Below are 41,429 nucleotides of genomic sequence, written 5' to 3' on the forward strand. Positions count from 1 at the left end.
CTGCTCCTGGCATTTATCTCACTGAAGATGGAGATGAACTGGAGAACAACGAAAATAGGGAAGGTACGTCCTAATTTGCCCCTCTATAAAAAATTTACACAATTATGTTGACAGTACCTAGACTACCGAGTTATTCCATATGTTGTAGATTCTAATCCGCGAAGACATAACACGTATATCCCGGTAGGCGGACAGGAGGTTATAGCCCCTGAACTTTTGAAAGAAATACAACCAAGGTACATTCTGATCACCAATCCCAGCTATCGGAAAGAGATAGAGGATGTTTTACGTTCATTGAGTATCAAAACAGAAGTAATCGTTATCGTGTAATGCTAAAGAGAAGAGGGGATAGTTTAAATGAAAATGATTGAGGAGTTTGAAAACGAAAGATTGCAACGAATGAAAGAACAGGGGAAAAATGTTTCTTTAAATAAGGCTGCGCGTCTTTTTAACAAGAAGTCCTTGTTGTCTCACTACTCGTATAACTTTTCCTGGTTGGGGCGTCCCATATTTCAGTATCCACAGGATATCGTCGCAATGCAAGAGATTATTTGGGAAGTGAAACCGGATCTGGTTATTGAGACAGGTGTTGCGCACGGTGGTGGACTTATTTTGTATGCTTCTATTTTGGAGTTAATTGGCAAAGGCCAGGTGCTTGGCATTGATATCGACATCCGGGAACATAATCGCCGTGCAATTGAAACGCACTCGATGTTTAAACGGATATCTATGATCGAAGGTTCATCGGTTTCCGAGGAAGTAGTTGCGGAGGTCAGAAAGGTTGCCAAAGGGAAGGAAACGGTGCTCATTTGCCTCGATTCCAACCATACCCACGAACATGTTTTAGCTGAGCTTGAAGCTTATGCACCACTCACCAGTAGCGGGAGTTACTGCGTCGTCTTCGATACTGTGGTTGAAGACTTACCCGAAGAAACGTCTTCTGACCGCCCATGGAACAAGGGTAATAATCCTAAGACTGCCGTCCGGGAGTATTTGCGCCGTTTAAAGGATGAGGGTCGCAAGGCAGCCGATGGAGCACAGCTCCATTTCGAGATCGACAAGATGATCGAAAACAAACTCCTCATCACCGTTGCTCCGGATGGGTATCTCAAACGGATAAGTTGACACACAAATTTTCTGTCCAATCCTTATTTTTTCTTTTTATCCACTCCTCTAAATTGATATGAGAACTGTCAAGAAAAACATCATTGCCAACCACCTTGGCCAGGGTTGGAACGCCCTCATGGGACTTCGCGTGTGGCATGATGACAATAAACTTTCTGGCGCTCCTGCTGGCAACTCAGGTCGATAAGCTTTTGAGATTGGGTGTATTGGATTGAAGAACAAAGAAATGATTGAGGTGAACAGAACGTTGGAGATGCACATTCCCAAAGTCAGCGTTGGCATGCCGGTTTACAACGGCGAAGATACCCTACGATGTGCGCTGAATTCATTGCTTGGCCAATCGTTCGCTGATTTCGAGTTGATCATTTCCGATAACGCATCAACAGATGGCACAGAGTCGATTTGTCGGGAATATGCGGAGCAAGATCGCAGAATTCGTTACGTCCGCCAGTCGAAAAATGTGGGTGCGGTCACAAACTTCAAGCTTGTCCTTGACGAAGCACGGGGTGATTATTTTATGTGGGCTGCACATGACGACATAAGATCCGCTGATTATCTCGAAGTGAATGTCTCGTTTCTGGATCATAACCCGGATTTTGTCGCCTCAACATCGCCAACGAGGTTTGATAACGGTAAATTCAATGAAGTTTCGATGGGTGATGCAAGTCTTGAAGCAAACAGGATAAACCGTCTTATTAAATTTTTTGATACCTGGCACGCAAATGGTAGATTTTATTCTCTGATCAGACGGGATGTTCTTGAGGGATGTGGATTTGTATCCGATCATTTCCTGGCGGCTGATTGGGCTATTGTTTTGTTTCTTGCAAATCACGGAAAAATGCACAGAGACAAAGAAGGATACGTTGTGCTTGGCTCGCAAGGTCTAAGCAACAGCATGGATATATTTCGCGTATTTCGGAAAAACGCTATTGATTATTTCTTGCCGTTCCATAATCTCTTCAAGGTTACATTAACAATGTTCGGCGATATCCCTCTTCCTGCGAGGATTCATATAACGTGGATACTTGTCAAGCTGAATTATAATGCCCATATTATTCAGACAATATTTTATTTAAGGAATAAAAAATGGTTAGTCAGAATAGTCCGATTATTTAGACGGAAAAAATAATTTATACATAACCTACTTCGGGGCTCCGAAGTAGGTAGTTTAAACGCCTGCTCACCGATAAAGTTTTTGCCACATGAAAGTCATAAAAGACAGAATTCAAACAACAATCCAGAATATGCAAAAAACTGATATCTGGTGACGACACAATCAATCGGATAAATGAATCCGCCCGGATTATAATTAATGCTTTAAAATCCGGCAATAAACTCATGATTTGCAGAAACGGTGGAAGTGCTGCCGACGCCTAGCACATAGCAGGAGAATTTGTTTGTAGGTTTTACAAAAAACAGAGATCCATTGCCAGCTATTGCCATACACAACAGACACGTCCGTTGTGACCTCAATCTCTAATGACTATTCCTACGACCATATATTCAGCCGTCAGGTTAAGGCGCTTGGAAAAAGCGGTGATGTTCTTCTGGGCATCAGTACAAGCGACAGTTCCAGGAATGTGTTGGAAGCCGCCTTCAAGACAGCAAGAGAACTTGGAATAAATACGGTGTTCTTAAGCGGAGAGACAGAAAAAGAGATGGCGAAAATAAGCGACATTGCAATCAAAGCTCCGTCCTTGGACACACCACGCATCCAGGAGATACACCTGCTTGTTGAGCATATAATTTGCGAAATAGTTGAAAACCAGTTTTGATAAACCACTGGTTTTAGTTTTGAGTCATGAATTCTTGGTTTTGAGTTGATGGAAGACAAAAGCATAATAAAGAAAAGAACCTATGAATTTGCTTTGAAAATTATTGATCTTTATAAAATACTCATATCAAAAAACGAATATGTGCTCTCAAAACAGCCATTAAAGGCTGGAACAAGCATTGGAGCAAACGTAGAAGAGGCACTTGCAGGACAAAGCAGGGCAGATTTTCTTTCAAAAATGTCCATAGCCTCAAAGGAAACGCGAGAAACCAATCATTGGTTACGGCTAATCAGAGATAGCAAATTTCTTGAAGAACATCATACAAAACCCCTTATTGCCGAGTCATCCGAAATAATAAGAATGCTTACATCTATTGTAAAAACTACTGTTTCAAGTAACTCAAAACTCAAAACTAAGAATTCATGACTTATTAAATCTGTGGCTAAAATTAAAGCTGTTTTCATTGATCGTGATGGCACAATAAATGTTGATAAAAGCTATGTTTACAAAATTGAAGATTTTGAACTGCTCCCAGGTTCACTTGAAGCCCTTAAATTACTTACCCGCCACAAAATAAAAATCTATATAGTTACAAATCAAGCAGGTATCGCAAAAGGGTTATACACAGAAAAGCAGTACCATGTTTTAACAGAATACATGTTGAATTTCTTCAAAAAGGGAGGCATTAAAATTGAAAAGGTATTGTATTGCCCTCACCATCCTGAAGGCATTGTTCCTGAATATACGAGAAACTGTAATTGTAGAAAGCCTAACACAAAACTTTTTGAAGATGTTATTCAGCAAAATGAATACCACAAAAGCGAGCTAATTTTGATTGGAGATAAAAATTCTGATATCGAAGCAGGAAATAGATTGGACATTATCACATATTTAGTCCAAACTGGGTATGGCAGAGAGCATCAGACCGACATGAAAGCTACTTATATCGAAAAAGATTTATTGAGTGTGGTAAAGCATATCATATCAGCAACTTCATAATTATCTATGCAAATAGATACAATCATTCTCGCAGGTGGAAAAGGTACAAGACTAAGCGGCATCCTCCCGGATATTCCGAAACCAATGGCTCCGATTAATGGAATACCCTTTTTGGATATATTATTATCGCAGCTTAACCCTTACCCTTACATAACAAAAGTGATGCTTGCGGTTGGATACAAATCAGACGTAATAATAAACAGATATAAAAATTCTGCTGCTTATAATTTTAAAATCCTGTTTTCTGAGGAAAAGGTGTTGTTAGGAACAGGTGGCGCAATAAAAAAGGCGCTATCTTTTGCAAACACGGACGATGTGCTTGTTTTAAATGGTGATTCATACATAGAAGTTGACATTAACAAATTAATAATTTTTCACAAAGCCAATAAGGCTTCAATAACCATTGTTTTAAAAGAGATTAGCGATGCCAACAGATATGGTAGCGTAAAAATAGATGATCAGCTCAGAATACTTTTATTTGAAGAAAAGAACAGTTCAAATCATACCGGCCTAATAAATGCTGGAGCTTACCTGATAAAAAAGAATCTTTTTGACAGCATCGACAAAGATCGGGAAATATCTTTTGAACGCGAGATATTACCTGATTTAATAAAAGGTAATGCATACGGTTATATAACCAGCGGGATATTTATTGATATTGGCATTCCTGATGACTACAAAAGGGCGCAAGCAGAATTAGCGAATCACATCGTTTGATAGAGTATTTGATAGAGTAAAATAATGATCATTTCACGTACACCTCACAGAATATCTTTTTTTGGCGGCGGCACAGATTACCCGTCATGGTATCTTGAGTATGGTGGCAAAGTCTTAGGCGTTGCAATTGATAAATATTCTTATATAACCTGCAGGAAACTCCCCCCGTTTTTTACCCACAAACACAGGATTCTATATTCTAAAATTGAATCGGTTCAGACATTAGACGAGATTCAGCACCCTTCTGTAAGGGAAACTCTTAAATATATGAAAGTTGTTAATGGTTTGGAAATCCATCATGATGGTGATATTCCAGCTCGTTCTGGTATGGGTTCGAGCTCGGCCTTTACAGTCGGACTGTTAAAAACACTATACGCCCTTGAAGGTAAGCTTATTACAAAAGAAAATCTTTACAAAGAGGCAATACGTATCGAACAGGACTTGATACACGAAAACGTCGGCTCTCAAGACCAGGTATGGGCGGCATGTGGTGGTTTGAACACTATCGAATTTCTTCAAAATGGAGAAATTATTGTTGGGCCTATTATCATGAAAGAACCCAGTCTTCAGAGTTTTGAAAATAAATTTATGCTTTTTTTTACAGGATTATCAAGATATGCTTCTGATATAGCGAAAGAGGAAATTGAGAACATACCGAAGAAAAAAGATGAATTATTAGAAATGAGACAATTAGTTGGCGACGCCCAAAAAATCTTAGCCTCTGGTAACGATAATTTTACTGATTTCGGAAAACTTTTGAATGAAACCTGGAAATTGAAAAGAAAATTATCTGACAAAATTAGTAATGAGGAGATAGATGATATGTATAAAACAGCTTTAGCTAATGGGGCGGTTGGAGGAAAACTCTTAGGAGCCGGCGGTGGGGGTTTTATGTTGTTTTATGTAGAGCCTGAAAACCAACCAAGGGTAAAAAAGTCATTAAAAAATTACCTGCATGTTCCCTTTAAGTTTGATTTTACAGGTTCGGAAATCATAGTTTATAAACCCGATTACCAGAATGACAAGAGGAGATAGGAGGATCCATGTATAATATTTTAGTTACAGGCGGCGGCGGCTATATTGGTTCTATGCTTGCCCCTGAGTTATTAAAATTGGGCAACAAAGTCACGGTATTGGATAATTTTATGTACCAACAGAATTCTTTACTTGATTGTTGTGTGAATGACAGTTTTGATGTGGTAAGAGGCGATGCAAGGGATGAAAACGTTTTAAAACCCCTTTTGCAAAAGGCTGATTATATAATTCCTTTAGCTGCATTGGTAGGCGCGCCGCTGTGCAATAAAGATAAAGTCGGGGCAGCAACTATCAACAGGGATGCAATAGCATCAATAACTAAGCTCATATCAAAAGAACAGCGAATTGTAATGCCTACGACAAATAGCGGGTATGGTGTTGGCCAAAAAGGCGTTTATTGCACAGAAAAAACTTCACTAAACCCTATTACTTTATACGGTGTAGTCAAAATGGAAGCAGAAAAGATTATTCTTGATAGGGGAAATTCCATAAGCTTCAGGCTGGCGACTGTTTTCGGAACGTCTCCCCGGATGAGAATCGACCTTTTAGTAAATGATTTTACTTACAGGGCAGTTACAGACAGATTTGTGGTTGTCTTTGAAGGACACTTTAAGAGAAACTATATTCACATAAGGGATGTCGTAAGGGCATTCATCCATGCAATAGACAACTTTGATAAAATGAAAAACGAAGCGTATAACGTTGGTCTATCCGATGCAAACCTTTCCAAATTAGAGCTCTGCGCAAAGATTCAGGAACAGATCCCTGATTTTGTTTATCTTGAAGCCCCGGTTGGTGAAGACCCCGATAAACGTGATTACATAGTCTCAAACGAAAAGATAGAAAAAACCGGCTTCAAACCAATTCATTCCCTTGAAATGGGTATCAAAGAGTTAATAAAGGGGTATAAAATAATCACGAACAGTAAATATGGTAATGTTTAAAGACTCAAAGATTTACGTTGCCGGGCATACTGGACTTCTTGGCTCAGCGCTTTTAAAAAAACTGGAATCAGAAAGCTACCATAACGTAGTCACAAGAAGCCATGCTGAACTTGACTTGACAGACCAAAAACTGGTTGATGAGCTTTTTGAGAAAGAACGCCCCGAATATGTGTTTTTATGCGCAGGATTAACAGGCGGTATTATTGCTAACCAGACATATCCTGTAGATTTTTTGCATACCAACATTGCCATTCAGGACAATGTCTTTCAGGTAGCACAAAGGTATGAAGTAAAACATCTTGTTTTCTATGGTTCTTCATGTATATATCCAAAAAGTTGTCCACAACCAATCAAAGAGGAGTATTTGTTTACCGGCAAAATTGAAGAAACAAGCGAGGCTTATGCAATTGCAAAAACTGCTGGAATAATTGCATGCAGATCATACAATGCTCAGTTTAAAACAAACAGATTTATCGCATTGCTTCCGAATTCCATGTATGGCCCAAATGATAATTTTGACCTGGAAAACTCCCACGTACTATCTGCTCTAATCAGAAGGTTTCACGAAGCAAAGACTAACGGGCAGAAAAAGATTGTCCTCTGGGGAAGCGGCAGTCCCCGCAGAGAATTTATCTTCAGCGAGGATGTTGCTGATGCGTCTATTTTTGCAGTTCTTAATTTAGATAAGCTGGATAGCGCCCAACATTATAATGTGGGTACAGGTATAGATTATTCGATTAAGGAGCTCGCTGAACAGATTGCTATCGTAGCAGGTTTTGAAGGCAAAATAGAATGGGATGCTACCAAGCCTGACGGGACGCCGCAAAAGCTTTTGGATAGTTCAAAGTTTTTGAAATTAGGGTGGAAATCATCAACTTCATTGAAAGAAGGATTAAAGACAACATATCAATGGCTTATAAATAATTTCAAAAAGCATTGCGAATGACATTATATGGAAGAAATAGATAACACGATTCAATTATTAAAAGATAAAGCCCTGTGGGTTCGCAAAGAGACACTCAAAATCCATGGCGAAGCGCAAGAGACCCGGCTTGCGTCCTCTCTTTCGCCTGTTGAGATATTCGTTGCCTTGTTTTATGGAGGAATTATAAAGTTTGATCCAATAAATCCAAAATGGGAAGGCAGAGACCGTTTTATTATCAGCAAAGGTCATGGGTCAATTTCGTTTTATCCTATATTGGCAGATATTGGATATTTCGATAAAGGAGAACTCTCGAGAGTATGCAAGGAAGGTTCTTTTTTAGGAGGTATCCCTGATCCTATCATACCGGGATATGAAACTGTAAATGGTTCATTGGGGCACGGTCTCGGTGTTGCGTGCGGTATGGCGCTAGCCTTAAAAAGAAAAGGTAAAATGGAAAAGGTATTTGTCCTCATGGGAGATGGCGAGCTATATGAGGGCGCTGTATGGGAAGCGATTATGATGGCAGGGGAATATAGGCTGGATAATTTGGTTTTGATTATTGATAACAACAAGGTTTGTATGCTTGATTTTTGCAAAAACATTATTGACATAGAACCATTGGATGAAAAGTTTAGAATATTTAAGTGGTCGGTAAGCGCTATTGACGGACATGATATGAAACAAACATATGAGTCTTTATTAAGATTAAAAAGTGAAGAAAAGGGCTTACCCAAGGCACTTATAGCCAACACCGTAAAAGGCAAAGGAGTTCCAAACTTAGAGGTTGATCCGCTGAGCCATATTAAAAATATAAGACCGGATGATATTGATGCAGCCATAGAGGGCTTACAGTGAGTGCGGTTAAAAAGGCAATGAGAGATGTTTTTATTGAACAGATATATTATAAGATGTTTGAAAATAAATCATTGTTTTTTCTAACGGCTGATTTTGGCTCTCCTAAATTAGATGTGTTGAGAAAAGACTTTAATAACAGATTCATTAATGTTGGCATTGCAGAGCAAAACCTCGTCAATGTTGCAACCGGTTTAGCCTTAGAAGGGTTCATTGTTTATGCATATGCAATTGCACCTTTTTTGGTTATGAGGGCATATGAGCAAATAAGAAATAACCTTTCCCTTTTATCGCATGTTCATGACATAAATGTTAACTTGATTGGTGTGGGGGCAGGTTTGAGCTATGACGTTTCGGGTCCCACACATCATAGTTTAGAAGACATCAGCATTATTAGAACATTGCCCAATATCAGCTTGATATCTCCGAGCGATTGGGTCTTGGCTGAAAAATTTGTAGATTATTCAATAGAAAATAAAAAACCAAAATATATAAGATTTGATGGGAAACCATTGCCGAATATTTACAGCGACACAGATGATGTAAATTTGGATGATGGATTTTTTGAGTTGGCAAAAGGCGATGATGTTTGTTTGGTTTCAACGGGCCATATGACACATACTGCTTTAAATGTAGCCGAGAAACTGAACAGGGAAAGAATTCATATAGGGGTAATTGATGTCTTTATAATCAAGCCTATGAATGAAACAGTATTCTTTAGCTCATTGGTTAAATATAAATATATTCTAACACTTGAAGAGGCTTTTATAAATAAAGGTGGCTTGGATAGTTTTGTTATTAGTATTCTTAATAGAAAATCGTCAGACACTAAAATTAAAAGCAAAGGGTTTAAGGATTCCTATGTATTTGATGTTGGCAGCAGAGATTACTTACACAAACTAAACAACCTTGATGAAGATAGCGTTGTGGCTGACATTAAAGAAATGTTAAGGGAATCTATATGAGCAGGACAGATATAGTAATAATAAATCCTGGTGACAGAAGACAGGTTTATCAAATATTAGATGATTAACAGGATTATTCAAAATCTATTGACGATTAGGAACTATTGTAAATGATAATCGAACCGAACCTTAATTTACCTTTGATGAAAAACAATATTACCCGCGCCGACATGGACGCAGTTATTGCCTACTTATCACAAGATGATCCGCCGTTGACCCACTCCAAGCAAACGCTTGCCTTTGAGCGCGAATGGTCCGAGTGGCTCGGTGTCAAATATAGTGTTTTTGTCAATTCAGGCGCCTCTGCTAACCTTCTGACCATGGCTGCGCTCAATGAGATGTTCGGGACAGGAGAGGTTATCGTCCCCCCCCTAACGTGGGTGTCCGATATTGCCGCAGTTCTCCAAAACGGTTTTACACCTGTTTTTGTAGATATTGACCGACGCACGTTTGGTATGGACACAGCTCAGGTATTGACAAGACTCAACGCCAGTACCCGTGCGGTGTTTATTACGCATATCCTTGGCTACAATGCCCTCACACAGCAACTGCTGGACGAACTGGAGCGCCGCAACATTCCGTTGATTGAGGATGTGTGCGAGTCACATGGCGCTACCTTTAATGGGCGCAAACTCGGCACATTCGGACTTATATCTAATTTTTCATTCTACTATGCCCACCACATGAGCACCATCGAAGGCGGGGTGATCTGCACCAACAATCGTAATGTCTACGAAACTGTTCGCATGTTACGCTCACACGGCATGGTGCGTGAAGCGACATCAAACGAAATCAGGAACTCATACATAACAAATCATCCCGATCTGAATCCGGATTTTATTTTTGCCTTCCCTGCGTATAATGTCCGTCCCAATGAGATTGGTGCGGTGATTGGCCGTTCACAGCTAAAGAGGCTGGACGAGAATAACAGGATACGAAGGCGAAATCTTGATCTGTTTCTCTCTCTTCTCGACCCGACCAAATATCGGACCGATTTTGCAGTCGAGGGCAGTTGTAATTATGCCTTTACTCTGGTACTCAACGAGCCCGACACGGTACTGCGTGATCGTGTTGAGCAATCGTTACAACAACGCGGGGTCGAATTTCGGCGCGGGCTTTCCGGCGGTGGCAACCAACTGCGCCAACCTTACTTACGAAAACTCATGGGCAATGAATTTGAGCGCTATCCGAATGTGAATCACATCCACTTTTTCGGCTGGTATATCGGCAACTATCCAGGACTGGAACAAGAAAAAATAGAAGCACTCTGCCAATTGTTGAATCGTTTATAATAGTCATTACAAGGGTTTTTAAGAGTATTACCGCACAAAAGATATTCAAAAACCCTCCATTAAAAAAGATTTGTGGGGGGGGATTCTGTACCGATGAATTTTATGTCACAACAGTCAGAGAAAAAAGATTTCATTTTAAAATATGGCAATATTGAAAATCCTTGCATATAAGAAAAAGTTAATTTTTTTACTTCTTCTCATTACAATAATATTTATAGTATTTTTATTTAATAAATTTTGGACAATTAGTCCTGAGATAATTTTCACGTTTATTCAAAACAATAAGATCCTTGCCCCTTTCCTATTTATTGTGTTTTACATAATAATGAGTATATCTGTTTTACCAACATTGCCAATGAATTTAGGCGCTGGTCTTCTCTGGGGACCTCTTTGGGGTACTTTGTTATCTGTTATTGGGGCAACTTGTGGCGCAAGCTGCTCGTTTATAATAGCGCGATATTTGGTACACGATTACTGTAAAAGAAAGTTACAAAACCCTAAATGGCTTCGGTTGTTTAATGCAATAGAGGGGAATGGATGGAAAGTTGTTGCCTTTGTAAGACTTGACCCTATCTTTGCATCAGGACCTCTCAACTACTTGTTTGGAATTACACCTATACCCTTTGGTACGTTTATATGGTCAACAGCCCTTTTTCTCATACCGCCAGCAAGTATTATTGCATCAATAGGGTATTTTATTGGGTGGAGCGTGCTGTCGGAGGAGAGCATAAAAGATGTAGGTCATTACATAGTCCTTGCAGGTACCCTTGTAACAATTGTATTGATCATTCTTTTTTTCATTATTAAATATTTTAGGGAAAGTATCAAACTATAATATATACAGACTTGTAGAAGTAGGAATTCGGAGCCTCTAAAAACAAAATAGATGCTTCATCAAGTGCGGAACGATAAAACAATTGTGTATAAACCAAATAGATTAGGAGGTCAAGTGACAACAACATTACTTGTAATGACGTTAAATGAAATTGATGGTATGAAAAAAATAATGCCACAAATACAAAAAACATGGGTCGATCAGATCATTGTAGTTGATGGCGGATCTACCGATGGGACAGTAGAGTGGGCAAGAGAAAATGGATATACCGTTTATATTCAAAAGCAAAAGGGGTTCAGACATGCGTATGTTGAGGTAATGCCACAAGTTAAAGGTGACGTATTAATCACATTCAGTCCCGACGGAAATTCAATATCGGAGCTAATTCCCAAACTCATTGAAAAAATGAAGGAGGGCTATGATATGGTAATAGCATCTCGTTATCTGGGGTCGGCAAAAAGTTATGATGATGACTTTCTGACGGGCTTTGGAAACTGGTTTTTTACAAGGACTGCGAATGTGCTGCATGGAGGCAAATATACGGATGCAATGGTTATTTATAGAGCCTACAAAAAAAGTTTAATAGATGAATTGGAACTCGATCAAGACAGATGGTATTCAGTTCCGGAAAAGCTTTTTTCGTGCAAGGTGAGTTGGGAACCTCTCCTGTCAGTAAGAGCGGCAAGAAGGAAATTGAAAATAACTGAAATACCAGGGGATGAACCACCAAGAATCGGTGGAGAAAGAAAGTTAAAGATATGGCCGTGGGGCGCGACATTTTTGTATCAATTTATTAGAGATTTTATAGTTTGGAGATGAAGTTGATGAAAAAAATACGAACGCAAAAAGGTCATTCGAAAAAATAATTTATGACAAGAGGATTCATCAATAAAGTAACGGAACTGCAAAACTGGATTATCTCAGTTATTGTCACAGTGATCTTTGCATTCAGGTGGCGGACATGTCTGCCTTTTTCAGGCTATATGCCCTCAATTGCGGAGAATACCGACCAATTAGACGTCTGGGCAAGATACGTCATCTGGGCAAGAGATCCATTCAGTTGGCCTATAAGCGTCATCAACGGGCTAAATTTCCCCTTTTATGATGCAAGTATAGCGAGAGGTCCCCTTCCGTTTTTTGCCATTATATTCAAGGCATTGTCAAAAATAAACGGGATCTTCGCTAACTTTTATTACTTCCCGTTAGTAGAGATGATATTTGTCTTTTTTTCTGCATACTTCACTTGCTTAATGATGGATTCACTTAAATCAAAAGCTTGTTTATTAAAACTGTTGGGAGCCACTATGGTGGGACTTTCATTCCCTCTCTTATACAGAAGTTCAAATTATTATGGTGTTACTTATTTTGTGTCTTATATCCCATTCTATATGGGATTTGCATATTTCTACCTGAGATTATTTAATAATACCGACAGAAAATCACTTTTTATATTCATAATATTTATTGCAATCCTGACTTCAATTTTTGAGCATTACGTTTTATTCGGGATTTATTTTCTTTTAGGTGTATGTACACTATGTTGTCTGGTTAATTGCATATATAATAATAATGTGAAAAATATGCTGAGACTGAAATATTCTGCCGCTGCCCTAACTTTAGGCTTTATCGCAACGCTATCTGTCGTCTATATGCTGGGGGGGAATCAGGGAGATATTGATTATAATGTGATCAAATCTGCATCTCCGCTCTTGGGGAGATTTAGTACCGACTGGGGGTATGGGGGTGGTTATGGGGGAGGATTCCATGTCGCCGATGTTCTGACGTTAATCATTCCCCCCAATTACCAACCATTATTACCGGCTTATAAATGGTGTGGTCCAAGCGCCGTATTAACAGAGCTCGGTTTTCCACTTACGACAAATAATTTACAGGATGGGCAGTATGAGGGATTTAGCTATCTTGGCACGGCAGCGATTCTGTTGGCTTGTACATTAGCGATTACAGGGATTTTTCTTTTTGTGAAAAAAAGAAATAAATATCTTAGTAAAATGAGTTTTGTGCACGATTCGTCCCTGATTATGAAAAATGAATTGGTGAACTACCAACTAATGATGGGTCTATCATCAGTATTACTTTTTGTATTGAGCTGGGGCTATATTATCCACATCGGGGGAGTAAGAATTAATGAAATCTCGACGCCCAGTCTAATCATCGCAGAAATATGGCCTAAGTTTATGTTTGTAAGAACAATGGGGCGCTTGGCAATACCTTTCATGCTGTTTGTGACAATTGCCATTGTTGTAATGTTTGGACGGCTGTTAAATAGACTTACCTCTAAAACCACAAAAGCTGGATTGGTTTATGGACTCGTAATTATGATAGTGATTGGCTTTCATACTTATGAGATAAAAGGATACTTGGAACCACCTCAAACTGTAGTTTTTGGGAATCAGATTGCAAGTGAATTTGGAGACAGCGATGTTTTGATAATTAGAAAGGCGACGGCGAATAAGAAGGCCATTATGGCAGTGCCGGCGATCAGGGAAAACGAGCAATGGCTGAAAATATGCTATTCCCTTGCCTTTTTTGCCCAAGTGCCGATAAATGGTTTTTATAGCGGCCTTGCTGTAAATGAAGAGCATATAAAACGGAATAGATTAGATACGACTGCGATAATATCAGGGAAAATCAAAAATATAAAAGAGAGGTATGGGAATGTTGTCATAGCGGCTCCTCCCCATGTTGCCGATAAGATAATGAAGTTGGCGGATATGCCTCTTAAGGGTCATAAGCTGAAGCATAAAGGCGTTGTGATTTTAACTTTAGAGGAATTTTAATCACATTACGCATATTGTTAAACATTAAAGCACGGGAATATAAATAACTTATGATCTGTGGGGTAATGCCATGAGTAAAGAAAAAAATTATGATTATTTTATGAGTCTGAATTACGACGCGGTACTGAGAAAGAAAAATGAGGACTATTGTCTGTTTATTCCCGAGCTGTCGATCATTGGGTGCGGAAGAAGTCTAGGAGAAGCAGATGAGAATTTACTGAAGGAAAAGGAGAACTATTTCAGAAATATTATTGAATTTAACTTAGCGGAGACGGTTAACGAACCTGCCAGTGTCAAAATAAGAAAAAAACAGTATCAAGAGATCGGGCAGTATCTCTTGAAAATGTTGTTGGTGTTTCTTTTTATTGTCGTCCTCTCCACAGTTTTGTTTATTCCTGTGCTATCTTCCTTTGAAAAAGCCATAACTCGGACGGTAGTCGCTATGCCTGAAAAAGTATTACCCAAGATTGCTACCAAGATTGATAATAAACTGAGCATGATGACAGAAGCGGACAAAGAAGAAATGCGTCTGAGAATTAAAAATATAATCAGCAATATCAAACCTTATACGGATGAGATAAAAATACTCTTTGAAAGCGACGCTAAAGGTGTCAACAAACCAGCAATGAAAGATAAAAAGATCAATTAATCTTTGTGCAGAATTATTCATCGAGAAAAATAATTGCTTAGTACTACAACGTTAAGTCCTAAGAATCATCATGAATGACTCTGATGAAACCGACTTTTATTTTGAGTACCTCCTATAACATGGCCACAAGATTTTCAATTGTGGTCGGTTGTGCCGTCTCCACCATCTTCTGGTGTTTCTGACGTTCTCTTTCTCTCATCTGCTGCTCATTGTAACGTTTGTAGCAATAATCTTTATATTCTGTTCATCCATCTCTTTTTGGATACGCTTAAGGCATGCTTACCCCCAAGAGAGGGGACAAGCAATTAAAGACTGCAGAAAAAAGCTACCGTTTCTGACAAACGGTCACTATGCAAATGAAGTAATGTCTGTTTATCGGAGTTGAATGTGAAAAGAGCCCTAATATGTGGCGTGTCTGGGCAAGATGGTGCGTATCTTGCCCAGCTTCTTATTGAAAAAGGATACCAGGTTTGGGGTACCTCTCGGGATGCGCAAGTAGCGAATTTTGGTAATTTAGCTATGCTGGGTATAAACGATCAGGTGAATTTGCTTTCCATGGCACAAACAGATTTTAGAAGTGTGCTTAACAGCTTAAGTCGAAGCGATCCCGATGAGGTTTATTTTTTGTCTGGCCAAAGTTCGGTAGGACTTTCATTTGGTCAACCCGCCGAGACGATTGAAAGTATTTCCTTTGGCATTCTGAATCTGTTGGAGGCCATTAGATTTATTGGAAAGCCTGTCAAGGTGTACAACTCCAGCTCAAGCGAATCATTTGGAGATGTTGGGTCACAAAGGGCAACCGAAGTAACTCCATTCCGTCCACGTAGCCCCTATGGTGTCGCCAAAGCCTCTGCATACTGGCTGGTAACCAATTACCGTGAGGCTTATGGCCTATTTGCTTGCAACGGCATTCTTTTTAACCATGAATCTCCATTAAGACCTTCAAGATTTGTAACAAAGAAAATCATGTCATCTGCATGCCGCATCTCAAGAGGATCCGGGGAAAAGTTGAATCTTGGGCGCATAGACATCGTACGCGACTGGGGTTGGGCACCCGAGTATGTCGAAGCAATGTGGCGGATCTTACAAGCTGAGAAGCCGGATGATTTTGTAATTGCTACCGGTTACAGCGCAACGCTTGAAGAATTTGTTACGAGAGCTTTCGACCATGTAAATCTTGATTGGCGGAAGTACGTTGTAATTGATTCTGCCTATTTCCGTCCGTCTGACATTGCCTATAGTAGAGCAGACCCATCAAAGGCCGCTCATGTATTAAACTGGCGGGCAACCACTAAGTTGCCCCAGCTCGTGGATTTGCTAATATCCGCCGAATTAACAAAATTAGAAAGTTAGACATATTGCAGGGGTAACCGTTTATGCGCATTGCTTTCGACCATCAAATTTTCTGCAATCAACGTTTTGGCGGGATATCCCGATATTTTACTCGCTTAACCAAGCAACTTTCTGAATCTGAACATGATGTTCGGATTTTTGCACCGCTGCACCAGAACCATTATGTTAAAGATCTTTCGTCTGGAATTGTTCAGGGATTTGGTTTAAAGCGATATCCGCCAAGAGGTGAGCGTCTATTGCTGCCTATTAGCCGGTTCATTGCAAGGCATGTTGCAAGGCGTGCTATAAAGAAATGGCAGCCGAATATAGTGCATGAAACTTTCTATTCTCCTTATCGATCCGGCCCAGAGACAAGCTGCACCGTCATTACTGTATACGACATGATTCACGAACTCTTTAAGGAGAGTTTTGCTCCTGGAGATCCAACAACACATATAAAAAGGATTGCAGTTAATCGTGCAGATCATGTGATTTGCATTTCTGAAAGCACGCGACGCGATCTAATTAGATTATTTAGCATACCAGAAGAAAATGTCTCATGTGTGCATCTTGGATTTGAGCAATTCCCGCCACTAAAAAAAAGGAACATTGCAAAGCCTAAGACAGGTCGTCCATTTTTACTTTATGTCGGTGGGCGCGCTGCTTATAAGAACTTTACCGGTTTTCTAAATAGCATCGCCGCTTCACCAAAATTGATGAGGGATTTTGACATTATCGCCTTCGGTGCCGGACGATTTTTGGCGGACCAGAAAGCATTGATTAAACAACTTGGTTTTCGCGATTCACAGGTGCAACACATAACCGGAGACGATGACTTGCTGAGTTTCTATTACCAACAGGCACGCGCTTTTGTCTGTCCTTCTTTATACGAAGGCTTTGGCCTTCCGCTTCTTGAGGCAGCGGCCCATAATTGCCCGGTCATCAGCAGTAATACCAGTTCCATGCCGGAAGTTATCGGTGAGGCCGCCGAATATTTTGATCCTAATGATATTGAGGATATGACCCGCGCCATAGAGAGTGTTGTTTATTCAGATGAACGTATAAAACAGTTAAAAATACTGGGGCAAGAGCGGCTTAAAAGCTTTTCTTGGCGCCAATGTGCTGAAGAAACGCTTGGTATTTATAAAAGGATAATTTAGTCCATGTGCTGCGTAAAATGCGAGGCACTTAGTGATCTTTTATAGACAAATAATTCGACAGACTGTACTTAGCTTTAGGGAACAATAACCTTGAGAGACAAGCAGATAGCAATTATCGCCAAGGGAAGTGGGATTTCTTACTCATTTGACGCAGTAAACACCAAGTGTTATTACATGGCCAAAGCACTTAAATCTTATGGCTTAAATGTGACTATTCTTTCAAGTATTTATTATCAGCCGGAGCTATTTGGTAAAAAAGTAGGAAAATATAAAGGCATAAAATATTATATACCATCCGTTTATCCAAAAGCGTCCTCAAAAATAAAACAAATTTATTATAAATTGGCACACACATGGAGAGTAACATGTTTTTTAATTTATCTAAAACTTAGATGGGGGAAAATCCATTATATTTTTGATGATAACTCAACTCCATTTCCTTTTTTGCTTTTCTTTAAATGGTTGGGGATCATTGACTTAATATTTAATCTCGAAGAATGGCCATTAGCACACAACATTTCTTATAAAAGAAAAATGTATTCACATTATTTTACTGTTTGTGCCTTCAAAAATTGCAAAAAAATTGTTTGTATAAGTTCATATCTTATTGCCCAGGCCATTAAATACAATAATAAATCAAGAGTGTTTAAGCTGCCAGCGTTAACTGAGTTCAATGAATCAAACTGTGATACCCCGATAAACACTGACAGTAAGCATGAAATAACAAGATTTTTATACTGCGGTAACGTCGTGTATTCTGAAGTAATAGATACCATCATTGGTGCCTATGAAAATATATGCCGGTTAAGAAAAAACGTGAAAGTTGAACTGCTTCTGATATTGCACGGCAATGAATTAAAACTACAAAAATTTTCTGATTATGCAAGGCAATTAGAATACCCCATAGAGATAAAGAGCAATCTTTCAGAGTCAGATTTGCTTACAGAATATTCTCAGGCATCAGTTTTTTTGGCTCCTCTTCGGCTTACCGTTCAGGACCAAGCCCGGTTTCCTCAAAAAATTGCTGAATACGTTTCTCTTTCGAAACCAATAATAACAACTTTCGTTGGGGATATCGGTCTATATTTTGAGTCTGATAAAAACGCAATATTTATTGACGATTTTACGGTAGCCGAACTTGAAAAAAAAATGAATTATTCAATTGATAATAACGAAAGGGTAGTCGGCATAGGGGTAGAAGGAAATGCTGTTGGAAGAAAATATTTCAATTATAAAAAATATATTAACGAGTTTGGTGACTTTGTAACATCTTGAATATGAGACACCAAAGAAAATCCCAGAAGCCCCATACAAAAAAATGGCGGGAGAAATATCCAAAGTGATCCATTGTAAGCGGAGGCGTAGTGATAAGAAATGAAAAAATAAAAAATATCCTTGTACTGACCTACTGGAGCTATCGCGACGGGCTTATCCAGAGCTATACGCTCCCCTTTGTCCGCATGATCCGCAAAAATATTCCTGCAGAGGGGAAAATATGGGTTCTTACGCAGGAACAGGACTCCATGAAGATGACTGAAGAAGAATGGGAAAAGGAGAAAAAACTGCATGAAGCCGAAGGCATCCACATACTCCGCTACAAATATACATTCTTTAGCGGGAAAGCCTTATTCCGCACCCTCTGGTACCTGTTGCGCCTTACCCTGCTGATCTTCAGTAAACACATTTCAGTCATCCACGCCTGGTGCACTCCGGCAGGTGCCTGGGGAACCATTCTTTCATTGCTCACCTTCCGGCCGCTGGTTATTGACAGCTACGAACCCCATGCCCAGTCTATGGTGGAAAATGGCAACTGGAAACCCGGCAGCCTTCCCTTCAGGATCCTTTTTAAACTTGAAAAATGGCAGACCCGCAGGGCAAAAGCCTTTATTTCAACAACAGAAAGCATGCGCGACTATGCACTTACCAATTATGGAAAAAATCCTGTTCCATTCTATGTAAAACCTTCGTGCGTTGACCTTTCGCAGTTTGACCCCGCCAACATCCGGCATGATCTGCTTGAAGCCCTTGGCTGGAAAGATAAAATCATCTGTATCTATGCCGGAAAAATCGGAGGGCTCTATCTTGATAAGGAAATATTTGAGTTTATAAAGGTAGCTGATACCTTCTGGAACCACCGACTGCGCATGCTATTCCTCACTACCACGCCGGAAACTGAAGTGCAGGGACACATTACCCGTGCAGCGCTGGATCCATCCATCTTTATGATAAAATTTGTTCCCCACAGGGAAATTTCAGGCTATATGAGCATTGCCTCATTTGCCCTTACTCCCGTGAGGCCGGTTCCCTCAAAACGCTACGGTACCTCAATAAAAGACGGGGAATACTGGGCAATGGGCCTGCCTGTAGTAATTACACCCGATATTTCAGATGATTCAAGCATCATCCAGTCACTCAAAATCGGATCGGTACTGAAAGGATTCACAGAAAATGATTATCTTTGCAGCGTAAAAGAGATAGACACCCTGCTTCACAGTGGAAAACGGGACGAAATCAGGCAAAAAATCCGCTCTGTTGCCGCAAATTATCGTAGTTACAGCATAGCAGAAAAAATATATCAGCAATTATATGGAAAGACATAATATTATGATCACGAATAAACGGATCTTTGTTACCGGTGGAGGAGGATTTATCGGGAGCCAGCTGGTGGAAACACCGGTAAAGAACAACAACAAAGTGATTGTTGCAGATACCTTCAAGCGCGGGAATAAAATCCCGAAGGACGTGTTCCGCTTATGAAATCATATTTCTATAGTCTTTTATATCGATATATATCGATATACATTAGACCAGATAATACCGTTGTCGAAATTAACCCTCAGTCCAGTATGCTGAGTCGTTACTTCAAAAATATTAAGATGTTATTCCTTAGCAAACCTTCAAACAACAATTTTGAAGGCTGCGAAACAATTCCTGACTTGCAAGCATTAATACAAGCATTACCGGAATATATCCTTTTAAATGGCAATATACATTATGAAAGAGATTTGCAGTCCTTTATGGAAAAGCTACATGTGGCATGTAATGCATCAACAAGACTTGTGTTTACTTATTACAGCACGTTATGGAAACCATTATTCAAATTTGCTACATTGCTTGGTTTAAGGCTAAAAACAATGGAAGAAAACTGGATAACTCATGATGATATAGCTAATATCCTGATTCTTTCAGATTATGAAACGGTGTCCTCCGAAAGCAAAATAATTGTCCCGTTTTACGTACCCTTTATCAGTAATTTAGTTAATCGTTACATTGCCCCACTACCTATTTTTAGAAATTTTTGTATTGTAAATATTTTAGTTGCAAGGCCTATTTATCGTCGAGAAAACAATAAACTATCTGTTTCGGTAGTGGTTCCAGCACGAAATGAGGCTGGCAATATCGAAGCTATAATAAAGCGATTGCCCAAAATGGGGCCAGATGACGAGCTGATCTTTGTGGAAGGAAATTCCATAGATAATACCTGGGAAGTGATTAATAACGTATGCGCAAAATATACTGACAAAATGAATATTAAGATAGCCAAACAAGATGGTAAGGGCAAGGGTGATGCAGTAAGAAAAGGCTTTATGGTTGCTTCAAAAGATATTTTAATGATTCTTGATGCAGACATGACTGTTCCACCTGAAACCCTTCCAATGTTTTATAAGGGGATTATGGAGGGTAAAGGGGAGTTTATGAACGGGAGTAGGCTTGTCTATCCCATGGAAAAAGAAGCTATGAGATTTTTCAATATAATTGGGAATAAATTTTTTGCAGTAGCATTTTCATTCGTACTCGGCCAAAAATTCAAGGATACGCTTTGCGGCACTAAAGCCCTGACAAAAGAAAATTATAAGAGGATTGCAGCTAATAGAACATTTTTTGGAGATTTTGACCCTTTTGGAGATTTTGACCTCATATTTGGAGCTGCAAGATTGAATTTAAAGATTAGGGAAATTCCAATTTCATATAAGGAAAGAAAGTACGGAACAACTAATATAAGCAGATGGACCCATGGATTGATATTGCTTCAAATGTTAATTTATGCTGCGCGAAAAATCAGGTTTGTCTGAGGGATATTGACGTGGATAGCGATAACATTTTTGAAAAAGACAAAGCGTGGACCAAATTTAACAGGACAAGGCTGTTCAATAACAAAAATTTGTTGTATTGGTATGAAAAACTTTATGAACGTCAATTTAATGATGTTGATGATATTGAGAGCAAGAAAATTCTAGAGGTGGGTAGTGGCACATCTCCTTTAAAAATTTTTTATAATAATATAATTACTAGCGATATAATCGATTTGGAATATCTCGACTATAAGCTGGATTGTCACAAAATAGATGAGTTTGATTATATTGCAAATGAAAGTTTGGACATTGTTACATTAATAAATGTTCTGCATCATCTAAGGGATCCACTGTCTTTTTTAACAAAGGCTTCGATAAAGCTTAAGCAAGGTGGTCAAATTATAATGGTTGAACCATATTTTTCTTCTTTGTCAAAACTGGTTTATAGATATCTTCATCATGAACCATCTGTGTTTGAGGTGGACGAACCGTTGCTTCAGGAGATAAAGGGGCCTTTGTCGTCAGCGAATATGGCTATTCCCTATATGATATTTTTTTCAAACAAAAATTGGAGTTCACGATTATCCTTAATTTACAATTTTTCACCTAAATCTGTTGCCTACTTTTCATCCTTATCCTATATGGCAACAGGGGGAATATCGAGAAAACTTCCGATACCCGGATTTTTGTATAAAAACCTATTCAAAATAGATTTGTGGCTTGCTAATATATTCCCTCGACTTTTAAGCTCATTTTTTATTATGAAATTAACAAAAAAATAATAACGATCTTTATTGTTCGGAGATAAACAGTAAAGACTATCCGGCAACACCACAAAAGTCTTCTTTCCAACGGTAAGTAATGCATATCGATAATTATAAGCCAATAGAAAATAAAAAAGCAGAGAAGCGTTACTGGAGTTGGGGCATTGTCAGGGGCGCTGTTACTATTTCAATTTTTGCCTATATTGGTTTCAAAATAAATTGGGCTGTTTTGAGCAGGCAATTTATGCAGAGTAATCTATTCTGGTTATTCATTGCCTGCTTTCTTTTGGGGATATCTTTTCTCGTGGCAAGCGTTCGCTGGAGGGTACTATTGAGGGTACAGGATATTTTTTTGCCACTTAAAGTTGTTGTCGCGCTTACGCTCATTGGGCAGTTTTTTAATTCCTTTCTTCTTGGTTCAACGGGTGGAGATGTTGTCAAGGGATTATACATCTCCAGGTATTCCCCTTCAAGAAAGGCCCATGGAGCGATGACGATAATCATGGATAGAGCGATTGGTTTGTTTGTATTGGTATGCATTGCTTTATGCGCAACATCGTGGAAACTTAGTTCTTTAATCCAACAGCAAGATACCCGAAATATTGCTTTTGCCTTGTTGATTATATTTGGAATCATGTTGGGAGGCGCAGTAAGCCTCACGTTTGTTCCTTTTAAACAGTTGCCATTCTTCCCCCATAAACTTTGGAACAAGATACCTAAACGGGACATAATTGAAACGCTTGTGGCGGCTTTTCGTCAGCACAAAAGCTCAGTACGCCAGACCTTGAAAGCAGTGGTGTGTAGCGTTGCCATCTGGTTTGTTGTTTTTAGTGCAGGTTACTGTATTGCATTAGCGATTCACCTTAAAGTCGCCTACATACAAATGCTGGTTACCCTTTCTATCGTGTCTTTTATTATAAGCCTTCCCATCAGCATTGGTGGCCACGGAATTCGAGAGGGTGCCTTTGTTGCCATGTTTACAATATTGGGTATAATCACTATTGATAAGCAAACGGGAATGGGACGAGAACCAGCAGTGCTTTTTTCACTTCTTTATTACGCGCTTCTTTTAATATGGAGTCTGGTGGGTGGCTTAGTCTATCTTACCTTTCAAAGCAAAGCTGGTCTGAAAAAACCGGACAACGACATATGTGATTAAACTAAAAGCAGCGAGAGGGAGCCGCGGCAACCGATGCCTGAAACTAACAACAATAATAAATGTTACAGTTGAACAGTGGAGTTTGGAGAAGAATCGGTGCTGAAAATCTTTCTGAAGTGGGAAAGAGCCAGAGACCGCTGACAAAAGCTCTGGGGAAAATAGACAAGGGTATAAGTGAAAAAGCTGCTTTAAGCTAACGGTGATGGAGGTACCATTGGGTTTTCTAAGAATTATTCTGGCGCTGGCAATAGTAGTAGCACATTCCGGTTCATTTTTTGGGCTTAAGTTTACTGGAGGTATTGTAAGCGTTGAACTGTTTTATATGATATCTGGCTTTTACATGACATTAATTCTGAACAGAAAATATATCGGAAAAGAGAACTATATGTTATTTTTGTCAAATAGATTTCTTAGAATTTATCCAATGTATTGGGTTATCCTTGGAATGACTCTAATAATATCAACACTTTCGTACGCGGTATTTAATAATTGGGGTATCCTTAATACCTATGCAACCTATTACGACGTAATTAGTACAGGAACACTTGTTTCTCTAATCGTAACGAATTTAGTTGTGTTTGGACAAGATGTCGTTATGTTCCTTGGATTAGACCCTGTGAAAGGAACAATGTTTTTTACTAGCAATTTCAGGAATACCGACCCGCAGTTGTGGCGATTTTTAATAGTTCCTCAAGCATGGATGATGGGGCTGGAACTATTATTTTATCTTATTGCTCCTTTTGTTGTAAGAAGAAAAACTATTTCAATATTAACTTTAATCATTGCCAGCATGTTAATGAGATTTTATGTTTATTTTTATATAGGATATGCCAATGATCCCTGGACATATAGATTTTTTCCCTCAGAGCTGGCATTATTCCTTTTAGGTACAATTTCGTATAAATTGTTTTGCTTTTTTGAAAAAAAAGAAATCCAACGACTGAACTATTTTGTTGTAATAGTTTTTTTTGTTTTAGTGTTTTTCTGGCAATATATACCACCTAGCACTGGTTCATACGCACATATAAAGAACTGGTTATTTTATTTCTTTGCATGCATTGCCTTACCTTTATTATTCCAGATAACTAAATCGTGGAAGATTGATAAACATATCGGTGAGTTGTCGTACCCTATATATATTGTCCATATGCTTGTTATATCGTGCATTTCATTGGTTATCGATCGCTTTGGCTATCAAAGCTATATAGGGGAGTTTTCTGTTGCAATGTCAATTATTATAGCCTTCATACTTGTTAAATTAATTTCTGATCCTATCGAAAAAATTAGGCAGTCGCGAGTTGTTTTGCAAGGGGGGTCAAATAAAATTTGATAACAAGTAAAACAGAAATCCCGGCTTGATGAGAAATAACGTGAAGCAGCTATTGTTATTATTGCCTGCGATCATCCTTTTATTAGCTGTTTATCCCATTGGGATTAACACAAATGTCAGTTCTATCAATCTAACCGCCCTCGAAATTGATGCGGTGGGACCCGAAATGCAACTTAATGATATTTCGGAAGGATTTTTAAGGGTAAATCCACGCCGTCATGTTCCAATTTTCCATTCTATTGTTATCAGTTTTGCATATGTCCCATATATTTGGGTTCGAGGAGGTGGATTACCACCTTATAATTTGAATATACTTTCACATAAAATACCATCAATAGCAGAAGAGTTAATAATAATATCAAGAGCAATGAATATTTTAGCTGCATTAGGGATTGTCATTCTTTCATTTTATATATTTCTGAGATTTTGTAATTCTAAATGGGGCGCTGCTTTTGTTGCCCTGAGCGTTATACTGAATGCAAATCTTATGTTTCAATCAAGCGTGACCTACTTTGAAAACTATTCTATTTTTTGGGTTTTTTTGTCATTATACTGCTTTGGAATGCTGTGGACCTATGACAAAAAAAGTGTATTCTGGCTTTCCGGTTTTCTAATGTTTGCGGCTTTTGCTGTTTCAACACATGAACGCATGTCCGGCTATTTTGTTTTGAGTGCACCTGCAGCATTTTTTAGAGTTTGGCAAATAAAACGTAGTGATCATAACATAAGATATATTTTATGGGGTTTTTGTATTGCTATATTCTTTGGCTTACTTTCCTTTTCTTTGGCGAATAATATTTTTGGTGCAGGAATCACACCCATTAAGGAATATGTTCAATATAAGGCTTCGGCGGTTGCTTCGTCAGATAGATTTAGTAGTTTTGGGGAACTTATTTTAAATCAGGTGAGGTGCCATGGACATGCTGTTATTATTATCATATGTACATTTGCAGGCATAACTCCTTTATTCTCTTTTTTGGGTATTTGGAAGATTTGGAAATCAAGAAACTATATACCCCTTGTTTTATTGTTTTTCCCTCTGGGTTATGAGTTGGTGAGTGTCGGACTGCCAGGCTGGACTGCGGGACGCTACATACTTGGACAGATGATTTTTATAAGCTTGTTCGCAGGTTTTGGGGCTGTATGGCTCATGGATTGGGGTAATGCTATTAAACCGACATCGAATAGGAGGTTAATCCAAATAGCATTGCTCATATTCGCATTGTTGGCTCAAGGCAGTATTCTTGCGGCGGTTAAAGTTCTGGATTATTACTATAATCCACGCAGAGTGGTTGAGATTATTGCAAAAAACAATGAAGGCGGAAAAATCGGGGTACAAAGTTTTGGGCATGGAGCTACTAATTTTTCAGAACAAGACTTTAAATCACCGATAGCCTCGAAAGATCTTATCGACAGGATTCAAGCCGATAATTACGAATTACCCGTTAAGGTAAACAATGTTGATTCGCTCAATGGTATTATAGAAGAGTCTAATTTCTACGATAAAGTGGTCGAAAAAATGAGAAACAAAAAATTTTCACCAGATTTAATTGATTTAGCAAATAAAACAAAGGATGTTCGAGGCAAATTATTTTCAACCTTATTATTTGGCGACCAGAAAAATATCAAGAGGCTTAACCGCATGGTTTTGGAGGAGATATATCCGCTGGAAACCCCCAACGGTCTAACCCCCTTTTCAAATGACTGGGCGCGAAGCCATAACGTAGAAGTAATAATTATCCCGAATGGTATGAAAAAATGCAACAATGTGGATGTTTTAGTTACCAAATTTGGTGAGCAGGGATGCAGGTGTGAAAACATAAGAAAAGAGGTGTTTAGGAAGCCTCCAGATTGGATATTACGGTTGGTGTCCAGGGAAAGAGCTCAGTTGTATTTATACGAGACTCCATCAGCAATCAATATTCAGTACTGCAATTAAAAAGTATTGTTCTAAAAAGGGATTTTATTTTCATGTTGCTATCATTTAAGTTGTTGTCGAGTAACATCGGATCGACGATCGTCATTTTGCTTAAGCATCCTACTTGAGATTTGTGATGCGTGTTCTTTTTCTAACTCGCTACGCACGCCTGGCTGCAAGCAGTCGCTTGCGTGTGTATCAATATCTTCCCTATTTGATGGAGTCTGGGTTTGAGGTGACGGTCGTCCCATTGTTTGGCAATGATTATGTGAGCGGTTTATACAGCGGCAATATCTCAACAGTGGCGGTGTTTAAGGCATATATCGACCGGTTACGATTTATTCTGAAAGTGCGTTATTTTGATTTAGTGTGGGTGGAATATGAGATGTTGCCTTGGTTGCCAGATTGGATTGAACTCAGTTTGTTGCCAGGGGGAGCGCCTTTGGTTGTGGATTACGACGACGCAATTTTCAATAGATACGACCAGCATCGCCTTGCTCTTGTTCGCAGAGTGCTGGGAAAGAAAATCGATGTCGTCATGTGCCGAGCCGCTTTGGTGATCGTAGGGAATGATTATCTTGGTGCGCACGCAAGGCAGGCAGGGGCAAAGCGTGTTGAGCTGTTACCGACCGTGGTTGACGGTACTCGTTACGCTGTAATAGAGAAAAATGATGCTTTGCCAGTGACGATCGGGTGGATTGGTTCGCCTACTACCGCTCAATATTTAAAGCTTGTGGCGCCTGCGCTTCGGACAATGATTGCTTCATACAATGCTCGGCTTGTAGCGATAGGGGCTAATCCTTCGCAGTTGCAGGATTTGACCATCGAAATCCGTCGTTGGTCAGAAGATACCGAGGCTGCAGAGATTCAGCAATTTGACATAGGAATCATGCCGTTGCCTGACAATCTGTGGGAAAGAGGGAAGTGTGGTTACAAATTGATTCAGTATATGGCTTCTGGAAAGCCTGTTGTGGCTTCGCCGGTAGGGGTGAATAATGTGATTGTGCGCCGAGGAGTAAATGGGTTTCTGGCAAATACAGATTCGGAGTGGTATAACTCACTTAGATTGCTCTGCGAGGATGCTGCACTTCGTAAGCGCATGGGTGATGCGGGGCGTAGCAGAATGGAACGGGATTATTCCCTGCAGGTTGCCGCGCCCAGATTGGCAGAACTGCTACGTTCGGTTGTGAACAAGTAATGTGCGGTATAACCGGATTTTGGCAACCAACTAATTTTTCTGCCAGCGCTGCTCAAGCGGTCGCAGTGAAAATGTCTGATTGCATTGCGCATCGTGGGCCGGATGATGCTGGTGTGTGGGTGGATAAAAATGCCGGTATTGCGCTGGCACATCGTCGCCTTTCCATCCTTGATCTTTCTCCGGCCGGTCATCAGCCTATGTTTTCTTCATCGGGGCGTTATGTGATTGTCTTTAATGGGGAAATTTATAATCATTTGGAAATGAGGCAGGAACTGGGGAATGTCGAGTGGCGCGGGCATTCGGATACGGAAACGCTATTGGCAGGGTTTGAAGCGTGGGATATAGAAGCGACACTAATAAAAGCTGCGGGGATGTTCGCGATTGCACTTTGGGATCACGAGAAAAAAATGCTTACCCTTGCGCGAGACCGTATTGGTGAAAAGCCGCTTTACTATGGTTATCAGAAAGATACGTTTGTTTTTGGTTCAGAATTAAAAGCATTTAGTGCTCATCCAGATTTTATGGGCGAAATTGATCGGGATGTTCTTTGCCTGTATCTCCGGCATTGCTACATTCCCGCGCCCTATTCCATTTACAGGGGGATACACAAACTCCTGCCGGGTACCTACATTCAGCTTCCAATCGGGCATGGTACCAATGAGTTACGTTCGGTAACGCCTAAAGCCTACTGGAGTTTGGGTGAGGTTGCAAAAAAAGGAATTGCTCATCCATTTACCGGCAGTGATACGGATGCGATTGCTGTTCTCGATGAGCAATTGAGACAGGTAATCGGTTTGCAAATGATTGCGGATGTGCCATTGGGCGCCTTTTTGTCAGGCGGGGTGGATTCTTCAACAGTCGTCGCATTGATGCAATCTCAGTCTCCTCGTCCGATCAAGACGTTTTCTATTGGGTTCGATGAAACTGGCTACAACGAAGCTGAGAACGCAAAGGTTGTTGCGCAGCATCTCGGTACGGATCACACCGAGTACTATGTTTCGTCGGCAGAGGCGATGCAGGTTGTTCCTCGGTTGGGAAGTATGTACGACGAGCCGTTCGCAGATTCCTCTCAGATCCCTACCTTTCTGGTATCTCAGATGGCACGCAAGCATGTTGCTGTTTCTTTGTCCGGTGATGCTGGGGACGAGTTGTTTTGTGGATATAACCGTTACGCACTGACAGATATCTGGAGGAAGATTTCGAGGGTTCCGTTCGGAGTCAGGAGAGCGACGGGACGTTTGATAAAAATGGTTGCGCCGTCAACTTGGGATGGTATTTTTCAACATGCCGGTAAATTTCTTGCGTTGCCCTCTAATATGGGTGAAAAGATAGAAAAACTTTCTTCGCGTTTGGTGAGTGTTGATGGCGTTCAAGCTCTTTACTATAGCCTGGTGTCCGAGATCGCCAATCCAGATCGGGTAGCCATTGGCGCCAGGGAGCCTGATACCTGGCTGACGAAAACAGGACTGAAGACACAATTCCCGGATACCAAGCTGCAGATGATGTTCATGGATTGCATGACTTATTTGCCGGATGACATCCTGGTCAAGGTGGATCGCGCGGCCATGTTTAACAGTCTTGAAACAAGGGTTCCTTTCCTCGATCATAGAATCGTTGAGCTGGCATGGTCATTCCCATTGTCGATGAAAATCCGCAATGGACAGACCAAATGGATATTGCGACAGGTGTTATACAAATATATGCCCAAAGAGCTCATCGAACGACCCAAGATGGGTTTCGGCATTCCTATTGGCGACTGGATGCGAGGCCCGCTTAGGGAGTGGGTGGAGGATTTGTTGAACGAATCACGTTTGCAGCAAGAAGGATTCTTTGATGTGCAGTTTATTCGCCTGCGCTGGCAAGAACATCTTTCTGGTAGAAGGAATTGGCAGCACTTTCTCTGGACCGTGTTGATGTTCCAGGTGTGGCTGGAAGAAAGAGGTAACAAAAGTTGATTGGCACTTTCTCGGGAATAATCATCACCATTATAGCTTTTGCGCTTGGGAATACCTTGCCGAGGTTTGCCAGAAAGGCTTTTCGCCTGGCAATGCTCGCACGGCTTAGTATTAGTGTCTTGAATGTCATGATGGCCGGTGGGATGATTGGCGCTGGTCAAGATGCAAATTATTTGTATTCTCTTGCTATTGAAGGTTCCTCGAACATAGAGAATTTAGAATGGGGCCTTGGGGCACTTTTTGGTGGCCTCAACGGATTGCGGAATATACATGCGCTGATTCAGTGGGCATTGGGGGGTGAAAGTTTTTTCCTGGCACATGCTTTTTCTTTGCTGGGCGCCGCACTTTGCCTGATCATTATTTCTAAAATCTGGCTATTGCTCGTACCTACAGAATATAAAAAACTTCCATATGTCTTGCTTATCTACTCCCTTTTGCCAAGTGTTATTACCAATCAGAGCTACATTTTACGTGAAGTATGGCAATCTCTCTGTGTGTTAGGCATCGCCTGGCTGAGTCTACACATACAACGATATGGCTATAATGTGACTCGGATTATTGGTATATTAATATTTACTGTGGTCGGATGTTTTCTTCATGCGTATATGGTAATCATGATGATTCTAATGCTTTTGGTGGGATTGATGATCCAGTCTAAAATCAGCGTCACTCGGTTGTTTATGAGACCGGCCCGCTTGTTCAAATTTGGTTTTATCTTAGTTTTATTTCTTCTTATTGTTTCGCCACTTATTATCGAGTCAGCCCATTTTCAGCTACTCCTCGATGGGCAACTGATGCAGCACGCGGACTCATTTTCCGAAGGAGCCATGGCAGATGCGCAAGGTGCACGCGCTGAGTATGGAAGGCAATTTTATTCAGAGAGACCCTGGACGCTTCTGTCCGCATTTGCCGCATATCAGATGATGCCCTTACCATGGCGGTTCGGTGGTATTGCTGATCTGGTTCTGTTTGTGGAAAATATGTTCCGGGTATTATTGCTTCTGTCCTATTTATGCTATCGAAAAAAGCTGACGCAATTCCATAAAGATAACATGGATGCGCTCATTTTGATGTGGTTTCTGATGGAACTTGTTTGGTCAGTCGGGACGATTAATTGGGGTACTGCTGCCCGCCATCATGTTCCAGCGGTTGGTTTATTGCTGATTGTAGGGCTCGCAAGCCGTTATCTTGTGAAAACCGAACGTTTATATATTCGTAGGCGTCAACCAACCAAACAGCTTGGCGGCTAATTGGCAATATCATCTGTGGGACATATTGATGTTTCAAGCTTGGCTTGAAAATCAAAAAAATTAGGGAGATATATTAATGCCTCAAAAAGACCGTGTAGTTTCAGTAATAGGATTAGGCTATGTAGGTTTACCTGTAGCCGTTGCATTTGGGAAAAAAATAAAAACTATTGGATTTGATATTAACCAAAAACGTATTCATGAGTTACAAGCAGGGGTTGATCTGACACATGAAGTCGAAGAAGACGACCTTAAGTCTACAAATATCTTATTCACTAATAACGTTGAGGACTTGACATTTGCCAATTTTCATATTATTGCAGTTCCGACGCCTGTAGATGATGTGCATCAACCCGATTTAACGTTTTTATTAAAGGCTTCAGAGATAGTAGGCAGTATCGTGAAAAAAGGCGATATTGTGGTATATGAATCAACTGTATATCCCGGTGCTACCGAAGATGAGTGCGTTCCCGTGCTGGAGGAGGCGTCAGGACTTAAATGTGGAAGCGATTTTAAAGTAGGCTATAGTCCAGAGCGTATTAATCCGGGAGATAAGGAGCATACGTTTACAAAAATAAAAAAGATTGTTTCCGGCCAGGACAATGAAACGTTGGAAATTGTGGCACAAGTGTATGGTTTGGTAGTAACAGCGGGAATATACAAAGCAGAATCCATTAAAGTAGCTGAGGCGGCAAAAATAATTGAAAACACGCAGAGAGATCTAAATATTGCGCTCATGAATGAACTGGCAATAATTTTTGATAAGCTTGGAATCAATACGCAGAAAGTATTAGAGGCAGCTGGAACAAAATGGAACTTTCTTCAATTTAAGCCGGGGCTTGTAGGTGGACATTGTATAGGTGTAGATCCTTATTACTTGACATTTAAGGCGCAAAAAATTGGTTACACGCCCCAAGTTATTTTAGCTGGAAGAGGCATAAATGATAACATGGGCAAATTTATTGCACAACAAACTATTAAGGAAATGATACACGCTGGTCACCACATCCTTAACAGTGTTGTGACGGTTTTGGGGTTGACATTCAAGGAGAATTGTCCTGATATACGTAATTCAAAAGTTATTGATATTATCGCTGAACTCGAAGAATACGGAATACATGTCCAGGTCAGCGATCCTTTAGCTGATTTTGATGTTGTTAAAAGTGAATATGGATTATCTTTAACACCCATAGATCTGCTTAAACCGGCTTCGGCTGTGGTTATAGCAGTGGCTCACAATACCTACCGTAAATTATCAATAACAGATCTAATTAAGTTAATGGACAACGACCCGGTCTTGGTGGATATAAAAGGAATCTGTGATTTAGAGAGTTGTAAAATCGCCGGAATACGTGTATGGCAATTATAATGTCTCTCAAGGTGAAATTGTAATGATTAATCCCTACGAAGAAATAAAAAAAGCTCTTTTGAAGAAACCAAACACTTGGTTAATTACCGGGGTTGCAGGTTTTGTTGGATCAAATTTGTTGGAGGCTTTGTTAAATTTAAATCAGCATGTCGTTGGTCTTGATAATTTTTCCACAGGAACTATTGAAAATCTTGACGATGTGAGGAATTCGTTATACGGAGTTAAATGGCATAATTTTAAATTTATAGAAGGCGATATTCGCAATATAAAAGATTGTCGCACTGCTTGTGACGGAGTTGATTATATATTACACCAGGCAGCTATAGGCTCTGTGATACGATCTATTGAGGATCCAATTTATACAAATGAGAACAATATAACAGGTTTTCTAAATATGCTGATAGCTGCACGGGACGCAAGGGTTAAACGGTTTGTATATGCATCTTCGAGTTCTGTTTATGGTGATCATCCTGCTCTACCCAAGATAGAGGAAATGACAGGAAAACCACTTTCGCCTTATGCAGTAACAAAATATGTGAATGAATTGTACGCGGATGTATTCATGCGTATTTACGGTTTAAAAGTGATTGGCTTGCGATACTTTAATGTTTTTGGGCCAAGACAAGATCCAAATAGTAGTTATGCGGCTGTTATTCCAAAATGGTTTAGCGCTTTATTGCACAGAAAACCTTTATATATTAACGGAGATGGAGAAACAACTCGAGATTTTTGTTTTGTTGATAATGTAGTTCAAGCTAATATATTGTCGGCTCGCGTTAGAAATGAGAATGCTCTTGGACATGTTTATAATATAGCATTTTCAGAGCAAAATACATTAAATCAATTGTTTTATCTGGTTCGTGATGAAGTTTTAAAACAGAACCTTGGAGTTGTTGGTTCAGAGCCTATTTATCATGAATTCAGGGCAGGGGATATACGTTATTCACTTGCAGATATCAGTAAGGCAAAGGAACTGCTTGGTTATTATCCAAAATATTCACTTAGAGATGGTATTGGCAAAGCTGCTGAGTGGTATATCACAAAATTGTCATAAAAACATTATCTCCGTTAAAAAGCTCTTTTTAGTATTTATATAATAGCTGCCATCGTGTTTAGTGCTGGACCATTTAGAATTGTTGTCCAAGCACAATTCGCTCTGCGCCAGTAGAAGGGCGATAAACATGAAACAATCCAGTATAACCCATGACCACCACCCAAAAAATCCGATCCCTCCTCGCCCCCGCCGAACGACGTAGCGCGCTGGTGTTGTTGGGCCTCATGGTCATTGGCATGGCGCTGGAGACACTTACTGTTGGTCTGGTAGTCCCGGCGATTGTGGTTTTATTGCAGGGCAACCTCACTACAAGCTACCCAGTCATCGCGCCCGCGCTCGCGGTATTGGGCAACCTCAGCCCGCATGTGCTGATCGTTGGCGGCATACTTACGCTGGCCGGTGCATATTTCATAAAATCACTATTCCTCGTCTTCCTCGTTTGGTGGCAGATGCGCTTTGCCTTTGGCGTACAGAGGCGGCTTTCGCAGTTACTCTTCACTACATACCTACGACAACCCTACACTTTCCACCTGCAGCGCAACTCGGCACTGTTGATTCGCAATGCCACCACCGAAGTTACCGGATTTGCCGCCGTGCTTGTCCAGGCAATACTCTTCCTCACCGAATGCCTGGTTATGCTTGGCATCGGCAGCCTGCTGCTGGTGGTTGAACCTTTGGGTACTTTAATTGTGTTCCTGGTACTCGGTGGCACCGCCTGGGGCTTTCACCGTAGCACCAAGAGCCGCATTACCCGGTGGGGCGAGGCGCGTCAGTATCACGAAGGCCTGCGCATCCAGCACCTGCAACAGGGCTTGGGCGGAGCAAAGGATGTAAAATTGCTTGGCCGCGAGGGTGATTTTCTGGCGCAATACAGTGTGCACAACGCCCAGAGTGCGCGGGTGGCGCAGTTCCAGTCCGTAATGCTGCATCTCCCACGCCTGTGGCTGGAACTGCTTGCCGTGGTGGGCATGGCACTCCTTGTGTTGTGCATGTTCGCCCAAGGGCGAGAAATGGACAGCATTGTGCCACTGCTGGCGCTTTTTTCCGTCGCTGCCTTTCGGCTGATACCTTCGGTGAATCGTATACTGAGCGCGATGTCGCTCCTTCGTTTCAGCCTGCCGATAATCAATACATTGCACGAAGAACTCAAGGTCGCCGCACCCGAACCTGCGGCAAAAAACGCAAATGGTGCCTCGATCTTCCAACAGGAGATCCGCCTCAATGGCATCAGCTACACCTACCCCGGTGCGTCGGCATCCGCGCTCAATGGCCTGTCCATCACTATCCAAAAAGGAGAATCGGTTGGCTTCATTGGCCCCAGTGGCTCGGGCAAGAGTACGCTGGTGGATGTCATTCTTGGGCTGCTCACCCCCAGCACCGGGCAGGTGGCAGTGGATGGGCAAGACATTCAGCAAAACCTTCGCTCCTGGCAAGACCAGATCGGCTATGTGCCGCAGTCGATTTATCTCACTGACGACACGCTTAGGCGCAATGTGGCCTTTGGCCTGTCCAATGAACAGATCGACGATGCAGCCGTCCGCCATGCTATCCAAGCCGCGCAACTTGAAGAGTTCGTGTCCAATCTGCCTGATAGATTAGAGACCCTTGTCGGTGAGCGCGGCATCAGGCTCTCGGGCGGTGAACGCCAGCGCATAGGCATCGCCCGGGCGCTCTACCATGACCCAGCTGTGCTGGTGCTGGACGAAGCTACCAGCGCGCTCGACATTGCCACCGAAAGCGGAGTGATGAAGGCCGTTACGGCACTACAGGGCATCAAAACCATACTGATCGTGGCGCATCGCCTAAGCACCGTGGAGCACTGTGATCGGCTGTACCGGCTTCAGGAGGGGGGGGTGGTGGCAGAAGGTGTGACGGCAGAGATGCTCAACATCAAGAAGGTTGCTTCGTCAGCATGACCAATTTCAACTTGAATCGATGAAAAATCAAAGAATCCTTATCACCGGTGATAGTGGTTTCATATCCGTGATAGTTTTTCGCCCCCTTCATGAGAATCAAGCAACTGATGAAGCGGTATTTTTGTTTTTCCTGTTTTTGGAAAAGGAAATTTGACCATGAAAAAAGATCATCTTGAAATATTGCTGGAAGATATTAAAGAGAAGTTTGACCTTGTCCTTGAGGGCCACGAAGTACTTCACAGGGGGATTCAGGATACCAGGCAGGAGCTTCGTGAAGAGATCGGCTTTGTGAACAATAAGGTTGATACCGTCGAAAACAACCTCTCGTCAAAGATCGATGCTGCCTTATAAAACATACAAGGTTATCGACAATGTAACAATGGAATATTTTATACCTTCAAATATTGGATATATGTATCGGCAAGCTTTACCAAAAGTATATGAAGAAAACGGTGCAATTTATTTAAACAAGCGTTCATCGCTTCTTCAGGATCAAACATTTTTCCCGGAAGGAACACTTGCCTATGTCATGCCACAGGAGCGATCTCTTGATATTGATACACCTTGGGATTTCTATGTTGCGGATTTAGTTTTAAGAAAGCAGGGCCATATAAAGGAATAAATATGAATTCGATAGCTATTGGGAACCGACGTGTTGGAGATAATTATCCGCCACTCGTGATCGCTGAAATCGGCATTAATCATGAAGGTGATATTCAAAAAGCCATCCAGATGGTTAACGACGCTTATGCGGTCGGATGTGAATGTGTCAAATTTCAATCCCATGTTGTTGAAGATGAAATGATTCCCAATAGGGTTATTCCCGGAAATACTACTGAAACAATATGGGATATTATGGTTCGCTGCGCACTCTCTGAAGAAGAAGAGTATCGCTTAAAAGAATATGTTGAATCTAAAGGAATGATATATCTATGCACGCCATTCTCACGTGCAGCGGCTGATCGTTTGGAAAGCATGAATGTTTGTGCTTACAAGATTGGCTCGGGTGAATGCAACAATTATCCATTGGTAAAACACATCGCTACTTGTGGGAAACCGGTTATTCTAAGCACTGGGATGAATGATATTGCTTCTATCGCACCAGCAGTAGATATTCTTCGGACGGCACGTGTTCCATACGCGCTGCTGCATTGTACATCCATGTACCCGACGCCTTATGAAAAAGTACGCCTGAATGCTCTGGTAGAACTTTCACGGCAATTTCCAGATGCAGTTACTGGCCTGAGCGATCATTCGATAGGTAACTATACGTGTCTTGCAGCAGTGGCATTAGGGGCACGAATATTGGAAAAACATTTTACTTCTGATAAGACATGGCCAGGGCCAGATGTGCCTATTTCAATTGATCCGCTTGGGTTGAAAGAGCTAATAGATGGATCTCGGGCAATTTTTATGGCTTTAGGGGGCAGAAAAGATATCTTGCCAGAGGAGCAACCGACGATAAATTTTGCATATGCATGCGTTGTAGCAATTCGAGATATTGCTTCTGGGGAGGTGCTTACACGTAATAATATATGGATTAAAAGACCTGGCACCGGAGATATTAAAGCGGTAGACTTTGAACATTTACTGGGAAAAGTTGTAAAACATGATATTTCTATCAATACTCAATTGAAGCGGTCAGACATTAAGTAAGCTATATTCCTTCTGCCACAACAAAAACATCAACAACCTACTCAACACAACATTCTTTCTAACGTCTATATTTTAGCTGTTGAAAAAAAGTAGAGTATTCTTTAACACCAAACAGCACATAGGAGAGCATCTAATGAGTACAAAAAAAAATACCAGGACAACCCGAGTGATACTACTAACTGGTGATGAAACGCGCCACCAATATTTTCGAAAGGTGATCGGAGGTGATCAGGGTATTGGTGTAATCGCCAGCTACTGCGAAGGAACAGAAAAAAGTTTAGAAGCCCGAGTTAATTCTGACTCAAGTTCAACAATTACTCTCAAAAGACACGTAGAAGCGAGAAATCAATCTGAGTATGATTTTTTTCATAACTCTATACAGGCAATCACCGATCAATCAAATCCAATTAAGATAAAAAAGGGTGATATCAATAGCACCGAAATAATAAATCAAATAATTTCTCTTAATCCAGATATTTTAGTTTGTTATGGTGCTTCATTAATAAAAGGTGAGTTGCTCAGACAGTTCAACGGAAGATTTCTTAATGTTCATTTGGGCTTATCGCCATACTACAGAGGTAGCGGCACAAATGTCTGGCCCCTAATAAACAACGAACCAGAATTTGTTGGAGCAACATTTATGTACATTGACGAAGGAATCGACACTGGAGACATCATTCACCAGATAAGAGCAAAATTATATTTAGGTGATGGGCCACACTCAATCGGAAACCGCCTCATCACAGAAATGTGTGAATGCTACAAAAAAATTATCAAAAATTTTCCACAGCTCAAAAAAATGACTCAGCCAACCAAACATAATGGAAAACTCTATTATGTTAAAGATTTTACCAGTGATGCTTGCGCAAGTATGTATAAAAAAATTTCAGAAGGTCTTGTAGAGAATTACCTCAACAATCTAAGCGAGCGGAACGCCCGAGCACCCATTATTGAGAATCCGAAAATTTTAGAGGCAACGTAATGAAAGCAGTTATGTACCATTACGTCAGGCGATTCAAGCCGACCCTCCCATACTTCCGTTATTTAGATTTTGAAAATTTTTCGAAACAATTGGATTTTTTTCAGAACGAATATAATTTTATTAGCTTAGATGAATATGAGCGGGTGATAAATCAAAAGTTAGAGCCACCTAAAAATAAAATTATCCTAACGTTTGATGATGGCCTGATTGACCACTATGAATTTGTTTACCCAGAACTAAAAAAAAGGGGGCTTTGGGGCATTTTTTATGTACCTACAATGCCGCTCTCTCTACGAAAGTTTCTTGGAGTACATCTTATACATCTTCTGACTGGCTCAATCGCTGCTGATGTCCTGATTAAACAACTTGATTCAATCATTAAAGAGGAAATGATTCCAGATATAAAGATTAAGGAATTCAGGGATGAAACATACACAAATCAAATCAATCCCCCAACAATTGATAGATTCAAAAAGACCTTGAACTACTTTATTGACTACAAATACCAAGCTGAAATATTAGATCAGTTCATTGAAATAAATCACATTAATGTTTATGTCGATGACTATTATCTGAATGATGAAAAAATTAACGTGATGGCGAGCAATGGAATGGTTATCGGCTCGCACTCCGTGAGTCATCCTGTATTTAGTAAGCTGACATATGACGAGCAAAAGTCTGAAATATCAAGTTCTTTTCATATTCTTGAACAGATTATCGGGACTTTCAAACTTAAAAGTTTTTGCTTTCCATACGGAGGATTTCACACATTCAACAATGACACAATCAATATATTAGAAGAGCAAAATTGTTCGTTTTCGTTTAATGTTGAATCTCGGGATATCACCCAACAGGATGTGAATCATAAAAGACAATCATTACCTCGGTATGATTGCAATGAATTTCCATATGGGGCAGTGGAACTCTCCCCGGAAACTGGACAAGGCAATACATTTTGAGGAACTGTTTGGCAAAAGAGCTATATCGGATATTGCGCTAAATGAGCAAATTAAATGGAGCCAGGTTGATGAGTAAAAAGATCCTATTCTTGACAGGGACACGAGCTGATTTTGGAAAGTTGAAATCTCTTATTAATGCACTTGAGAGGGAAGAGGGCTTTGAGGCGCATATATTTGTCACAGGCATGCATATGTTTCCGAAGTATGGTACTACAGGGGGTGAAATAGAAAAGAGTGGATTCAAGAGAATCTATTGCTTTATTAATCAGAAACCGAATGATTCTATGGATGCAATTTTGGCGAATACTATATATGGGCTTAGCAACTATCTCTCTTTATTAAAGCCGGATTTGGTGGTTGTGCATGGAGATAGGGTAGAAGCTTTAGCTGGCGCGATTGTTTGTGCTCTGAATAATATTCTGGTAGCCCATATAGAAGGCGGAGAGATTTCGGGAGCAATCGATGAATCTATTCGACATGCAGTGTCAAAGTTATCACATCTGCATTTTGTTGCAAACAACGAAGCAAAGCGAAGATTGGTTCAGATGGGGGAAGCCGAATCAAGAATTTTTGTTATCGGTTCGCCAGATATAGATCTGATGTCGTCCGAAAAACTTCCGAAGCTCGCTGAAGTAAAGGATTATTATGAGATTCCTTTCAACAAGTATGCTATTCTAATTTATCATCCGGTAACAACAAATTTACATGATGTGTTTGTAAACATCCAGGAAACTCTGTATGCTGTTCTCGAATCCGGAAGGAATTATATTGTTATTTATCCAAATAATGATACCGGCTCCGATATCATTATTGAGGAATATGAGCAGCTTCGTGACAATCCTCGCTTTAGAATATTCCCCTCCATCCGTTTTGAAGCATTCCTCGCTTTGTTAAGGCATTGTGAATTTATTATAGGCAACTCAAGTGCTGGCATTAGGGAGGCCCCATTTTATGCCGTCCCGACTATTAATATCGGAATGAGGCAGAATGGCCGCTTTGCATGTAAGACTATTCTCAATGTAAATCAATCCAAAAGTGAGATTTTAAATGCAATATGGAAAGTTTCAGAAATACCGAGAGTGAAATCTGACCATTTCGGCGACGGTAAAAGTACCGAACGATTTATCGACGTTCTGAAGAGTCCAAAGATGTTTGATGAGATAAGCATTCAAAAAAAATTCATTGATAAGGAGTGAACTGTGAATAGGCAGTTTTCTGCACCCACAGTAGTCAATCTGGAGATAACAGATATTTGTAATGAAAAATGTAGGCATTGTTACAATTTCTGGAGGCAGGAGAATGTTCTATCTACATCATTGACTAAGGAGAGGATGGATCAGCTTGTTGATATGTTTGTTGACGCCAGAGTTTTTCATGTTGTTTTGAGCGGAGGAGAACCTTTCGCGCGTTTTGATATTTTAGAATACGGTTTCAAGAGGCTTATAGACAATAACATAACTATAAGTTGCAATTCGAATTTGACAATGGCGACTGAGGAAAAAATAAAACGGCTGAGAGATATTGGATTGGATCATATTCTAACAAGTTTGAATTCGTATGATCCTGAATTAAGCGACCATATTGTCAATCATAAAGGGGCGTTCGAGAAAATTGTCAGTGGGATCAAATTGGCTGTCAAGAACGGCATTAGGGTAAGCGCGAATATGATCGTATCACAGCTTAATAAAAACCATGTGCATAAAACTGGGAAATTGGCCGCTGAACTGGGGTGTCAGAAGATTTTTGGGACACGGGTAGTTCCTTCAGTTAACGAGAAGAATCCTGCGGAATCTATTTTCAAGCTGACAAAAGAGGATGCATTGCATACGCTTGAGCAATTGGTGAAGGTCAAAGAAGAAACCGGTATCATGATCGGCACTCTTGTAAGCTATCCTTTGTGCTTCTTGAGCGATCTTGAGAAATTCAGGGATTTTGTAGGGAGAGGGTGTCCGGCACAATCCGGCCATATAATGAGCATAAATGCCAATGGAGAGACACATGCGTGTGTTCATCAGGAAGAGGGATACGGGAATGTATTTGAGTTGGGTATTTTTAAAACATACCAGAATATGCGCGAATGGCATTCAGAGAAATATCTGCATAAAGGGTGCGAGGGATGTGAATACATCAATATTTGCAGGTCGGGATGCAGGATGTCTGCGCACAGTTATTTTGCAAAGCATGATGAAAAGGACAATCTGATGGTCAGCAAGACCAATTTTGTTAAGCCCTATAGGATTGTGTATGATGAAAGTATTTATGGGAGATTGAATAGAGAGCTCAGATTTACTGTTCCACAAAGACTACGTTTCAGGAAAGAGAATGGTTTTTATCTTGTTAACATAAGATGGTAGTGTAAACTCTCTTGTGTAAATTCATAAGGAGTGACAAAAAGGATGTACCTCCTATAAAATAGGTGATGACGAATCACAAATCTATTTTAGGA

At 40.4% G+C, this 41,429-nt stretch carries 39 protein-coding genes; all 39 read left to right on the forward strand.

The window, feature by feature from the left end; all coding sequences use genetic code 11:
• Positions 1-399 precede the first annotated feature (399 nt).
• The 39 genes from NTX75_03375 (at position 400) to NTX75_03565 (ending at position 41,337) form a co-directional block, all read left to right on the forward strand.
• Positions 400-1,125: a cephalosporin hydroxylase family protein gene (locus NTX75_03375; protein MCX5815269.1), complete on the forward strand. Its 726-nt coding sequence runs from the start codon at positions 400-402 to the stop codon at positions 1,123-1,125.
• Between the two features lie 211 nt (positions 1,126-1,336).
• Positions 1,337-2,254, forward strand: coding sequence for a glycosyltransferase family 2 protein (locus NTX75_03380; protein MCX5815270.1), 918 nt, complete (start codon positions 1,337-1,339; stop codon positions 2,252-2,254).
• 307 nt (positions 2,255-2,561) lie between these two features.
• The gene (locus NTX75_03385) at positions 2,562-2,900 is read left to right on the forward strand and encodes an SIS domain-containing protein (protein ID MCX5815271.1); all 339 of its coding nucleotides are present in this window, start codon (positions 2,562-2,564) and stop codon (positions 2,898-2,900) included.
• Positions 2,901-2,948: 48 nt separating this feature from the next.
• Positions 2,949-3,326 (forward strand): four helix bundle protein, encoded by a 378-nt coding sequence (locus NTX75_03390; protein MCX5815272.1) that lies wholly within the window; start codon positions 2,949-2,951, stop codon positions 3,324-3,326.
• Positions 3,327-3,338: 12 nt separating this feature from the next.
• Entirely contained in the window at positions 3,339-3,899 is a 561-nt protein-coding gene (locus tag NTX75_03395; protein ID MCX5815273.1) for an HAD family hydrolase, read from the forward strand.
• Positions 3,900-3,905: 6 nt separating this feature from the next.
• Positions 3,906-4,616: a nucleotidyltransferase family protein gene (locus tag NTX75_03400; GenBank protein MCX5815274.1), complete on the forward strand. Its 711-nt coding sequence runs from the start codon at positions 3,906-3,908 to the stop codon at positions 4,614-4,616.
• Positions 4,617-4,640: 24 nt separating this feature from the next.
• On the forward strand, positions 4,641-5,651 hold the full coding sequence (locus tag NTX75_03405; GenBank protein MCX5815275.1) for a kinase: 1,011 nt from the start codon (positions 4,641-4,643) through the stop codon (positions 5,649-5,651).
• An 8-nt stretch (positions 5,652-5,659) separates the two neighbouring features.
• On the forward strand, positions 5,660-6,595 hold the full coding sequence (locus tag NTX75_03410; GenBank protein MCX5815276.1) for an SDR family oxidoreductase: 936 nt from the start codon (positions 5,660-5,662) through the stop codon (positions 6,593-6,595).
• Entirely contained in the window at positions 6,588-7,541 is a 954-nt protein-coding gene (locus NTX75_03415) for a GDP-L-fucose synthase (GenBank protein MCX5815277.1), read from the forward strand. Before NTX75_03410 ends, NTX75_03415 begins: the two co-directional genes overlap by 8 nt.
• A 6-nt stretch (positions 7,542-7,547) precedes the next feature.
• Positions 7,548-8,375, forward strand: a complete 828-nt coding sequence (locus NTX75_03420) for a transketolase (protein MCX5815278.1) — start codon at positions 7,548-7,550, stop codon at positions 8,373-8,375.
• A complete protein-coding gene (locus NTX75_03425; GenBank protein MCX5815279.1) occupies positions 8,372-9,337 on the forward strand; it encodes a transketolase in 966 nt (321 codons plus the stop codon). The genes NTX75_03420 and NTX75_03425 overlap by 4 nt, the downstream gene beginning before the upstream one ends.
• Positions 9,338-9,447: 110 nt before the next feature.
• Entirely contained in the window at positions 9,448-10,629 is a 1,182-nt protein-coding gene (locus NTX75_03430; GenBank protein ID MCX5815280.1) for an aminotransferase class I/II-fold pyridoxal phosphate-dependent enzyme, read from the forward strand.
• 142 nt (positions 10,630-10,771) lie between these two features.
• Complete coding sequence (locus NTX75_03435; protein MCX5815281.1) at positions 10,772-11,464, forward strand: VTT domain-containing protein; 693 nt, start codon at positions 10,772-10,774, stop codon at positions 11,462-11,464.
• Positions 11,465-11,578: 114 nt separating this feature from the next.
• Positions 11,579-12,283: a glycosyltransferase family 2 protein gene (locus tag NTX75_03440; GenBank protein MCX5815282.1), complete on the forward strand. Its 705-nt coding sequence runs from the start codon at positions 11,579-11,581 to the stop codon at positions 12,281-12,283.
• A 50-nt stretch (positions 12,284-12,333) separates the two neighbouring features.
• A complete protein-coding gene (locus tag NTX75_03445; protein ID MCX5815283.1) occupies positions 12,334-14,262 on the forward strand; it encodes a hypothetical protein in 1,929 nt (642 codons plus the stop codon).
• A 70-nt stretch (positions 14,263-14,332) separates the two neighbouring features.
• Positions 14,333-14,911 (forward strand): hypothetical protein, encoded by a 579-nt coding sequence (locus NTX75_03450; protein ID MCX5815284.1) that lies wholly within the window; start codon positions 14,333-14,335, stop codon positions 14,909-14,911.
• Positions 14,912-15,298: 387 nt separating this feature from the next.
• Positions 15,299-16,264: a GDP-mannose 4,6-dehydratase gene (locus NTX75_03455; GenBank protein MCX5815285.1), complete on the forward strand. Its 966-nt coding sequence runs from the start codon at positions 15,299-15,301 to the stop codon at positions 16,262-16,264.
• Positions 16,265-16,287: 23 nt separating this feature from the next.
• Positions 16,288-17,403, forward strand: coding sequence for a glycosyltransferase family 1 protein (locus NTX75_03460; GenBank protein ID MCX5815286.1), 1,116 nt, complete (start codon positions 16,288-16,290; stop codon positions 17,401-17,403).
• A 90-nt stretch (positions 17,404-17,493) separates the two neighbouring features.
• Entirely contained in the window at positions 17,494-18,678 is a 1,185-nt protein-coding gene (locus NTX75_03465) for a glycosyltransferase (GenBank protein ID MCX5815287.1), read from the forward strand.
• Positions 18,679-18,767: 89 nt separating this feature from the next.
• Positions 18,768-20,003 (forward strand): glycosyltransferase, encoded by a 1,236-nt coding sequence (locus NTX75_03470; protein MCX5815288.1) that lies wholly within the window; start codon positions 18,768-18,770, stop codon positions 20,001-20,003.
• Entirely contained in the window at positions 19,990-20,160 is a 171-nt protein-coding gene (locus NTX75_03475) for an NAD-dependent epimerase/dehydratase family protein (protein MCX5815289.1), read from the forward strand. Before NTX75_03470 ends, NTX75_03475 begins: the two co-directional genes overlap by 14 nt.
• Positions 20,157-21,476: a glycosyltransferase family 2 protein gene (locus NTX75_03480; GenBank protein MCX5815290.1), complete on the forward strand. Its 1,320-nt coding sequence runs from the start codon at positions 20,157-20,159 to the stop codon at positions 21,474-21,476. Before NTX75_03475 ends, NTX75_03480 begins: the two co-directional genes overlap by 4 nt.
• Before the next feature lie 11 nt (positions 21,477-21,487).
• Complete coding sequence (locus NTX75_03485; GenBank protein MCX5815291.1) at positions 21,488-22,258, forward strand: methyltransferase domain-containing protein; 771 nt, start codon at positions 21,488-21,490, stop codon at positions 22,256-22,258.
• Between the two features lie 79 nt (positions 22,259-22,337).
• Positions 22,338-23,399 carry a lysylphosphatidylglycerol synthase transmembrane domain-containing protein gene (locus NTX75_03490; GenBank protein ID MCX5815292.1) on the forward strand — a complete coding sequence of 354 codons (1,062 nt, stop codon included), beginning with the start codon at positions 22,338-22,340 and terminating at the stop codon, positions 23,397-23,399.
• Between the two features lie 214 nt (positions 23,400-23,613).
• Positions 23,614-24,729 carry an acyltransferase gene (locus NTX75_03495; protein ID MCX5815293.1) on the forward strand — a complete coding sequence of 372 codons (1,116 nt, stop codon included), beginning with the start codon at positions 23,614-23,616 and terminating at the stop codon, positions 24,727-24,729.
• 40 nt (positions 24,730-24,769) lie between these two features.
• On the forward strand, positions 24,770-26,668 hold the full coding sequence (locus NTX75_03500; protein ID MCX5815294.1) for a phospholipid carrier-dependent glycosyltransferase: 1,899 nt from the start codon (positions 24,770-24,772) through the stop codon (positions 26,666-26,668).
• Positions 26,669-26,783: 115 nt separating this feature from the next.
• Positions 26,784-27,845: a glycosyltransferase family 4 protein gene (locus NTX75_03505; protein ID MCX5815295.1), complete on the forward strand. Its 1,062-nt coding sequence runs from the start codon at positions 26,784-26,786 to the stop codon at positions 27,843-27,845.
• A complete protein-coding gene (gene asnB, locus NTX75_03510) occupies positions 27,845-29,800 on the forward strand; it encodes an asparagine synthase (glutamine-hydrolyzing) (protein ID MCX5815296.1) in 1,956 nt (651 codons plus the stop codon). Before NTX75_03505 ends, asnB begins: the two co-directional genes overlap by 1 nt.
• Complete coding sequence (locus NTX75_03515; GenBank protein MCX5815297.1) at positions 29,797-31,050, forward strand: hypothetical protein; 1,254 nt, start codon at positions 29,797-29,799, stop codon at positions 31,048-31,050. Before asnB ends, NTX75_03515 begins: the two co-directional genes overlap by 4 nt.
• A 76-nt stretch (positions 31,051-31,126) precedes the next feature.
• Positions 31,127-32,416 (forward strand): nucleotide sugar dehydrogenase, encoded by a 1,290-nt coding sequence (locus tag NTX75_03520; protein MCX5815298.1) that lies wholly within the window; start codon positions 31,127-31,129, stop codon positions 32,414-32,416.
• Positions 32,417-32,441: 25 nt separating this feature from the next.
• Positions 32,442-33,470 carry an SDR family oxidoreductase gene (locus NTX75_03525; GenBank protein MCX5815299.1) on the forward strand — a complete coding sequence of 343 codons (1,029 nt, stop codon included), beginning with the start codon at positions 32,442-32,444 and terminating at the stop codon, positions 33,468-33,470.
• Positions 33,471-33,619: 149 nt separating this feature from the next.
• Positions 33,620-35,386 (forward strand): ABC transporter ATP-binding protein, encoded by a 1,767-nt coding sequence (locus NTX75_03530; protein MCX5815300.1) that lies wholly within the window; start codon positions 33,620-33,622, stop codon positions 35,384-35,386.
• A 156-nt stretch (positions 35,387-35,542) separates the two neighbouring features.
• Complete coding sequence (locus NTX75_03535) at positions 35,543-35,737, forward strand: hypothetical protein (GenBank protein ID MCX5815301.1); 195 nt, start codon at positions 35,543-35,545, stop codon at positions 35,735-35,737.
• A gap of 28 nt (positions 35,738-35,765) precedes the next feature.
• On the forward strand, positions 35,766-36,008 hold the full coding sequence (locus NTX75_03540) for a hypothetical protein (protein ID MCX5815302.1): 243 nt from the start codon (positions 35,766-35,768) through the stop codon (positions 36,006-36,008).
• A 2-nt stretch (positions 36,009-36,010) separates the two neighbouring features.
• Entirely contained in the window at positions 36,011-37,042 is a 1,032-nt protein-coding gene (locus tag NTX75_03545) for an N-acetylneuraminate synthase family protein (protein ID MCX5815303.1), read from the forward strand.
• Positions 37,043-37,175: 133 nt separating this feature from the next.
• Entirely contained in the window at positions 37,176-38,024 is an 849-nt protein-coding gene (locus tag NTX75_03550) for a formyltransferase family protein (protein ID MCX5815304.1), read from the forward strand.
• Positions 38,024-38,983 (forward strand): polysaccharide deacetylase family protein, encoded by a 960-nt coding sequence (locus NTX75_03555; protein ID MCX5815305.1) that lies wholly within the window; start codon positions 38,024-38,026, stop codon positions 38,981-38,983. Before NTX75_03550 ends, NTX75_03555 begins: the two co-directional genes overlap by 1 nt.
• A 68-nt stretch (positions 38,984-39,051) precedes the next feature.
• Positions 39,052-40,179, forward strand: a complete 1,128-nt coding sequence (gene neuC / locus NTX75_03560) for a UDP-N-acetylglucosamine 2-epimerase (GenBank protein ID MCX5815306.1) — start codon at positions 39,052-39,054, stop codon at positions 40,177-40,179.
• Between the two features lie 3 nt (positions 40,180-40,182).
• Positions 40,183-41,337: a radical SAM protein gene (locus NTX75_03565; GenBank protein MCX5815307.1), complete on the forward strand. Its 1,155-nt coding sequence runs from the start codon at positions 40,183-40,185 to the stop codon at positions 41,335-41,337.
• Positions 41,338-41,429 lie beyond the last annotated feature (92 nt).

It is taken from the genome of Pseudomonadota bacterium (genome assembly GCA_026388315.1).
Taxonomy (GTDB): Bacteria; Desulfobacterota; Syntrophorhabdia; order Syntrophorhabdales; family Syntrophorhabdaceae; genus MWEV01.

Bases quoted from the DNA above. Each gene is read 5' to 3' on its own strand.
- NTX75_03550 (MCX5815304.1), top strand. From the start codon at position 37,176: ATGAGTACAAAAAAAAATACCAGGACAACCCGAGTGATACTACTAACT.
- NTX75_03375 (MCX5815269.1), top strand. From the start codon at position 400: ATGAAAGAACAGGGGAAAAATGTTTCTTTAAATAAGGCTGCGCGTCTT.
- NTX75_03405 (MCX5815275.1), top strand. From the start codon at position 4,641: ATGATCATTTCACGTACACCTCACAGAATATCTTTTTTTGGCGGCGGC.
- NTX75_03435 (MCX5815281.1), top strand. From the start codon at position 10,772: ATGGCAATATTGAAAATCCTTGCATATAAGAAAAAGTTAATTTTTTTA.
- NTX75_03520 (MCX5815298.1), top strand. From the start codon at position 31,127: ATGCCTCAAAAAGACCGTGTAGTTTCAGTAATAGGATTAGGCTATGTA.
- NTX75_03490 (MCX5815292.1), top strand. From the start codon at position 22,338: ATGCATATCGATAATTATAAGCCAATAGAAAATAAAAAAGCAGAGAAG.
- NTX75_03400 (MCX5815274.1), top strand. From the start codon at position 3,906: ATGCAAATAGATACAATCATTCTCGCAGGTGGAAAAGGTACAAGACTA.
- NTX75_03420 (MCX5815278.1), top strand. From the start codon at position 7,548: ATGGAAGAAATAGATAACACGATTCAATTATTAAAAGATAAAGCCCTG.
- NTX75_03415 (MCX5815277.1), top strand. From the start codon at position 6,588: ATGTTTAAAGACTCAAAGATTTACGTTGCCGGGCATACTGGACTTCTT.
- NTX75_03540 (MCX5815302.1), top strand. From the start codon at position 35,766: ATGGAATATTTTATACCTTCAAATATTGGATATATGTATCGGCAAGCT.
- NTX75_03460 (MCX5815286.1), top strand. From the start codon at position 16,288: ATGCGCATTGCTTTCGACCATCAAATTTTCTGCAATCAACGTTTTGGC.
- asnB (MCX5815296.1), top strand. From the start codon at position 27,845: ATGTGCGGTATAACCGGATTTTGGCAACCAACTAATTTTTCTGCCAGC.
- NTX75_03475 (MCX5815289.1), top strand. From the start codon at position 19,990: ATGGAAAGACATAATATTATGATCACGAATAAACGGATCTTTGTTACC.
- NTX75_03450 (MCX5815284.1), top strand. From the start codon at position 14,333: ATGAGTAAAGAAAAAAATTATGATTATTTTATGAGTCTGAATTACGAC.
- NTX75_03445 (MCX5815283.1), top strand. From the start codon at position 12,334: ATGACAAGAGGATTCATCAATAAAGTAACGGAACTGCAAAACTGGATT.
- NTX75_03430 (MCX5815280.1), top strand. From the start codon at position 9,448: ATGATAATCGAACCGAACCTTAATTTACCTTTGATGAAAAACAATATT.
- NTX75_03535 (MCX5815301.1), top strand. From the start codon at position 35,543: ATGAAAAAAGATCATCTTGAAATATTGCTGGAAGATATTAAAGAGAAG.
- neuC (MCX5815306.1), top strand. From the start codon at position 39,052: ATGAGTAAAAAGATCCTATTCTTGACAGGGACACGAGCTGATTTTGGA.
- NTX75_03410 (MCX5815276.1), top strand. From the start codon at position 5,660: ATGTATAATATTTTAGTTACAGGCGGCGGCGGCTATATTGGTTCTATG.
- NTX75_03390 (MCX5815272.1), top strand. From the start codon at position 2,949: ATGGAAGACAAAAGCATAATAAAGAAAAGAACCTATGAATTTGCTTTG.
- NTX75_03530 (MCX5815300.1), top strand. From the start codon at position 33,620: ATGACCACCACCCAAAAAATCCGATCCCTCCTCGCCCCCGCCGAACGA.
- NTX75_03480 (MCX5815290.1), top strand. From the start codon at position 20,157: ATGAAATCATATTTCTATAGTCTTTTATATCGATATATATCGATATAC.
- NTX75_03505 (MCX5815295.1), top strand. From the start codon at position 26,784: ATGCGTGTTCTTTTTCTAACTCGCTACGCACGCCTGGCTGCAAGCAGT.
- NTX75_03545 (MCX5815303.1), top strand. From the start codon at position 36,011: ATGAATTCGATAGCTATTGGGAACCGACGTGTTGGAGATAATTATCCG.
- NTX75_03555 (MCX5815305.1), top strand. From the start codon at position 38,024: ATGAAAGCAGTTATGTACCATTACGTCAGGCGATTCAAGCCGACCCTC.